Source organism: Pseudomonas paraglycinae, assembly GCF_021601625.1.
In the GTDB taxonomy this organism is placed as follows: Bacteria; Pseudomonadota; Gammaproteobacteria; order Pseudomonadales; family Pseudomonadaceae; genus Aquipseudomonas; species Aquipseudomonas paraglycinae.
The window spans coordinates 1-56867 of the sequence record NZ_BQHR01000022.1; the positions used below are offsets into that span (position 1 = coordinate 1).

Genomic DNA, 56867 nt, shown 5'->3' on the forward strand with positions numbered 1-56867 from the left:
CAGGGCCCCGGCTGGGACGGCGGTCAGCAGGATAGCGAGCAGGGCTTTTTTCTTCTGGGTTTGCATGCTTGTGGGGCGGCAGGGGGACGGGGTTTGGGCAGGTTTTGTCTTTATAAACTTGTTTGGGGGTCAGGAGGGTGACGGCTAACTGACGGCGCTGTCAGTTTCGGCTTTTGACTTGGCGGCCTTTGGGCCGGCCATGCTTTGGGTGTTCTTTGTAAATATCCGTTTCTTCGGGTGTTGCGGATGGCGGTTCCGCTCTTACAGCGGCTCACTTTTTCAAACGCCAAAAAGTAAGCAAAAGGCTTGGCCCCTGCGTTCGGCGCCTCGCTGTGGCTCGGCGTTCCTTCGTTCCGGGATTCATCCGGGGGCATCGCCTACGGTTTGCTTCGCTGCACCTCCTCTCGATGTGTTTGGCTCCGCCAAACGGCGCTACGCGCCCACCCCCGGATAAATCCCTCCACTCAGCCTTCCGATGGGGCCGGCACGTCAAAAGCCTTACTCGAGCTAACGCTCATTGTGTTGAGTGGTGGGAAGCGAGAGGCGAGAAGCGACTGCTTACTGCTTGATCGTTCCCACGCTCCGCGTGGGAATGCAGCCAGGGACGCTCCGCGTTCCATTTTCGGATGTTTGGAAATGTGTGGGGTGTACCGTTTGTTGTTGCAGTGCTTTTGGGTTGGTTGGGGGAACTGATCCGTTAGTCGACCCGTTCGTAAAAGCCACCGGTCGTACTCTTTTTGGGACTCTTTAAACTCCGCTCACGCAGGTATACTGCGCGCTTTCGCGGCTCGTCCACCGGGCCGGTCTTTTTGCTTCGCGGAGCTTTCATGACTTCCCCAATCGACAACGCTGTGAGCGATGTCCCGGCAGAGCTGGCTGAGGCCGGCGATACCAAGCCGACCATTCCTGCGTTCAAGTTCCCGTTCAAGCCAGGTGAGCTGGCGGCTGCCAAAGCGGCGAAGCAGCCGCAGTTCAAGGGCAAAGACGGTGATCGTCACGCCAAGATTCCGGGTGTGGCGCCTTCGGGTACTCGCCGTTCGATGGGCAAGCGCTGATTCCATCCCGCCTCGGCCGTCGCTGTGATTTTCGGTCACAGTGATGGCTAATTGCTCAGTTCCTGAGCCAGATCAACGTTTAACCAGTGAGTGCGCTTAGAGTCAGCAGCCCTGCCGACTCTTTCCAATAAAACGAGCGCGCTTTTCATGAAGATCAATCTCCCGGTGACCGGGCGCAATGTCGATGTTGCGCCGGATGCGAACATTCTCTCGACCACCGATCTGACCAGCGCGATCACCTACGCCAACGACGATTTCATCAGGATCAGCGGTTACAGCCGCGACGAGCTGCTGGGTGCGCCGCACAATTTGCTGCGTCATCCGGACATGCCGGCGCAGGCGTTTGCCCATATGTGGCAGACGCTCAAGCGCGGGCGGTCGTGGATGGGGCTGGTGAAGAATCGTTGCAAGAACGGTGATCACTACTGGGTCAGTGCCTATGTCACGCCGGTCACGCAGAACGGTGCGGCGGTGGAGTATCAGTCGGTGCGTACACGGCCGGATGCGCGGCAGATGGCGGCGGCGGAGCGGGCGTATGCGCAGTTGCGCGAGGGGCGGGCGGTGCGTTGGCAGCGACTGCCGGCGCTGAGTTTGCGGGCGAAGATCGTGGCGTTGACCAGTTCGGTGCTGGTGGTGGTGCTGGGGATTGAAGCCTGGCTGCGGCCGGAGTCCATGGGTATCGAAGCCGCTGCGCTGGTGGCCGGCAGTGGTGCGTGTGCGTTGGGCGTGGGTTGGTTGTTGCGGCCGCTGGAGCGTTTGACCGAGCGTGCGCGGCTGATTGCTGACAACCCTTTGAGTCAGGGCATTTATACCGGGCGGCGGGATCAGTTCGGGCAGATCGAGTTTGCGTTGCAGATGCTCGAAGCCCAGGTCGGTGCGGTGGTGGGGCGGATCGGTGATGCCTCGCAGCGACTGGCCGGGCATGCGGCGCAGCTTGTGGATCATTTGCACAGCAGTCATACCAGTACGTTGGCGCAGCAGGCGGAAACCGATCAGGTGGCGGCGGCGATTCATCAGATGGCGGCCAGTGTGGCCGAGGTCGCCAGCCATGCGCAGCAGGCGTCGGTGGCGGCGGATATGGCCGGGACGGAAACCCGTGAGGGGCATTTGCTGGTCGGCGAGAGTCGCAGTGCGGTGTTGCGGCTGGCCGAGGAGTTGGGGCGGGCGACCGAGGTGATTCATCAACTCGAAGGCTACAGCAGCGAAATTTCCGGGGTGCTGGAGGTGATTCGTAGCATCGCCGAGCAGACCAATCTGCTGGCGCTCAACGCGGCGATCGAAGCGGCCCGGGCCGGGGATGCCGGGCGCGGGTTTGCGGTGGTGGCCGATGAGGTGCGGGGTCTGGCTCAGCGCACTCAGCAGTCGACCAACGAGATTCAAAGGATGATCAGCACCCTGCAAAACGGCGCGCGGGATGCGGTGCTGGTGATGCAGCAGAGCAGCGAGCATGTGGATAACAGCGTCGAACAGGCGCAGCGTGCGGCCCGGGCACTGGACGGGATCAGCGGGCGGGTCGAGCAGATCACCGAGATGAGTCTGCAGATTGCGGCAGCGGTCGAAGAACAGAGCGCGGTGAGCGAGGACATCAACCGCAACATCGTCAGTATTCGCACGGCGTGCGAGCTGACGGTGGATGAGGGGCGCCAGAGCCAGCTCAACTCACAGGATGTGGCGGGGCTGGCGGGGGATTTGCGTTCGCTGGCGCGGGAGTTCTGGCGGCGGCAGGGCGCTTAGGCCGCGCGCAGTGAAATAAACGCGTAGGTCTGTGGCGGCTCGGACACCACTTGTGCCCCGGCCGCCCGTACTTGCCCGGCGATGTCGTCGCCGGAGACATGGAACAGCCATTCGCTGGAAGCTTCGCTCAATGGCTGCGCCGTGACCTGATCGATCACCGAGGCAAACGCGCCCATGTCCGGCAAGTAAGCGGTAAAGCCGTCGCCCTTGAGCGCTGTGGTGCGGATGCCGAGCAAGCCGCAGATCGCATCCTTGATCCGGATGTCGTCGCGATCCGCCTGACGGGAGCGCTGGATCAGCGTCACCAGTTCCTGATCCACCAGTTCACCCCCGACGATCAGTTGCGGCCCTTGCTCCCAGGACTCCGGCGGACAGTCCTTGGCGGCAGGGTTGAGCGGGATGTGCGGATTGATTTCGGCGGGATAGATGCGGCACACCAACGGTCGGCGCTCGTAGATGCGGCACAGCTTGTCTTCGTCAAGATTCCGGCATGGGCCAACGTTGTAGGCCGCGAAAGTGATCGCCACATGGGCGTCGGACATTCCGCTGCGCACCACCGCCGAACGCCGTTGCGCATGTTCGCGCTGCTGTTCCGGCAGGCCCAGGCCGTTGGCAAGAAACGCCTCCACCAGCACGATCACCTGACCGCCGTCGGCCGCCCACATGCGAGCTTCGGCCAAGGTCAGGGGCACGTGGTGATCGGTGCAGCATTTGCCGCAGCCTACGCAGGAAAAGGTCGTATTCATTGAGCGGGCAATCTTCAATCAGGGTGTGAATCGGCGACGTAAAGCCGCCGTACAGGACCGGAGTGAAGCAAGTTGTGCGCCATTCGCTCAGGGTTTGGCGGTCGGGCGGATCGAGTCCCATTCGGTGACGAACGCGGTTTTCGACTTTTTGTTGTACAGGCACAGCTCCGTGCCTTGCTGGCCCTTCATGTGTTTTTGCGGGTACTGGCCTTGCAGCAACAGCGCCGTGTAGCCGACACGGTCATCGAATTGCGCGGCGTTGCCGACCGGTTTGGCGTTTTTCAGGCCGCTGGCCTTGGTGCAGCTGGCGAGCACGGTTTTGTCGTAGGCCGCCCAGGCATCGGGGCTGGAGGCGTGGGCCAACGGGGCAATGAGGCAAAGCACGGAGAGGGCGAGGCGTTTCATGGTTCGGGCATCCTTGGAGGTTTGATCGCCAAGGTTGGAACATGCCGCAGGATTTTAGTTTGTCAGTCCGGCACCATTTCCCGGCGAACCACATACATTCCAGACATTTCGTACAAGCGCTGCGCTCGCCGGTTGTCTTCCAGCACCTTCAGGTCGACAAATCCTTCGCGTCGATCCTGAAACGCCTTGAATGCATGAAGCAGCAAAGCCCGACCCAATCCACGTCCTTGGGCGCGAGGATGCACCACCAGGTTCTTGATGTAGGAACTGGTCCAGCATTGCGCCACGCCGATGACGCCGTCGGCATCGCTGGCGATGAAACACAGTGCCGGATCGTATTCCGGATCGTTCTCGAACTGCTTTTGCCACACGTCCAGCGCCGGCACCCGGCCACCGCCTTCGCGGTAGCCGATCTGCATCAGTTCATGCACGGCGGATGCGTGTTCGGCGCTGTAGGTCGTGAGTTCGATGCCGTTCGGCCATTCGATGGCGGGCACATCCTGGCTCAGGTCGCGCCGCATCAGGAAGCAGAACGTCTCGCTCAAGACTCAGTGACCCTGAGCAGCGACATGCTTGGCCGCTTCGATCAGGCAGTGGGTCAGCTCTGGTGAGGAGAACTTGGTCAGCACGCCGTTGGCGCCGGCGAGGCGGGCCTTTTCGCTGTTCATCGCGCTGTCCAGCGAGGTGTGCAGCAACACGTAGAGGTGGGCGAAGTCCGGGGTTTCGCGCAGGGTACGAGTGAAGGCGTAGCCGTCCATCTCGGACATTTCGATGTCGGAGACGATCAGGTTGATCTGCTGCGCCGTGCCTTGCAGGTCCAGCAGGCAGTCGATGGCTTCCTTGGCGCTGCGCGCAGTGTGGCATTGCAGGCCGAGGTTGCGCAGGGTGTGCACCGATTGCTGCAGCGCCACCTGACTGTCGTCGACCACCAGAATCCGCGCGTTGCCCAGCACTTCGGCGTCTTCCATGCTCAGCTCGGTCGGGGCCATTTCGATCTGCGCCGGGGCGATGCCGTGGATGACTTTTTCGATGTCCAGCACCTGCACCAGCGTGCCGTCCACCGAGGTTACGCCGGTGATGTAGGCGCGTGAACCGCCGGAACCGAACGGCGGAGGTTTGATGTCGGTGGTCAGGCAATGCACGATCTTGCTCACTGCCTGCACGTGCAGGCCCTGTTTCGAACGGCTGACGTCGGTGACGATCAGGCAGCCGCCGTTCGGGTCTTCCAGCGGCCGCTCGCCGATGGCGCGGCTCAGGTCGATCACCGACAGTGAAGCGCCGCGCAGGGTGGCGATGCCTTTGACGTGCGGGTGCGACTCCGGCAGCTTGGTCAGCGGCGGGCAGGGGATGATTTCACTGACCTTCAGCAGGTTGATCGCCATCAGCTTGCCGCTGCGCAAGGTAAACAGCAGAAGCGAAAGTGAATCTGCGCGGGCTTTGTTGGAAGACATAAAAACCTTCTGTGGAAAAAGGTGATGGGCGAGAGTGGAAATCGCCAGAAACTATTGATGCCGGGTTATCGGCGTCAAAAGGTTGGGCTTTAGGTTAGTTGTCGGGTGGCTTTGAGATCCAGAGCCCCTCACCCCAGCCCTCTCCCGGAGGGAGAGGGGGCCGACCGAGGTGTCTGGCGTTGTACATCGACCTGAATGACCGAGTCGATCTGGATTCAGTAAAGATCGTTCACGTCGGCGGATTTCTGCAATATCCCCCAATCAGTCCCCTCTCCCTCAGGGAGAGGGCTAGGGTGAGGGTGTGCTTTTAGCCTTTCATCCCCAACCGCTTGGCCATCCGCGCCAGATTCGCCCGGTCCAGCCCCAGTTCACGCGCGGCACTGGCCCAGTTGTCCTGATTGCGCTCAAGCGCCGCGCTGATCAACTGCCGCTGATACTGCTCGGTGGCGGTGCGCAGGTCACCGCTGATCAATGGCAGGGCGGCAGTCGCTTCGGACGGCACCGACGAGTTATCCACAACCTCGCGCGGCAGATCGAGGTCCATCGCGCTCAGGCTGAGAATCTTCGGTCGCACCTTGCAGTTGCCCAGCGCCTTCAGCGCGCTGCGTCCGATCAAGTGCTCCAGTTCCCGCACGTTGCCCGGCCAGGTGTAAGCCAGCAGCGCCTCCTGGGCGTCGCTGTTCAGGCGCAGGCTGTTGAGGCCCATGCGCGAGCGGTTCTGTTCCAGGAAATAACCGCTGAGCAACAACACATCGCGGCCCCGGTCACGCAGCGCCGGCACCCGCAACGGGTAGACGCTGAGGCGATGGTAGAAGTCGGCGCGGTAGCGGCCGCTGCGCACTTCTTCAGCCAGGTCGCGGTTGGTCGCGGCGATCAGGCGCACATCGACCTGGTGTTCCTTGTCCGAACCCAGACGTTGTAACTGGCCGCTCTGCAAAACCCGCAACAGCTTGGCCTGGACGGTCAGCGACAACTCGCCGACTTCATCCAGAAACAGTGTGCCGCCGTTGGCCAGTTCGAACTTGCCGCGCCGGTCGCTGGTGGCGCCGGTGAAGGCGCCGCGCACGTGGCCGAACAGTTCGCTTTCCACCAAGGTGTCCGGCAGCGCCGCGCAGTTGAGGCTGATGATCGGTTTGTCGGCGCGCTTGGAGGCTGCGTGAATGGCCTGGGCCACCAGTTCCTTGCCGACCCCGGTTTCCCCAGTGATCAGCACGGTCAGGTCGCTGCCGCCGACCAGATTGATTTCTTCCACCAGCCGTTTGTGGGCCTTGCTCTGGCCGATCATTTCACGGTTTTGCTGACCGCTGGCCTGACGATAAACCTCGGCGCGCTGGTGTTCGTCTTCAGCGCGAATTGCCAGACGCTCGATGCGTTCAGCGGCATTCACAGTGGCCGATGCGAGGCTGGCGAAGGCTTGCAGGGCGTCGAGCTCGATCGGTTCGAAACGCTCGGGATCGAGGGCGTCGAGAGTAATCAGGCCCCAAAGCTTTTCATCGACGAACAACGGACAGCCGAGGCAGTCGTGAACTTCAAGATGATCGTCGAGGCCGTCGACCAGTCCGTCGTAAGGATCGGGCAAGTCGCTGTCGGCGGCGAAACGCGTTGGCCCTTCGCCGGCCAGCAGCACTTCGAAGCGCGGGTGTTCGCTGACCTTGAAGCGTCGACCAAGAGTGTCGGTGCTCAAGCCATCCACCGCCAGCGGCACCAGCCATTCACCGTCAAGGCGCAACAGTGCGGCGGCATCGCAGGGCAGCAGGGCGCGCATGGCTTCGAGCAGGCGTCGATAGCGCTCGCCTTCGGGCAGTTCGCGGGACAGGTCGGAGACCAGTGGGAGCAGGGCGGTGAGCAATGATTTGGCGGACATAAGCTTGTAGTCAAAGAGACACGTTGTAGTCGAAGCGACTATAGAGGCACTTGTGTCGATCTGACTACATAATTTTCAAGCTATTGATTTGTATAGAAAAAATAGTTGGCACGAATACTGGAATGGATAAGGCACTTTTAGAGAAAGCTCAGGAGTCACCCTTATGCTTAGCGTCCAGGATCGTGCCATCGTCAAATCCACTGTGCCTCTGCTGGAAAGCGGCGGCGAAGCGCTGATCACCCATTTCTACCGCATGATGCTCTCCGAGTACCCGGAAGTCCGCCCGCTGTTCAACCAGGCCCACCAGGCCAGCGGTGACCAGCCCCGCGCCCTGGCCAACGGCGTGTTGATGTACGCCCGCCACATCGATCAACTCGACCAGTTGGGCGATCTGGTGGCAAAGATCATCAACAAGCACGTGGCCCTGCAGATCCTGCCGGAACACTACCCGATCGTCGGCACCTGCCTGTTGCGCGCCATCTCCGAAGTACTCGGCGAAGAAATCGCCACGCCGGAAGTGATGAACGCCTGGGGCGCAGCCTACGGTCAGTTGGCCGAGATCCTGATCGGCGCCGAAACCGCCATTTATGACCAGAAAGAGCAAGCCGTCGGCGGCTGGCGCGGGGCGCGGGAGTTCATCGTCGCGGCCAAGGTCGAGGAGAGCGCGGAAATCATTTCGTTCTACTTCGAGCCTGCGGACAAGGGCCCGATTCTCGCAGCCGAGCCAGGCCAGTACATCGGCATGAAGCTGATCCTCGACGGCGAAGAAATCCGCCGCAATTACTCGCTGTCGGCACTGGCCAACAAAGGTCAGTACCGCATCAGCGTCAAACGCGAACCGGGCGGCCGTGCCTCCAATTACCTGCACGATCAACTGCATGTCGGCGCCAGCATCCAGCTGTTCCCGCCATCGGGGGAGTTCACCCTGACGGCCAGCGACAAACCGTTGGTGCTGATCAGCGGCGGCGTCGGCATCACTCCGACTTTGGCGATGCTGGAAGCGGCGCTGGAAACCGAGCGTCCGGTGTACTTCATCCACAGTGCGCGCAACGGCAGCGTGCACGCGTTCCGTGACTGGATCGACGGGCTGGCCGCGCGTCATCCGCAGCTCAAGCGCTTCTATTGCTACGCCGAAGATGATGGTGTGAGCCCGGCGGCGGACAAGGTCGGGTTGTTGAGCGAGGAGCAACTGGGCGAGTGGCTGCCGGCGGAGCGTGATGTGGACGCTTACTTCCTCGGGCCGAAAGGCTTCATGGGGGCGATCAAGCGTCACCTGAAGGCGCTGGGTGTGCCTGAGAAGCAGAGCCGGTATGAGTTCTTCGGGCCGGCTGCTGCTCTGGAATAATCCAGGACCGAGTCGCCTCTATCGCGGGCAAGCCCGCTCCCACAGGATTTGAGTTCGACACGGCCCTTGTGGGAGCTGGCTTGCCAGCGATTGGCCGTTACACGGCCCTGATTCTTAAATTCTGTTTAAAGGTTAATCGTTTCTTAACCGGTTTATCGTTTATTCCCCGATGCTGATGATAGGCGCTCGTTCGTTTACATGATCAGGATCGCCCCCATGTCGCACTTCGCCTCTTCCCGTCGTTTCAGCCTGGCCACTTTGGGCCTGTCGGTTGCCTTGCTGTCCAGTCCGTTCGCGTTCGCCGAATCCGCGTTGATCCAGCCACAGACCCTGATCGTCGATCAGAGCCTGCCCAAGGCCCAGCGAGATGCAATGGAACTGGCGGCGCGGCGTTACGGCAGTTTCTGGAACACGGGTGAAGAGGCGTTGGCCACCGCCGCCCTGTCGCCGCAGTTCGTCGACAAGACCCCGCCGGAAGGCCGGGTGCAGGGGCCGACCGGGCCGCTGCTGGCGTCGAAGTTCTTTCGCACGGCGGTGCCGGACTTGAGTTGCGAGATCGAGCAAATGATCGTCGCCGGGGATCGCGTGGTGGTGCATCTGCACTTTCGCGGGCATTTCACCGGCACGTTCAAGGCTCTCAAAGGGCAGGGCCAGCGTGTAGACTTCCGGGCAACCGATATCTATCAGATCGACAACGGTCGCATCGCGGCCAATTGGCATATCGAAGACAACATCAGCCTGATGGCGCAACTGCAAGCGCAGCCGCCGGCCAGCTGAACCATGGACATGAAAGGGAAACGCGATGAGCGAGGAAACGATTCGATTGGGACGTGAGCGGCGCTATCTGGTGTTGCTGGGCATCATCTGCCTGGCGCTGATCGGCGGCGCGCTGTACATGCAGATCGTGCTGGGCGAGGCGCCGTGCCCGCTGTGCATCCTGCAGCGTTATGCGTTGCTGCTGATCGCGCTGTTCGCGTTCATCGGCGCGGCCATGCGCACCCGACGCAGCATCACGGTGTTCGAGGTGCTGGTGGTGATTTGTGCCATCGCCGGCGCCGGTGTCGCCGGGCATCACGTGTACACCCAGTTCTATCCGGCGGTGAGCTGCGGCATCGATGTGTTGCAACCGATCGTCGATGACCTGCCGCTGGCAAAGATCTTCCCGCTGGGCTTCCAGGTCGACGGTTTCTGCTCGACGCCGTACCCGCCGATCCTCGGCCTGTCGCTGGCGCAATGGGCACTCGTGGCCTTCGTGCTGGTGGTGATCCTGGTGCCGCTGCTGACCTCGCGTAACCGAAAAGCGTTGCGCTGAATCAACTTTTCGGCGCGTGCGCCGATAAACCAAACGCCTCGATTTGCGGTGACGCAGATCGAGGCGTTTTGCATTTCAGGGTCTGTGTGAAAACACCGTGACGAACGGCAAGGAAGGGTGCGACAGGTGTGCGACATGTTGTCACACAGGCCGTGTCGCAGCTCGTTTCACAGGCCCGGATTGGAGTGCTGTTACAAAAAAGGATTGGTCTGTTTCAGCGTTTTTCGGTTTTTGCACGCGTGTGCCGGATCAGGCAGTTTTAACAGACTCCGGCAGATGGCCAAAAGCCTTGGCATATCGGGCTTTGCGCGGATCGCGCCGTGGGAAAAAGCCCTCGGAGCTGTCTGAACTGAGGCCGATAGACCTACATTTTTTGGTGTTTTTGTTGAGAATCGATTTCGATAACATGCGGAACTTTTGCAAAAACGGTGATGGATTGTTGCTCGGAGCGATAAAAATTATTTCGGGATAAGACATGGTGTATAGGGCGCTACCTATCTACAATCGCCCGCACTGAATTCCCGGCACTGTTCAGCCTTTATTAAGGAGGCGAGCAGGAAGTCGGGTGTCGAGCAGCCGAGAGGCTTGCGAGACACCCAGGTGTCGGTGCCTTCCAACTTTCCGCACCAAATGGAATTGGTCTGTAACAAGGCCTTTGACCACGAATTCGAATAAGAACTGACCGCTGTCCCAGGTTTTGTCGAGCGTCTGACGCGCGACGGGCGGCCCTTATTCAATCCAAAGAAAATGCCAACCCTTGGCAGGGTGAAGTGTTGGCGATCAAAACCCAACTGCATTGCGCAAGCTGCTTTAGAGGTCGTGAGATGAGTAAAAACAGGTACCCCAGATTACTAGGCCTAGTGCCGCTGCTCGGCACGTTGTTGCTGGGAGGCTGCAACATGACCTTGCTCAATCCAACGGGCCAGGTCGGCCTGGAACAGCGCAACCTGATCATCACCGCCACGCTGCTGATGCTGTTGGTCGTTGTGCCGGTCATCGTCATGACCTTCCTGTTCGCCTGGAAGTACCGCGCCTCGAACAAGAACGCCGTCTACACCCCGAAATGGTCGCACTCGACCAAGATCGAAGTGGCAGTCTGGACCATCCCGGTCCTGATCATCATTGCCCTGGGTTACATCACCTACAAGTCGACCCACTCGCTGGATCCGTATCGTCCGATCGAATCCGACGTCAAGCCTGTGACCATCGAAGTGGTCGCGCTGGACTGGAAGTGGCTGTTCATCTATCCGGAACAAGGCATCGCCACGGTCAACAAGATCGTGTTCCCGGCGCACACCCCGGTTAACTTCCGGATCACTTCGGACGCGGTGATGAACTCGTTCTTCATCCCGGGCCTGGGCGGCCAGATCTACGCGATGGCGGGCATGACCACCAAGCTGCACCTGATCGCTGACCGCAACGCTGAAATGGACGGTATCTCCGCCAACTACAGCGGCGCTGGTTTCACCGGTATGAAATTCAAAGCGATCGCAACTTCTCAGGAAGATTTCGACGCCTGGGTAAGTGAAGTCAAAAAGGCACCTAAACAGCTTGAAGCCGCTGAATACGCAGCCCTTGCCAAGCCAAGCCAGAACAATCCAGTCGAGCTCTACTCCTCGGTCACGCCGAACCTGTTCCAGACCATCGTCGACAAGTACGAAGGCATGAAACCGGGCAAGCCGCTGAAGCACGAGAAGAAAGAGAAAGAAGTGGCGGCAACGGATATGGACTCGAATTCGCATTCAGCTGCCGGGGCAGAGGAGTAAACGATGTTTGGTAAATTAAGTTGGGAAGCGATCCCTTTCCACGAGCCGATCGTGATGGTCACCATCTCGATGATCGCGCTCGGTGGTCTGGCGTTGTTCGCTGCAATCACCTACTTCAAGAAGTGGACTTACCTGTGGACCGAGTGGCTGACGTCGGTCGACCACAAGAAAATCGGCGTGATGTACATCATCGTCGCCATGGTCATGCTGCTGCGCGGTTTTGCCGACGCCATCATGATGCGTACCCAGCTGGCCATGGCCACCGAGGGTTCGCCTGGCTACCTGCCACCTGAACACTATGACCAGATCTTCACCGCTCACGGTGTGATCATGATCATCTTCATGGCGATGCCATTCTTCACCGGCCTGATGAACCTTGCAGTGCCGCTGCAGATCGGCGCGCGTGACGTTGCGTTCCCGTTCCTGAACTCCCTGAGCTTCTGGCTGCTGGTATCCGGCGTCGTGCTGATCAACCTGTCCCTGGGCGTCGGCGAATTCGCCAAGACCGGCTGGGTTGCCTATCCACCGCTGTCGGGTCTGCAATACAGCCCTGGCGTGGGGATGGACTACTACATCTGGGCGCTACAGCTATCGGGTCTGGGTACAACGTTAACGGGGGTCAACTTCCTCGCGACCGTGCTGAAAATGCGTACCCCAGGCATGAAACTGATGGACATGCCGATCTTCACCTGGACCTGCACCTGGGCAAACGTTCTGATCGTGGCTTCGTTCCCGATCCTGACCGCTACCCTGGCACTGCTGACCCTTGACCGTTACATGGATTTCCACATTTTCACCAATGAACTTGGTGGCAATCCAATGATGTACGTCAACCTGTTCTGGGCATGGGGCCACCCTGAGGTTTACATCCTGATCCTGCCGGCGTTCGGCATTTTCTCGGAAGTCATCTCGGCCTTCACCGGCAAGAAACTGTTCGGCCACCACTCGATGATCTACGCCTCGGGCGCGATCTCGGTACTGGGCTTCATGGTTTGGCTGCACCACTTCTTCACCATGGGTTCGGGTGCCAGCGTCAACGCCTTCTTCGGTCTGGCGACGATGCTGATTTCCATCCCGACGGGTGTGAAACTGTTCAACTGGCTGTTCACCATCTACCAGGGCCGTCTGCGCTTCACCAGCCAGGTTCTGTGGACCCTGGGCTTCATGGTGACCTTCGCCATCGGCGGCATGACCGGCGTACTGCTGGCCATCCCGGGTGCTGACTTCGTTCTGCACAACAGCCTGTTCGTGATCGCTCACTTCCACAACGTGATCATCGGCGGCGCGGTATTCGGCTACATCGCAGGCTTCGGCTTCTACTTCCCGAAAGCGTTCGGCTTCAAGCTGCACGAAGGCTGGGGTAAAGCAGCGTTCTGGTTCTGGATCTCGGGCTTCTTCGTCGCGTTCATGCCGCTCTACGCTCTGGGCTTCATGGGCATGACCCGTCGTCTGAACGCCACCACCAACCCTGAGTGGGTACCGTACCTGTACGTTGCCATGTTCGGTGCGGTGATGATTGCTGTGGGTATCGCCTGCCAGCTGATCCAGCTGTACGTGTCGGTGCGTGACCGCAACAAGCCGGAAAACATGTGCGAACACGGTGACCCGTGGAATGCCCATACCCTGGAATGGTCGACCTCGTCGCCACCTCCGTTCTACAACTTCGCTGTACTGCCAAAAGCAGACTGCATCGATCCGTTCACCGAGGCCAAGGAAAACGGTACTGCGTACAAGGCTCCGGCCAAGTACGAACCGATCCACATGCCGAACAACACCGCCACTGGCGTGGTGATGGGCGCACTGCTGACCGTGTTCGGTTTCGCGATGATCTGGCACATCTGGTGGTTGGCGATCGCCAGCCTGGCCGGCACTGTCATCTACTTCGTGATTCACGCAGCACGTGACGATCAGGGCTACATGGTGCCGGTTGAAACAATCGAGCGCATCGAAGCCGAGCAGCACAAGCGTCTGGTAGCGGCCGGGAAGATCCCTGCTTCCGCAACCCGTGTTGAAACCAAGTTGGAACAGGCTTAAACAATGTCGAACTTAGTGACCAATGCTGGACACGCCCATGGTCATGACCATGGGCACGATGACCATCACCACGACTCGGGCGAGATGACCGTATACGGTTTCTGGCTCTACCTGATGACCGACTGCATTCTGTTTGCGTCGATCTTCGCGGTGTACGCGGTACTGGTAAACAACGTCGCCGGTGGCCCGTCGGGCCACGACATCTTCGAACTGCCATACGTGCTGGGCGAAACCGCTCTGCTGTTGTTCAGTTCGATCACCTACGGCTTCGCCATGCTGGCGTTGTACAAAGGTAAGAAGCAGCAGGTTCTGGGCTGGTTGTTCATGACCTTCCTGCTCGGCGCAGGCTTCATCGCCATGGAGATCAACGAGTTCCACCTGCTGATCTCCGAGGGCTTCGGTCCTAGCCGTTCGGGCTTCCTGTCGGCGTTCTTCACGCTGGTCGGTACCCACGGTCTGCACGTGTCTGCCGGTCTGATCTGGATGGGCATCATGATGTACCAGGTCAACAAGCACGGCCTGACGGCGACCAACAAGACCCGTCTGAGCTGCCTGAGCCTGTTCTGGCACTTCCTGGACGTGGTGTGGATCTGCGTATTCACCGTTGTTTACCTGATGGGGACCCTGTAATGGCTAATGCACACTCCCATGACAGCCATGATGCTGGCCACGGCAGCGTAAAGTCGTACGCCATTGGCTTCATCCTGTCGGTAATCCTGACCGTCATCCCGTTCGGCCTGGTGATGTTCCCGACCCTGCCGAAGTCGACGACGCTGGCAATCGTCCTGCTGTTCGCCGTGATCCAGGTGATCGTTCACCTGTATTACTTCCTGCACCTGGACCGTTCCATCGCTCAACGTAACAACGTGATTGCGTTCGTCTTTACGGCCATCGTGATCGTGCTGCTGGTCGGTCTGTCGCTGTGGATCATGTTCAGCATCCACACCTACATGATGGCGAAGTGAGGTAAACCCGATGTCGCTCAAGCACTTTATCCAAATCACCAAACCGGGGATCATTTTCGGTAACGTGCTTTCTGTGGCAGGCGGGTTCTTCCTGGCCTCGAAAGGGCATGTCGATCTGGCCGTGTTTCTGGCAGCCATGATCGGCACTTCCCTGGTTGTGGCCTCCGGTTGCGTGTTCAACAACTGCATCGACCGCGACATCGACCTGAAGATGGAACGCACCAAGAACCGGGTGCTGGTCCAGGGCTTGATCTCCCTGAAACTGGCCCTGGTCTATGCGACCGTCCTGGGTGTCGCCGGCGTTGCGTTGCTGTACAAGGTGGCCAACCCGTTGGCTGCCCTGTTCGCCGTGATCGGCTTCATCATCTACGTCGGCTTCTACAGCCTGTACCTCAAGCGCAAGTCGGTTCACGGCACGCTGGTGGGCAGTCTGTCGGGTGCCATGCCGCCGGTGATCGGTTACGTGGCCGTGACCAACAGCTTCGACATGGCCGCGCTGACCCTGCTGGTGATGTTCAGCCTGTGGCAGATGCCGCATTCCTACGCCATCGCGATCTTCCGCTTCAACGATTACCTGGCCGCATCGATTCCGGTGCTGCCAGTGAAGCGCGGGATCCAGGTGGCCAAGAAGCACATCCTGATCTACATCCTGGCCTTCCTCGTGGCGACCTTGATGCTGACCTTCAGCGGTTACGCCGGCATGAGCTACCTCGCCGTCGCCGCGGCCATGGGCATGTACTGGCTGTACATGGCCTGGGCCGGCTACAAGGCGGTGGATGACACGGTCTGGGCACGCAAGCTGTTCGTGTTCTCGATCTTCACCATCACCGCGTTGAGCGTCATGATGTCCCTGGACTTCAAGGTGCCGACCGAGCTGCTGCTGACGTACGCGCCGTAAGGTTCGAACGTTGTACGAGAAACCCCGTTCATCGAGAGATGAGCGGGGTTTTTTGTTGCTCGGTTGATGGAGAAACGACGTCCTTTGTCGCGAACAGACTCTCTCCCAAAAGGGTGGCGTAATCAGCCATTCCCCCGAAACGACTAGCTAGAAATCGACAGGTTGCGGTCGGTAGGCAAAAGTCCTAGATTCGGATCCAACTACATGCATCGATCTAGAGGCTGGGCGAAATGACTGAGAGGATGACCTGCGACGAGCGATTCATTGCCCTGGCAAAAGAGCTGAACTACGACATCAATGGCGAGAACACGGTGGGTGGCAATTACGCGCCGTTGATCCGTCATCGCGATGAGATCTACATCAGCGGCATGGTGCCGCGCACCGAGGGCAAGATTCAGTATCCGGGGCGGGTGGGGCAGGAGTTGACGCTCAAGGATGCGCAGGCCGCGGCGAGTATCAGCGCGATGCGGTGTCTGGCCTTTATCGTCGATGCAGTCGGTTCGCTGGACAAGGTCCGGTCGTTGTTGCGGGTCACGGTGTACGTGAAGTCCACGCCGGATTTCGTCGACCTCAGCGAAGTCGCCAACGGTGCATCGGACGTATTCAGTTATGTGTTGGGCGATGTCGGGCGCCATACCCGCACCACCGTCGGTGTCTATCAGTTGCCGAAAAACGCAGCCATCGAAGTCGACATGATTGCCGCCGTGCACCCATCGGCATAACCGCCAATCTGCGGACAACAAAAAGCCCCGCCTGAAGTTCAGAGCGGGGCTTTTTCGTCAGCGCCGGTATTACTGGGCGGCGATGCTGTAACCGTCGAACGCGGTCTGCTGTTGCAGCGCGGTGATGATGTTCTTGCGGTTGATCGCGTGCTCGGTGCCGGCGTTGTCGACGAAGGTTTCGCCTTCGATTTCCGCATCGTCGCCTTCACCGACGAAGGTGAAGCCGAGGAATTCCAGTGCCTCGCGATCTACGCTCAGGCGCGAGCGCGGTGTGCGCATTGGCAGGGTCACGCTGATGCCGTCCTTGCTGATGCTGAACACTTCAACGTCTTTCTTGGCGCGTGCGGCCTTGCTCTTGCCGCCGCTCGGGTTGCTGATCGCCTGGTGGGTCTGGTTCAGAACCTTGAGGGCCAGGCCATAGACGATTTCCTGGAACGCCGGATCGTCCTTGAAGCTGGACAGGATGCGGCTGATCGGGAATTTGCTGCTCAGATCTTCGAGGGCGGCGATGTCGGCGGCTTCGGCGTCCTTCAGGCGCTTGAGTTCGCCCATCAGCTCATAGGCCTGGTCGTCATCGAAGCGGTCGTGGGCCTGACGGATCGCGGCGCGCAGTTCGCGGATCTGATCGCTTTCGCGGCTCGACTGGAACGCGTCCAGCACCATCTCGCTGATGATCTTCGCCTGTGGGATGTGTTGTGAAAGATTGATGGAGTTTTCGTATTCCGCTTTGGACGACAGAGTGACTACGGATTCAGCGGTGTTGAAATCGGACATTGAAATTTCACTACTTTTTTAACTTGAGATGAGACGAGAAAGCGCTGGGGGCTTTTTCAGGCCGACTAATTTAGGGGAGCGCGGCAGCGTTGTCACGGAGCAAGGGGCCGGTGGTGCCGATTATTTATCCGGATGATTTGTGTTGAGCGACCTGGCACCGCGAGCGCTGTGCCTTATTCATTGGCGACGACATTCCTCGGCAACCGCTCGGACGCCAGAGCACGCAGTGTCCAGTAGAGCTTCAACGAGCGGGTGCTGATCAGGCCGCACAAGAACCCCGAAATAATCGACTTGAGCAACAGCAGGTCCGGGGACGCGAAACGCTCCGGATGCACGTCATGCTGATAATTGAAGTAGTAGTTCGCAGAAAAGAACATCAGGTACATGATCAGGATTTTTGCCGTGCCCGGCATGATCAGGCCTGTCGCGGAGTCGTCGAGCACCACGCCCCGGCGGGAGAATACCAGCCAAGCCGACAGGCTGCCCAGCAACAGCGCGGCGAACCAGGTGCTGAAAAACACGCCCGGGTTGATCGTCAGGTTCAGTGAGTACAGCGACCATGCCAAAAACGCCGGGGGCGTTATCAGCATCGAGACACGACTCTCGCGTCGGGGAGAAAACGACTTGATGCCGAAATAAACCACCAGCAGAAAAATCAGGTAAACCCGTATCGGAGTGTTTTGCAGAATCGTGAGCATTGCGCAGCATCCATGCTGGAAAAGGAGGAGGGTGGAGCATAGTCGGGGTCACAGTAACCGTCGGCTATTTCAGCCGCAAACGCTCCATCGCGATCACCGACGTTTCAAACCCCAGGCTGGCAAAAAACGCTTCAGCACCTTCGCGCCCGGCACGCAGAACCCATGTAATGTCGGTGTTATCGCCTATCACATGTTCGACCAGCGCCCGCCCGATTCCCGCGCGCCGGTGTTGCCCGTCGACCACGACCATCGACAGGTAACCGTTGGACAAACCATCGGTGATGGCACGGGCGAAACCGACAACCTGCTGGCCGCTCAATGCAACGGCAGTGCGTTGGGAGTTCTGGATGAGTTGTGCGAAATGTTCGGCGGTGCCGGTGCGATGACCCCAGCCGTGCCGCCCCAGAAACTGCCTTGCGGCCTCGACTTCCGTCGGCAGGAGGTCGCGTATTGAAATGTCCTTGTTCATTCGTTGATCCCGTCCCTGGTGTGTTTCCAACAGTAGTCGCGTTGCTTACGGTCTGCCCCACATCTGCATGGCGAACTCGACGAAGCGACGCAGTTTCGGCAGCCGGTAGCGATCCGGCGCGTAGAGCAGGTGCATCGGGCGGTTCGGCGGCTGGTAGTCCGGCATCACAACCACCAGTCTGCCATCGCGCAGGTCCTGTTCCACCAGCGCGTCCGGCAGCATCACGATGCCCATGCCGGTGCGCGCGGCCTGATGCAGGCCGGCGGAGCTGTTGATCAGCATCGGGCCTTTGACGTCGACCATGATTTCTCCGTCCGGGCCGCTAAGGCGCCACTGTTTTTCCACCGATTGCCAGTCGTCACCGGCAGGGTAGGCGAACGACAGGCAGTCGTGCTGGCGCAGTTCCTCAGGCGTGAGCGGCATGCCGCGTCGGGCCACGTATTCCGGGGAGGCGCAGACGGTCAGGGTGTAGTCGATCAGCGGGCGGGCGATCAGGTTGGACTGGTCGAAGTGGCCCAGTCGGAAGGCCACGTCGAGACCGCTTTCCAGCAAATCCGGACGGCGGTTGGTCAGGATCACGTCGAGTTTGACCTGCGGACATTGCAGGGAAAACTCACTGAGCGCCGGGGCCAGACGTTCAACGCCAAAGGTCAGCGGCGCAGTAACCCGCAGAATGCCGCGCGGTTCATCAAGCGTCTGCTCGGCGAGGCGTTCGGAGTCGGCGACCAGACCTAACACCTCCAGGCAGCGCTGATAGTAGACGCTGCCGAACTCGGTCAGCCGCTGGCGGCGGGTGGTGCGTTGCAACAGTTGCACGCCGAGCCGTTGCTCCAGCGCCCGCAGGTGATTGCCCACCATGGTCGTGGACATTTCGCACTGCAGCGCGGCCGCCGTCATGCTGCCGGACTCCACCACCTTGACGTACACGCTCATCGACTGGAACAAATCCATTATCAAGCCCGGCTTTTAAATGATTGAAGTTTTGCCGAGTTTATCCAGTTCAGGTGGATAACCATACTGCCAGCACCTCTCACCTCGCTGGAGTTTGCCGACATGACCGCCGCCCTGATGAACACCTATCAACCGCTGGACTTGAGCTTCATCAAAGGCCTGGGCACCCGACTCTGGGATCAGGCGGGCCGGGAATATCTGGACGCAGTGGCAGGCGTGGCGGTGACCAATGTCGGTCACTCGCACCCGCGCATCGTGTCGGCGATCAGCGAGCAGGCGGGATTGCTGCTGCACACCTCCAATCTCTACAGCATCGACTGGCAACAATCGCTGGCGCAGAAGCTGACGCGGCTGGCGGGGATGGAGCGGGCGTTTTTCAACAACTCCGGTGCCGAGGCCAACGAAACCGCGCTGAAACTGGCGCGCCTGTACTGCTGGCGCAAAGGTATCGAACAGCCGCTGGTGGTGGTGATGGCCAACGCATTTCATGGCCGTACCCTCGGCACCTTGTCCGCCAGCGATGGCCCGGCGGTGCGCCTGGGCTTCAATGACTTGCCGGGGGATTTCGTCAAAGTGCCGTTTGGCGATCTTCAGGCGCTGGAACAGGTGCAGCGCAAACATGGCCAGCGGATCGTGGCGATTCTGGTGGAGCCGATCCAGGGTGAAAGCGGCGTGCAACTCGCGCCGCCCGGCTACCTCAAGGCCCTGCGTGAATTGTGCGATCGCCACGCCTGGCTGCTGATGCTCGACGAAATCCAGACCGGCATCGGCCGCACCGGCCGCTGGTTTGCGTTCCAGCACGAAGGCATCGTTCCCGACGTCATGACCCTCGCCAAGGGACTGGGCAACGGCGTGCCTATCGGCGCCTGCCTGGCACGGGGCCGGGCGGCCGATCTGTTCACCCCCGGCAGCCATGGCAGCACTTTCGGCGGCAATCCACTGGCGTGCCGGGTGGGTTGCACCGTGCTCGAGATCATTGAGGAACAAGGCCTGCTGGAAAATGCCAGGGTCCAAGGCGAGCGCCTGCTGACCCGCTTGCGTGCAGAGCTGACGGACAATCCGAATGTGCTGGCGATTCGCGGGCAAGGGCTGATGATCGGCATCGAACTCAAACAGCCGATCCGCGACCTGACACTGATTGCCGCGCGGGATCATGGACTGCTGATCAACGTCACTCGCGGCAAGACGATCCGGCTGCTGCCGCCGCTGACGATTGATGAGCGGGAGGTGGGGATGATTGTCAGAGGAGTTGGCCGTTCCCTGAGCCTTGTCTCATCCCCCGGTCAGTAGTGAAATCTGCAAGTTATGAGGCAGATTTCGCCGTCTACGATTGCATAGACCAGGCGATGCTCGGCAGTTATCCGCCGTGACCAGAAGCCGCTCATGTTGTGCTTGAGCGGCTCCGGTTTACCCAAGCCTTCAAAGGGTTGGCGCTGGATCGCTTTGATCAGAAGATTGATTCGTTTGAGACCGGCCTTATCGTTTTGTTGAAACCATAAGTAGTCTTCCCAGCCCGTTGGCGTGAACTGGATTTTTATTCTTCGAACAGCTGCCTGACTTTGGCTTTTCCAGCGCGCATTTCGCCAATCGATTTGATCAAGCGCTCGGCATTGGCCGGAGAACGCAGCAGATAAGCCGTTTCTTCCAGCGCGTTGTATTCGGCCAGAGACATCATGACTACAGGCTCGCCTTTTTGACGGGTTACCAACAATGGGGCGCAGTCTTCATTCACGCGTTCCATGGTTTCAGCCAAGTGCGCACGAGCTGTGGTGTAGTCGATAGTGTCCATCTCACACCTCGCTTGATACAAAGAACGTTCAGAAATGAGTACAGGGCGACAAGGCGATTCCTACCCGTGGTTGTGCCACAGACGGGCTGCCTGCGGTGTGCTGAGTATCACCGAAGTCTCATCGAGACGTTTCTGGGTCTTCTGTAAGCTGATTCCGACGAGCCTGCCATCCCTCTCACTCTCTACGTGAGATTTTTCTAATCAGGGTAGTCCGACAAATCCGGTGCCAGCATCCGGGTCTTCGGTGCGCCGTTCGCGTTGTGCTGGATGATGTCGTTCGGCTGCCCCTGTTGATTGAAAAACACCTGACCAATCCCCGCCGAATTCCACAGCCGTTCACCCGCTTCGGCGTGTTCCGGCACGTACGGGACGATGCGCATGCGGCGGCGTTTGGTGAGCCAGTTGAGGGGCGAACGCGGTGAGTAGAGCCAGCGATTTAGGCGGTCGAACCATTCCAGCAGGGTGGGCGGGAACTCGTTTTTGATGCCGCTGCTGGTGATCTGCCAGATGCGCGGGCCGGCCTTGCGGTGTCGGATCAGGACTTCGTAGACGAAGGAATAATGCACGTCGCCTGACAGCACCACGTAGCTGCCCGGTGTACGCGAGTGTCGGAAAATGTTCAGGATCACTTGGGCTGCGCCGCGATGGGCCATCCAGTTTTCTGCGTCCACCAGCAGTGGATAACCGCACCAGCTGAATACTCGCTGCACGGTTTCGATCAGCTTCACACCGAAGATCGGTGCCGGCGAAACGATGATCGCCGAAGGGTGGTCGAGCAGTTCCTGCTGCAGTTCGCTCAAGGCTTCCCAGTCCAGCAGGCCCGACGGTTGCTTGAGCGCCATTTCGCTGCGCCAGCGTCGGGTGCGAGTGTCGAGCACCACCAGCGCCGGGCTGGTCGGCAATACGAAATGCCATTGCTGAAAGCGCAGCAAATCCTCAATCAATTCGTCCTGCGCGGGAGCGTCGAGATAGCGGTCGTCACCGCTGGCGCTCAGGCCTCGGGTTTTCTCCAGTACTGCGCTGAATGCATCCGGATTGTTGCCCCAGCCCTGACACAACATGTAGGCGATCAGCGCGTTGCCGATGATGCGTTTGGAGAACGGGTGGCCGTAGGCCGTTTCCTCCCATTGCGCGGACAGGTTCCAGTCATCGGTGATGTCATGGTCGTCGAAAATCATGAGGCTCGGCAGATGCGCCAGTGCCCGGGCCACCTGGCCGAGGCCGGCCTTGAACTCGTCGATGCGGGTCTGTTCGAGGGCATAGCGCTTGAGGCGTTCCGGCGTCAGTGCCGGCGGCTGCGGATTGACCAGTGTCCAGGGCGTTGGCGACCACACCAGCAAATACATGGCCATGACTTCGGCGAACGTCACAAGGTGATTGTCGGCGCTGCTGCTGGTAAAAATCGGCTTGCGCGCACCGCCGAAGAAGCGCTCGCGCAATGTCTCGTTGCTTTCGAGTGCCGGCAGCAGATCTGCACGATGGTAGTAGCTGGCCGGGTGTTCGTAGAGTTTGGCGCTGTCGCTGACCACCGCGCCTTCGAGGTGCTCACCGAACAGACCGAGGCGATCGATCAGGGCATGAATCGCCCGCAACATCGGACCGGCAACATCGTCGGCGTAAACCTGATCGCCGCTCATCATCAACAGGGCGGGACGTTGCTGCGGATCGGTTTCGGCGGCCAGCAACCGATCAACGCAGAGCAGACCGTCGGTGGCCGGATGATGAGGCTTGCGGCAGGAACCGTGGAGCAACTGGTCGATGCGCGAACGCAGGACGAAGTTCGGGCTGGTGGCGTTGTCGTAGAGCAGGTGTGGCGCCCAATCGGCGATCGGTTGCTGGCCATCGATCAACAGGTCGTAGTCGATGCGGGTGTCGCAGGGCAGGGCCGTCTCGAGGGGGACATCGATCAGGTGAACAAATGCCCGGTTGCCTACCGGAATGACCGCGCATTTCCCGGCATCCAGTGGAATGTCTCCTACGCCTTGCAGGCGCAAGGTCAACGACAGCTCGCGGCTGCCGACCAGCCAAAACACTAAGCGTGTCGGTTCCAGTCGGCGCAGCAGTGGCCCGGCCAGAACAGCAGGCAACGGGCTCAGGTCATCAGGTGTCGGAGGCATCGGGGGAAAAGCTCAAGGCGCACAGGCCGGCGATGATAGCGCAGCCGGCGCCTCGAACCCTTAAACCAGGCTTAAGAGCCCGCTTTTTCCAGCTTCAGCGCCAACAGGCGCCATTCGGCAGGTGTCGCGTCGACTCTCGGCTGTTCCTGTACGGAGCAGTCGAAGCGGTACGTCACGTCGTCTCCATTCATGTTCCGCGCGGTGACGGTGTTGCTGAAGGTGTAGACCTGATCCTTGAAGCGTTGCGGCGTCAGGCTTTTGCTGTCGGCAAACCGGGCAGACGCGGGGAAGCGCAAGGTGCTGGTCACGAACGGGCTGCACATGACATACGCGAGCATCGACTTGTCGCCCTGCGCGTCGGCGCGCAATTTTTTGCTCAGCACTCTCAGGGCCTTACGCCCCTCATCGTCACTCTGGTCGATCACGGTTTGCACCGACATCGTCTTCGGCGCGCGACTGGCGTAATTCGGCAGCAACGCGGAGTCCGCTGGAGAGGGCGTGTTGTCCGGCTCGATAGCGGCGAACACCGGCGCGTCTTTCAGTGAAGCAGGGCTTGCAACCGCCTCGGCTTCCGGCAGCAGCGAGGTCGGCTCGGCTTCCCGCTGTGCCACGACGTTTTCAGTCTGCGCGGCGTCGTAGCGATGCGCCGACGGGAACAATGAAAAAGTGATCGCCAGCACCACCATCGAAACAATGAAACCGCCCGCGACACCGACCAGGTTGGCGTAAAACAGATTCCAGCTGCCGCGGTTTTTCACTACCCAGCGCCACATGAAACCCCAGGCCGCGACAAATGCCAGAAAACGCAGAAACTCCATTCGATCCTTTCCTTAAACCTGCTGAAGCCGGATATCAGCGCCGTTCCGATAACGAGCACTGAAAGATGGGCGGCAAGATATCAAAATAGATTTCTGGCGCCACAAGAACCTTCACACGCCGTGTCGATACAGATCACTTGAGCGCAAAAAACGCCAGAGCGGTAATGCCGGCCACTGTGCCGCAAAGGCCTGCCAGCAGCTGCCGCGCAATCAGGGGCTCGACTTGCGAGCGTCGGGCGACCAGCATCCATACGCCGACCAGCGCCGCGGCGGTCGTCATCATTTCCAGCAATGTGGTCGTCAGACCGGTTACGTGCGGACGGCTCGACCCGAACAGACCGATGTAGAACTCCGAGACCACCAGACCTACCAGCATGCCGCTGGCAGCGCCCAGCAGGTTGGCGAGGAACAGGTTCCAGGTGCCACGATGTTTGACCACCCACACCCACATGGTCACCCAGGCTAAAAGACAAAACGCTGCATCCATCGCACCCCTCCTTTTGAATCAGTTTCGTCAGGCCCATGGCTCCCGGGCCGACACTGGACGGCAAGATAGCAAAATAGTAGCTTCGCGCCACTTTCCTGATTCCTGTAATGGACTACTCATGTCAAAAGTCGCCCCTGCTCTGCGTCTGCTGTGTGCAATCACCTTCGCCAGCGCCATGACCCCGGCATTCGCCGCCTGGAAAGAGCACCCGGAAAACAGCTGGAAGTATTACCTCGCCAATTGTCAGCGCATGCAGGAAAAAATGGCCGACGTCCAGAGCGGTCGCGTGCCCGGCGCCTTTGAGGTGATGGGCGATCTGGAGAACAGCCAGGGGAGCATGAATGAGCACCGCCCAAACCTGCCTCCCCAATACCTCGCCTCCGGGGAATTCGCTCAATGCGAAAACGTGGCGGCCGAGGCCGATGCGATGATTGCCCGTGGCAAAGCCGAGTTCGCCGACAGAATGAACCAGGCCGCCGAGCAAGGCCGGATCGCCCACCAGAACTCCCCCGAATACCAACGCGCCCGTTCACTCGGCTACAGCGATGTCGGCGAAATCTCCTTCCTCAAACTTCACGAAGACATGGACGGCGAAGCGCGCCTGAAAACCATGATGATTACCGTCGATGAAGTCTGCGGCCAATACTTTCGTGCCACGCAATATGTGAAGCCGTATGTGATCTACACCGTGCGGCCGTCGGATGGCGGGTGTGGCGAGGAAAAGCGCGTGGCGATTGTCGGTGGCAGGTCGGTTGAGAAGGGTGATTACATCGATGAGCGGGGCGAGTTTCAGTATGTGGGCTGGAAGAAACTGGTGGGGGCGGATGGGTTTCCTACTGAGATTCGGGTGTTGAAGGCTCGGCGCTGACCGCAAAACAGCCACGCCGTCCAGTCACGTCTGGGGGAAATAATTCACCGCCAGAAACAGCAGGGTCGCCATGCCGGCGACCAAGCCACACACCGCGCCGAGCAACTGACGTGCAACCGGATGTTCGGGTTGGCGACGATTGGCAATCCACAGCCATACCCCCGCCAGAACGCCCGCGCTGGTGATGAACACCACCAGACTGCGATGCAGGTTGGGTGTCGCCATTGACGTACCAATGACTGCGTCGTAAATCAGCGTGAACACAATGCCGGTAACCACGCCACTTCCGGCGCCGGCAAAGTTGGCAAGCAACAGGTTCCACTCACCCCGTTGCTTCACCACCCACAACCAAGTTCCAGCCATCACCAGCAAGCACAACACAGCATCCATTTTGGTTAATTCCCGAGTGCGCGATAACAGAGGCGGTTGACCGGACTCTAGCGAGTGGGCGGCAAGATATCAAAATAGAAGCTTCGCGCCACTTTCTTCATCTGCGTAGCTTAAAGAATGTCCTTCAAATAACCCTTGAGCGCGAGGAGCGGCTGATCCAGCTGCTCCAGCGACTGCGCCTGACTGAAGTCGGTCGACAACTTGTGCAGTTCCCGCCCCAACGGTTTCTCGACGCCACCCAACGCATCCATCGCCAGCGCCAGGCACTCGTTCATCTTGAACTGGATCGTCTCGACATCACCCCGGCGCACCAGCAATTCGAACACGTCTTTCTGATAGTCGCCCATGACCATGTCATCCCGCAGAATCGGGCTCAGGCCTTCTTCCTCGTACGCGAGTTTCAGGGAGAACAGGGCGACGGTTTCCAGTGACGTTTCCATGGGGGTGAACCTGTGTGAGATCTCGCCGGAGGGCCAGCGGCACTTTCCGACAGACGAAAAAAAAAGGCCTTGCTAAGCAAGACCTTTTCTAATTTTGGTGCCCGAGGGAGACTCGAACATCCTATACCGTATAGGGCCTTTAGCGAGATTATTTTAATAGGGATACAGGTAGGGATACAAGTTTAAACCTGCTTCGCATATGGGATCTTTACCTGCGGCTTGCAGGTATGCCGTTTGCTTTTCCAGCTTATAGCGCTTCCTAGAGTGATTCTCAAAAAAGTGTGAATAGTAGGGTGCTGAGTGTGTCGTGTGGACTTGATCTCAATCAAGTCAATGCCGATGCCGATGCCGCGACAATCGATGTTTTTAGGGAGGCAGTCGAGAGGCAGTGTGTGGAGCGTCTCAGTTGACGGCATTCGAGTGAATGCTTGAATAAAAAAACTCGACCTTGTCGGAGGTGGAGAGTTTCAGGTTAGTCTAGCTGGCAAAGCTGCGCGTAACCAAATGGTGCTGTCTAATCCGTGCCAGGTGAGAAATTAGTCGTTTTTTCGCCTGCCTGCGGCAGATGACCTGCTACGATTATGAAAAAAGTAAATCATTGATAGTAACGCCGAAAACGTACCCGAATCCTATCAAAAGGTCACCAGCAGCTAATCAAGATCGGCTGCCGTAAAGCTTGCTTATTAGTTCAGTTTGAGCACTGGAGGATGATCTGGCAGAGTTACTAGAGTTGTCGGATAGCTATGAAGGAGTAACTACACATGTACTTTTCTTTCATGGTTTGGATGGTGATAAAGAGAAGACATGGCTCTCCGGTGGCACTCCGATTGAGCTATGGCCTCGCTGGTTAGGCGAAGATTTAACTAACGTCGGCATTTGGAGTGTAGGCTACGAGTCGTCATCGACTGCTTGGCGCGGTGGAAGTATGCACCTACCTGATCGGGCAGAAAATGTTTTACCTCTAATTCTGTCCGAACGCCGGCTCTTTGACGGTAATCTGGTCCTCATAGGGCATAGTCTCGGAGGGCTCGTAATAAAACAATTGTTGAGAAGTGCCGATAGGGATGAAAGTAACAACCCCAAGGCTAAGTCTTTTTTACATCGTGTTAGGCGGGTGGTGTTTCTGGGAACTCCGCATTTTGGAGCGGGCTTGTCGCAGCTATCGAAGTTGTTGGGCCCTATTTTTAGACGCTCCTCATCAACGCGAGCTCTTGAACGCAACGATCCGAATCTCAGAGATCTAAATAACTGGTATAGAAGATTTTGCGTTGAAAGCAACTTAGAAAACCTAGTTCTAACCGAAACTAGGTCGATAAGTATATTCGGTGTAAGATTGCCCGCGTTTCTAGGCCATATAGTGCTGCCGGATAGCTCTGATCCAGGTGTAAATGCTATACCTGTTCCCATCGATGCAGACCACATCCAAATATCGAAACCTGCCAGCAGGTCATCAGAAATTTATATTCATATTAGCGAGTTTGTCGGTAGGGATTTTGAACGCCAACATAAAAATTCTGAAATCGAAAAGAGTCTGCTGGCCCAGGAAGGTATTCTCGAAATACTGGTTGATAAAGCTGATGGTCATGCCAAAGCAATAGAAGATGTGAATAAAGTCGTAAGTTCTGTAGAGCGGATTTTTTCGAAGCGGGCAGTTGTGAATGGTACGTCTGCCGTCCTCGATGGTGAGGCCGATCAAAGATTCGAGGTTGTTAAGAAGTGTAGGCTGTTTGCAGAGTATAAATCAGAATCGCATTCGAAAAAACTGGTCGAAAGTTTGCAGGCGGGGGAGTTGGTTGACGTCTCCGCCTCGAATAAAGCACGGATCTTAAGCTGGTGTGTCCGCTTTATATCTGTCTCGGATATTCAATATGCACGCTCACTATTAAAGGAAATAGGTTGCGCAGATGCGTCAAGTGAAACGATAGTTGCACAAGCTTTTATTGAAGGGAAGGATGGGGATTTACCGTCCGCTTTAGCACTATTGGATGAACTGGAAACTCAGAGTGCAAGGTCCGCTGCATTTATTCTTGTGCGCAACGCAAGAGGAGCATTTGAGGCATTGAAATGGTTTGATAGCTCAGAGATTGATCTGAGCGAGCTAGACGCCGATGGAAAATTTTTTTTAGTTCAAAGTTTTATTGAAATAGACAGTTGGGATAAGGCTTTAGAAGTTGTGGATGAGCTTTCCGAAGCTGATTACGAGTGCGCTCCTGCTCTCGCATATCTGTCTGCTCTTGTTTACCTAGCACAAGCAGTTCCGATAGAACTCAGAACATTAGTATTTCAAAGCCCCCCTTTTGACGCTCGGACCTTTCCACTGGCGGCAGACCAACAGGCAATAAAATATAGACAGCGGTCAAAAAGTTTTTTTGAAAAACTTGCCCGCTATGCGGATAATTTGAATCTACAATCTATTGCGGAAATCGCAACTGATAGTGTCTTGTGGTTAGCCCTTAGAGATGAGGATGAGTTTGAGGCAGCTCGCGTAGAACTTGAGAAAAGTATGAGTGATCGAGATGTGTCTCTGAGGCGAGTTCCCCTCGCTATCCAGTTTGGCATAAATATCGATGTTGTATCCGTTGAGCGCGAAATTGAACGAAGAACGGCTTTAAGTGGGGGGAAGTCATCCGATGCCGCAGTCGCACGGTTTGCATTAGCCCTCAGGCAGAGTAGTCCAAAGGCGGTTGTTCATTATATTGATCGTCATAGGGCGCAACTGGAAGAGCATATAAACTATAAAACAATTGCTTTTCTAGAAATTGAAATGTTGGTCCGATCTGGGAAAAAAAGCGCTGCGGAAGAAAGGCTTGTAAAGTTGACAGAAGTCGGACTGACAGATCTTGAACAGAAAAGAATCGAAAGGATAGTTTTCGAAACGTTAGACTCTGACGTGATCTCGCAGCGAATTGCTATGTATGAGTCGAGTAGTTCTATTACAGACTTGCGTAATCTGGTGTCAGAGCTAGAGGATCAAAGAGACTGGATTAGGTTGGTGCGCTATGCTCGCGAAATATTCTCTCTTACCCGAGATACGAAAGATGCGCAGTGTTATGCGAGAACTCTTTATAACGCTGGAAAGGTGGATGAGGTTTTAGAGTTTTTCACTGAATATCCTTTTTTTCTAAAATTGTCAGAAGAACTGCAAAAAATACGATGTTTGGGACTTTATGAGAAAGGTCTCTTCATTGAAGCTCGTGAAGCGCTTCAGCAGCTTAAAAGCAATTTTAAAAACGACGATCAAAGAGGTCTCACAATTAGTATTGCAATAGCCTCGGGTGATTGGGAGTCACTTCAGGTTACGGTGGAAGAAGAGTGGAGCGCGCGAGAAACCCGCTCAGCTATGGACTTGATCCGTACGGCAAAGCTTGCTCAATTGATAGCTTCACCTCGGCTAAAAGAACTGGTGTTCGAGGCTGCACGAAAGGGCGAGAATGATCCAAAAATACTAATTGCTTGTTATGGGATTTCCACTGAGTGTGGCTGGGAAGATGGAGATTCAGCTTTTGGATGGATGCAGGCTGCGAGTGAGTTATCGAGTACAGAAGGCCCGGTGCTTACAATGTCGCTTCAGGAAATAATGGACAGGCAACCGGGTTGGGAGGAGCAGACTAGACAAGCGTACAAGAAAATGGTTGAAGGAGATTTGCCAATATTTGTAGCTGCTAAGCTCCATAATAAGAATCTCCTGAATTTCTATCTTGCTCCCGCCCTTAACAACTTGCAGCAAATTGATGCAAGGAAACGAACCGTAATATATTCATTTTCGGGCTTCAGACCCTTAGTGAAAGCGAGTCCTGATCGGATCGCTTTAGATGTAACCGCTCTGTTGACTCTTGAGTTAGTTGGAGTGCTGGATTTAGTCTTTCACTCTTTCAGTTGTATTGTGATAGTTCATGGGACACTAAAATGGCTATTCGATGAAAAAAATAGCTTGTCGTTTCATCAGCCAAGTAAAGTCCGAGAGGCACACGAACTTAGACAGTTGATGGCTGCTGGTTCCCTTAGACCTTTTGAAACTACGATGAAAGCTGCTGTTGCAATCTCATCTGAAGTTGGAGAGGGTTTAGCGACTATGTTAGCTGCTGCAATTGCACCGACAGAGAATGGAACTCCACAACGTGTAGTGATCCATCCCGGCCCTGTACATCGGATCGGCAGTCTTTTGCTGGAAGTCGCAGACCTATCGACTTACTCTGCTTGCATATGTAACTGCCAAGCGGTTATCGACAAATTAGTAGAGCGTGGAGTGTTAACATCTATAGAGGCTCAAGTTTCAAAAGAGTTTCTCTCTTCACGAGAGCAGTTATGGCCTCAGGCGCCTCAGATAGATGATGCTGCGCATTTGTATCTGGATGATCTTGCAGTTTCCTACTTTCAACACCTGAAATTGCTGCCGAAACTCTCCAGGTCCGGCTTGACCGTTTTCGTTTCGTCGCGTGAGGTTTCAGAATCTGACGAACTTATTAGCTATGAAAAGCAGTCGTTGGCCTCGAGTGCCGTGCTTGAAAATCTCAGATTAAGACTTAGGGATGGAATTTCCTCTGGGAAGATACAGGTTGGCCCGCTTACTCGTGGATCTGAAGACGAAAGTGATAACTCCATGCGTGATCATCCTTGTCTGGATGCACTGAAGTTGACGAGCCTCGCAGATGCGATCGTATCTGATGATAGATATATTAATAAATTCCTTGTATTTGGGGAGGGGGACGACTCACGTCAGGTTTTAACGACAGTCGATATACTGCACATTCTTTCACTGCGAGCGTTGCTGACAGATGTTCAAGTTTCGGAGCTGAAGACTCAGATGCGCAGGATGGGAATGTCACTAGTTTCAGTAGATTCATTCGAACTTCATCATCATTTACTCCAATCAAAAATAGTCGACGGCAGAATAGTAGAGAATGCAGGCTTAATAGCTATCAGGGAAGCGGTGCACAGGATTGCAATGTCGGATTCTTTACAGCTGCCAAAAGAATTTCCGTGGTTATTCGCTATCTTCCAAGAAAGTTATGCTGTGATGAAGTCACTCTGGTTTGAGGGTTGTGATTTGAATGTATCCATACCTCGCTCAAATTGGCTTTTTGGGTTATTAGATATAAGGAAGTGGGCTCATCGTTTTTCGGCTGCGGGCCTGGATGTAGATGCTCAATTTGAAGCGCAGCTAATGGCTCTTATGGTTCTCCCAAATCAAGAGTCTCCTACCGTTCGTAAAAATTACTCCGATTGGATGGAGAAAATTATACTGGGACGGCTAAGAGAGGAAGGTTCTCCGATTTTTAGCAGTTTATTAGAGCAGGCGACTAAGGTCATTGAGGATGTACTCAGCAAACATCTTGATAAAGAGGTGGGCGATGAACACTGACAATGCCTCGTTGATGCTTGAAGTGGCGTTGAGCCTGTTTCCCGAGATTATCAGTAATTCCCTTTTAGACGATCCATCGTTTATTCAGCGGTTTGGTGTCGAAACTACCTCTCGTATCACGTTTGGCGATTCTGCGGTTTCATTTGATAGTAAAAATTTGTTTGACGCTGTTTCCATAATTTTGTCGACTCCTGGTTCTAAGTCGACGGCGAAGGACGTGGACGGTGACGAGTGGGAACTTAGTGTTGAATCTGATAGTGGCGGTAAGTTTACTTTGCTAGCTTGTGGCGAAAGAAGGGCTAAGCTCCCTTACTTTTGGCCACTGTCACCTTGCGCTGATATTCGAGTTTCTCAGTTTGACAAAGAAGCTGAGTTAAATAATTTTAATGGCACAGTGTTTGAGGGTTGGAGAAACAAGCTATCTGCTGCACCTTTAAGCACAAGTAGTATTGATGATCTATGGAAAGATCTTTCATTGACTCCGACGCGATTTGCGGAGTCCTTAGCCGTGAAGTTGCACAGTGAAGATTGCAGTATTTTGGACCTTGTTCCTCGTGAGATTGAATATTATGAGGCGTTAGTGGGGCCGCTGGGGCAAGTCGATAGTCTTTCTAATTACATTCAAGAGACAAACGTTTTTGTGTCCCAGCTTATGGGTTGGAATCATGTGAAGGGATTGAAATGTGCACTGCTCCTTTCTAGTCATTCACAGCTCATTTCTGATATTGATTTGAGCACGTTCAGTGCAGAGAATTTTTGTTCTGTGTTGGAGTATGTTAGGAGCGAAGGGGATGTCTTTTCAAAGGTTGGGATACTAGAGTTAGGTTTCGAGAAAGTCAAAGAGTGGCCGCAAATACAGACCTGTTTATTGGCGCTAATCTCCGATTTAATTCATGACAGTCCGCTCGAGCAGGGCGGAAGATTTTCGTTCATTTCGTCTCTTGTGGTTTTGGTGATAGGTGAGTTGTCTAGGATTAAAATCTTTAAGGATAAACCCCCCTTTTGGGTGCGTCTGGCCGCTATAGCCCATGCATCCAGTATTGAAAGAGTTTATTTGGCTAGCGGTGGCATGCCAGTGAAATTCAAAACCTGGGTGTATGAAAATAGGGGTTTGGATTTTTTTATGAGATCACTTTTGGATATGAGATTGGAACCACGGTGGCAGCCGGAATTTGTGTCGCCAGCGCAGTTGAAATTTGAAATGTTATGCAGGGTCGCAAATGCGTTGAAAAAAAGTTACGAGCATCTCACGTTACCAGAGTTTTCGGATTTGTTAGAGGTCGATGCTAGAGGGGCCAGTAAACTGCTGAAATTTCCTGAATCCTTTCTCCCAGGTCCTCTTGAAGGCGGACTTGCATCCTCACTTCCCATGCCGGAGGAGGTTTTGAGGAATTTGGAAAACCAGCTGACATCTGACAGCGTCAACGTAGATTCTTTCAATTCATTAGTTAATAGTTCGCTGATTTTTAATATTACAATGGATCATGCACGTCTCGCTGCTAGCGCACTTAGAAAAGTAAAATATCAACTTGAGCAGTCTAAGGGGGGCAGTAATTTCTTCGCGTTGATAAGCGGTTTGGCTACCGTTGCTGCTGTGACTAGAAGTAAAGAGCTGGCCGATGAGGTTAGGGTATTGAGTCGTGTGACAAGAAGACGGGAAGATACAACTCTATCGGGAACGGATGAGCTTAGGATAGCTCTTATTTCTGCCGCATCGATTCAGGACTTTCAGCAGTGGTCCGATTTTTTTGGTGATTGGTTAACAGAGATTGCATATGAAGTAGAGGCAGGCGAGCAATCCGTGCTTTTATTAAATAGTCTGAAAGCCATCGTTGAACTTGAGCCGGATCTTTTAAGTGCGTGTTCTAAAGCTGAATCTTCGCTGGTTCTGAGTGCTCATTGACTTCTGAGGGATTATCGTCAACTAATATTTTGGATGTGCAGTAATAAGACGGACATCCAGCGTTGTACTTCAGCTAGAGAGAATCTGCGAGTCTGATAACCCGTATAGGGGGGGCCCCTTAGGGAGGACCCGTAAAATCTGACCGTACGACTCCTTCGCCTGAGAGGAGTCGGACACATCAGATCGGCGGGTCTGGAGCGATCTGTCGCGTCCGTTCGCGCTGAAGGTTCACGCCGTGAAAAGGGGCGAGGGGCTAATCCATAGGTAGCGAAAACGCGGTGTTCCATGTGTTCCATGTGTTCCAGAAACGCTAGACGCCAAGTAAATAAAGGCTTTCAGAGGTGGAACACCAAATGCGATAAACCGGAACACCAGTTACGCGGAACACGTTTGGTGTTCCGCGAGTGATGTTCCGGTTTAGGGGGAGGAGCGTCACGACTGATAGTCGCGACGCGGGCAATCAGGCGGCGATCAGTTGCTCAATGGAGATTGCACCTGCCTTCTCAGTGACCGTATCTACATTGATTGAGCTCGGTCCGAACGGTACATGCAATGGCACGTAGAGGTCAGTCAGGGAGCTCGAACGCCCCATCGCCTTTTCCGTCGCGTGCAGGTGCGCTGCGATGGCGGCGAAGTCCTGAGCTGCCTTGTCTAGGCGGTCGGCCCACATGAACCGTGCTGCACGTAGCTGCTGGTGTCGCAGATCTTTCAAGGTCTGGTTACTCTCTGCAATGGATGCTTCGAGCTTCTCCACTTCATCTTTCAAAGCTTGCGTTGCAGATGCAATGCCCCGCTTGTCACGGGTTGCCTCAGCAAGCGCCTCTGAGGCTTGTCTGAGCGCCTTTTCCGCTCGTTGTTCTTCCGCGTCATCCCCATCGCTCAACGCTACGGAGTAGCTCGCTGCCGCTTGTTTTTCGATGTATTGAGCCTTTTCAATTTCAGTACGTTTCTCTTCTTCCAGTCTTTCGAGTTTGCTCGAAAGCTTGGCGCGTTTGTCTTGCTGCTTTCGCAGATCGTTCTGCACCTGGCTGATTTCTTTCTGTGCCTTTTTAATGTTGCTACCGGCAGATCGAATTCCGTCTTCCCAATCGACCAACGTTTGCAGCCGTCTGATCTCGGAAGCATGGCGAGCTATTTCGGATTTCGCGTTGCTGAGAGCATTGATCACGTCATGTGGGTATGGCGCTCGATTGTGGCGCGTATGTGCATAGAAGCTCTTTGCTTCCTTGGCCGCTGTAGTGAGTTTCGGCAGCTGCTTTTCGAGTTGTTCCATCTCGATTTGGTGTTGCTTGATTTGCTTTTGGTAGTCGCTCATTAGAAGTCTTCCATTTCAGATTTTGATATTCGTTCGATTGGATTCCGGGCAGGCCAGACCCGAAGCGGCCGGCAGCTCTCCTCGATCCAGCAATACTTCACGCGGCTTCGGTTTCAGAGGAGAGGAGCGCGTTGGCATGCACCACGTACGCTCTCGTTTTGGCGAGCCCCGGGAGTCGCACCGATTGCGCAGCACGTCCTTCTGCACTTGCTTCCAGAATCCCGCGCTCGATCAGTTCCCGGTTGACCAAGGTGAGGCTCATGCCTTTGAACACTTCGGCCCTCCACGCGGTGGGCAGGAAGTAGTAGGTGACTAGCGTGTAAACGCCGTCGCCCATACCGTGTTCAACTGTGCGCCGGAAGCCGAGTCGGTCGGTGGTCCGTGGTGCGTGATCGTCGGTTTTGGCGGCAAGACCGTCCCAGCGGGTGAAGCGGCTTTCACCGAATCGCTCGATGACTTGCTGCAATCGACTCACGATGGCGTCACCTTCCATGTTCCCGGCGCCACCGCGTTCCTCGAGCCAAGCATTCAGGCAAACTTGCGCCGCTGTGGTCGCGGTGCCCTCCGGCCAGCCTGTTACACCGAGCGCCGTCGCGAGTTCACCTGCGGCAGCGGCAAGACCAAAGCGAGCAGCGGCACGATGCGCTTGACCGCTGGCGGAAGCAGGAAGAGCCTTGGCGATGAAGCGCTCCACCGTGCGCCCCAGCATGGCTGTCCAGCCGAGCATTTCACCGGGCTTGCACAGCGCTGACAGGAACGCGGTAAGCGGTGTACCGTAGTATTTGCCCACTCGTGCTTTGAGTGCGTCCGACAGGGCGGCGGCGTCTTCGAACCCGTTCAGCACGTCGAACATGCCCAGCCCTTTGCTCGCATCCGCAGGCACCGCCAGCATGCGGATTTCCATCCCTGCCTTTAGCTCTTTGTTCGCATCGGCCATGTGCTGCGCCAGTGTCTTTTCGCCGGTCGAGAGAAATAGCAAGCGCCACTCTTGCACCTGACGGCCTGCTTGCCCTCGATCATTGGCGCGCGCTTTACCCGTGCCGTTGCCGAGCATGTACACCGTTTCACCGATAATGCGCGGATCGCACATACCGATTTCGTCGAGTACCAGAACGCCGTCCGAATGCGCGGCGGCAATCGACTCCAATGCGTTATCCGTCGAGCGCCAGGACCGGACCAGTCGCGGTCCGCCATAGACCGAGGCGGCAACTTGCAGGTGTGTCGTCTTACCGCCGGAGCTGTCTCCGTATAGATGAAAGCCACCTGATTCATGCCCCAGCAAATGCAAAAGCGGTCCGGCAAAGGCCACGCTGGCGACAAACGCCAAGCGGTGATTCCCAACGCAAAGCGCGCCGATCTGCTGTTGCCATTGCTCCAATGTGCCGGCCTCGCTTATGGGAGGAAGCTGCGCGCCGGAATCACAAAAGAACAGATGCTCATGGCTGTTGCCGATCTGCTGATCAGGCAGCAGGTATGCAGGTCCATGCCATCCAAGGCGAGTGACCAAGCGTGCCCGCTCGTTGCTGTCGAACCCTTGCAGGTAACTTTGAAGATCGTTGCGCGCATTGCGACCGGAGCGCGTTCCAGGCAAGCGCAATCCCATATCCACCAGCGGCCCTAATACGTCTTTGCCGAAGTCGCCGGTCATGTTGCGAGCAGGAATGTTCCAACGTTTTTTAGCGCCGTCCGGGTCGTCGAACTCAACCAGCAGACCCCAGTTGTGGCCCTTGTCGTCCCGAGTACGGGCGAGGATCTCCAAGGAGGAGCACACAGGCCGTGACTCACCATCATCGCCGGTATAGAACACACCTTCGGGGGCCAATCGAAAACCACCGGGTAGCAAATCGGTTTTCGATTTTGCCGGTTGTTTGACTGCTGCTTTTGGCTCTGCAGGCTCGTCGGATTGCTCGTGGGCGAGTGAGACGAAAAACTCACCGCTGCGCTCTAGCTCGGCGACGTGTGCTGCCGTCCAACCTTTACCCAGCGCGTCGGCGGCATCGTCCCCGTCGTCCCACTTGCCACCTTTGGCAAACGCTGCTCGATCATCCTTCAAAGTGGGCTTGCGTTTAAACACATTGAGCGCGACAAACCGGACCGATTCGGCGCCGATCTCGTGCAGTTTTTTGGCGACTTCTTCCATGCACGACTTGCCGCTGCTGTCGTTGTCCGGCCAAAGCACAACCGAGCGCCCCTTGAGCGGTGTCAGATCGGCCTTGTGCCAAGAGTTGGACCCGTTCGGCCAGGACGTTGCCACGTAGTCTGGCATCAGTTCGCCCGCCGCGTCGGCGGCTTTTTCGCCTTCGCACAACACGACAGGTACGGCATCGCGCAGTGCCAATTCTTCTAGGCGCAGGAGCGGACGCGGGTCAGGCAATCCCTGCCAGCGCCATTGCGTGGTTTCGCTGTTGGAGCGCTGGCACCAAGTCAGTGGTGCGAAGACTTTTTTGGGCTTGCCGTCTTCATCTGGACCGAGATCAAAGCGGTAAAGAGCCATGAGTGGCTGACCGGTAGCGTCACGGTAGATCCAGACTTTCGAAGGGGCGCCGTGTTCTCGATGGCGGACCGGGCAACGTTTCATAGCGTCGGCCGGGATCGGCTGTATAGCGGTCCATGTTGGCGCTTTGGTTTTGCCTTGAGCGATAGCTGATTGCGCTGCACCGACACTTACGCTCAGCAGTTCGGTTAGCTTCGCGCACGCCTCGACATCGGTGCCGCCGTCCAAGTAGCGGACTAAATCAATCAGGTCGCCACCCTTGTCTCCAGTAGCGAAGTCAGCCCAAGTGCCTTTGTTCAAATTAATCTTGAGCGAGCCGGCGCGCTTGTCAATGCGAGTCGGATTGGGAGCGGTGTATTCCTTGCCACCGTCCACACGCTTTCCGTTGGGCAACCAGTACGCGAGGACACGTTCAATGTCCTTCAGCGAGGCGGCTTTTATGTCGGCGAAGCTCGGACGCTTCACTTTACTGTTCTGGCGCTGGCTCATGTGTCGGCCCTCGACAGGAACAGCGTGTCAGTCACGTCATCGAGCAGTGCTTTTGCCATTTCACCCAAGTACAAGGCAGGCCAACTAAAGCGCTCGCCTTGATCGCTCATAGCTGCATCGCGACTGAGCTGGTTAACGTGCTCTTGGAGTTGGGAAGCGATCTCTAGCGCGTCTTCGACCGGAATGCCCGGGTTCACCCGGAATAGCTTCAAACCGCGGGCGTTTGCGAATGAAAAATCCGTACGGCCAATCGTGGTCAATGCGCTCATAGCGAACCGCCTTTCTGATCCGCTGGGACAGAAGTGTTATCGCCGTGCATGGCAAGGGTTTTGATCAGGCCAAGAGTGCCGCGAACATCCCAAATGACGGCGGCGATAACACGGTTAGAGAGGCGCGACTCACCTTCAAAGTGGTCCTCGAGTAACGTCAGCACCGAGTCGGCGCGCTCAATCGCGCAGGCGATGGCGTCAATCGGTACACCGGCCCCTACACGCTGGCTGACGCTGAGAATGTCTTCGGGCAGGGCAAAGCTCAGGGCGCTGTTCATTGGGCACCGCCTGCGGCTTCGAGAGCGCGAGCTTTGGCCATGTGGTCGTTGTAGCGGGCGAGACGTGTAGCAAGACTGGAGTTGGCGTGTAGAGCGGCGAGAGCCATTGCACGGTGTGCAGCGGCGCGAATTTTGGACGGATTGAGGGCGTGCATAAGTGAAGCTCCTGTATGTGAGGAGCTGCCACGGATCGTCGCCAAACGATGTAAGGGTGGCAGCTGTGCGCGGGTTGGCGAACCGGGCATACAGGACCCCGGCAGACCCGAAGGTCTCCCACGCACAGCCACCATAAAGCAGGAGTGCGGGCACAAAAAAAGCGCCAGCAATCGGTATGGGGGCGCCTGTGCGCCTGTATGTACTCGGGTCGCCAAACCCGATCACTGATTTTGCAGTGATGGCGGCAGGATAACCCCGAGTTTTTATCCGCGCAACCAGCACGAAGCCTTGCGCATTTTTTTGATGCGACATAAATTGACCGGGCATACAGATTGACCTCAAACGCCCCCGGTTGCCGCCGGGGGCGTTTTCGTTTCAGGCGTGGGCTTCCCAACGCAGATTGAGCAGGGGCAGGAAGCCGTCATTGAGCATTGAGCGGGCGTCTTCGTAGGCTTCCGTTTGCTGGCCTTCGTCGACGATCACCGCACCGATGTTTTCGCAGTGGAGTGCGAGGGCGCACCAAGTGCCGTCGGCCCAGCTAAGTACGCTGACCACGCGTCCCTGTTTGTCCTGGCGGCTGCGATAGCGCTCGAGACGCTGCATTGTGGTGGATGAAAAACCGATGCAGCGCAGCACTGAAAAGGGATGCATCAAGGCTTGATTGGCAATCGAACGGCTCACGCTGCCTCCTGCACGTTGGCAAACAATGGGGGCGGAGTTTCACCTTTGAGCCACGCGGCGATCTTGCTGTCTTCTGCGCAGCGACGACGGTGCCGCTCGGCGAGCACATTGCGCCGCTCGTTCAGGCACGTTTCCATGTATTGGGTGAGATCGGACGTGATGCGTAGGTCTGCGTAGAGCCGTTCGTTGATGATCTTTTCTTGCTCGATGTCCTTCTCAACGATATGGCTCCAGACGTGAGGATCATTCGAGTAGCCGTCCTTCTGATCGATCAGCCAGTAGGTGACCCAGTTGTTCAGTGCTGATTGACTCAGCCCTGCGCGGCGGCCTTCTTTCATCGCGAAATGACCGTGGCCGTGAACGCTTGAAAACTCGCGGCGAATAGCGTGTTTGCGGATAATGTCTGGCAGTTCCCAGGCATTGGGAGTGAGCGGCATAACGAGGCCGTCAGGATTGAAAAAGAACGCCTCTTTTTCTTCACCGTTCCAGCTCACGCCGGCGATGGTGCGATGCCGCCAATTGATGCCGCCTTGAGTGTAGAGCTGAAAGCCAACGCTATAGGAGTCGTGGAAGGGGCCTTTGAATGGGCAGTAATTACGCTTCATGCGGCCACCTCATCACGGGCTTCAATGCGACCACGTGCCCACGCTTGGACTTCGGACAAAACCCAGGCGACCGGGGCGCCGCGAGCGTTGCTGTTTGTGAGCTTTACAGTTTTTGGAAAGTTACTTTCAGGCTCATTCATCAGCTTGTAGATAGTCGGGCGGGCGAGACCGACGATACTCATGACCTCGCCAATTCGGATAAGGGTCAGCGATGGGTCGATTGGCGTGGAGTCGTTTGCAGCGGAGTGGAGGCGAGAGGTTTTCATTTCTCGTTCCTCGCGGTTGCGGGAGAGCTGTGTGTGCGGCTTTCGAGCCACGTCGACACATCCTTAGGTCGATAACGCACACGGCTTCCGACTTTTACATACGGCAGCGGATTGCGACGCGAACTGCGCCAAGCGGCGAGTGTACGGTGCGATAGACCCAGGGTGGCGGCCACCTGATCGGGCGTGAGCAAGTCGGTGGCGAAGGGCGGAAGAGGGGAGATGGATTGGCGCGTTGTGTCAGTCATTTAGCGTTTCCTGTAGTCGTTAAGAGATACAGGGCTAACGCTAAGTGCAGAAAGGGAAACGAACAGTGGTTCGTTTCCCTTCTAAATGATTTCAGGCGTGTAGAGTGGGCTGGACTGGACATCCATTCGCGCGGTTACCAAACCCTCGAGTGAGACCTGGAAGGTAGCAGCCTAGTCTGATGATCCCCTTGGACACAGCCAGATAGCAATCGCAGGAGTCGTGCCAGGGCTATCTAATCGTTAATTTCTGATATCCGTGTTAAAAAATAAAACTCACAAGCATTTTATCTAAGGCGTCTGCAGGCAATACTGACATCTTTGTAAGAGTCGTTTTGCGTGTTGTAGATGAAGCTGATGTCGAAATAAGGTCTGATAAAAGTTTGAAGTAATACGCTATTGTCTTTCTGCGTAACTTCGTAAAACTCTCTATCGAAATCGCTTTGTCGGCTGAAATAGTCTAGCTTAGGGACTTCCAGCCAAATCTCCAGTATTCGTATGTTGAAGGTGTATGATAAGAAAACTTCGCTCTTTCCTAATTCTTCGCCGCTTTCTAAATGCTCATCCTCTAATCCTTCCATAACATCCACATCAGAGAAAATCAGATTTTGCAGTGGCAGTCCAGCCCAGCTTGTACCATCAAGTACGTTTAGCAACTCACTAGCTGATATGTTGCGAAAAAATTTGCAGCCCTCTTCAATTAATATGTCATTTATAAGGCCGTTGTTTACAAGGTTTTCATTTTTCTCAACGTGGTCGCGTACAAACGAGAATAGGGAATCGCAAGGTCGAATTTTTGCAGTTATATCATGTGTATTGAGATCATTTACTAAGTCTTTATGTAAGGTTAATTCGGAGCCTTTCTTTTCGAAAAAATCGGAAGTGTTGTTTGTTAAAAAAACAACGTCACCCTTATATTTGGTTTTCTTCAGGTGATGGACTAGGGAAAGCCAGATGAGTGTGTCTCTGTATCCTTTTTCACCGTCGGAAAACGGCTTTTTATTGCTCAGTGCACGTGCTACAACCTCTCTGTGGCTGACTTCTTCGTATTCGAGGAATTCAAGGTTGTCACAACGATCTTCTAGGTGTTCGATAAAATCAAAATCATAGCTTTCCGCTGTCGATAGATCAGGTGCTAGCGGTTGTGGCAAGAGTTTGACTAGGGATTTTAATTCGTTTTTGATTTTTTGTATGGCCTCAAGTGTTTCGCGTCGACGAATATTTTCCACCTCCTCACATACTACTTTGGAGATGAGAAGCTCTTCGTTCTCATTTGCTATGTAGTGGAAGAAGTATCTAAAGTTGGACTGCCTCATAAACCAATCATTGTAAAAAATGTTTGTGTCGACGTAGATTTTCATGGGGTCCCTGATTTGAAAATTTGGATTTTTAGTTTGCTGCTCTGGGGGCGTTGAGTGCTTTTAGAGATGATTAGTATCTATGTGGGTCTAAGTAAGTATTCCGGCAGAGGTTAAAATGTTGCGTATTTGTTTTTTAGATAGCTTGGCCGAACTCCCTGGCGCTTTTAGCGCACTGTCAGTACCAAAAATAATGCCGACGATCTCTCGTTTTGATCGTCCGTCGTTGAGGAGGCGCGTAGCATGCGAGCAAATACTCTGATTGCGATCTGCAGAGGCCTCACGGCGTATGCCCGCTGAGTTATTTCCAGCTTTTCTAGCAGTGACGCTGATTCGGGTTTTCTCTCTACTGCTTAATACTGGCGAGGCATACACCCTCGCTAGAATCATGTAGTGCTGGGCTGCACCAATAAAGTCTGCCGCTTGTTCACGAGCATCGGCTTCAAGGGAAGCCTGCTTTTGACGGATTTCGTTCACAAGCACGTCGAAACTTTCAGGGGACTCTTCAGCTAAAGCAATCAGAATATCCCGCTCACCGCTGTAAAGATCCTCGTGAAATTCCCTCAACCATCGGCCCAGCACTTCAATCGCGCGGCAAGCGCGATCTAGTGCCAATGCCGCAACGCATTGGCAATCTGTAAAAGCTGACTCCGTGGACTCGCCGATAAACCATCGGATGGTGCTAGCTAAGTCATCCTGAAACAATCCTATGCGTTGATGAATATTGTAGGAGTGACGTCTAACCTCTCGTAGAACGCGGACTGCGTCTACTGTCCATTCGCCAGCGTCGTTCAGATGATTTGCCCAATGCAGTTGACCCTCGCGGATGAGTTCAACGACTCGATTGATGCGCTCTGCGAATTCTTCGTACAGCACTAGATGCTCAAGCGCCTCGATGTTCTCCCAGCCTTCGACGTCGATCGGGACGCTTAAATTGAATCTGCTATTCATTATTTTCCCCTCGCCCCGTTTACGGACCCGAAAAAACGCGATCGCCTGCGCCCGCCGATGCTAGGAAGCCGACAGAGAGAAGAAGGCCATTTAAGCCTCTGGCCGTGGCTGATTCCGGAACACCTTATGTGTTCCGTCTCCCATGTGTTCCACCTGCAGGCCATTTGTGTTCCACCGCTGAAAGCCACGAAATTAGAGGCTTTCAGGAGTTTCGGAACACATGGAACACGCGGAACACCGTTTTTTTGAGGGTTCGGAGTTTGCACGGTCAAATCGCCTTTCCAAACTGGCCTGGCACAACGTTCCCGGTCTGTAGTTTGTCCAGATGATCGGCATACCACTGCATCATTGCTGTCCGTTGCTCGAGGTACTGAGCTTTGTTGTAGACCCCCGAGATACCCTCTTCTTTGTGGGCCAATTGGGCCTCCACATGTTCCTTTGGCCATCCGTGTTCACGGAGCAGGGTGCTCGCTGTATGGCGTGTGCCGTGGCCAACAAGACGTCCTTTATAGCCAATGGTCGCGAATACCTTATTTATCGTGTTTTCACTGATCGTAGGATTCTTCGCGCCTACTCCAGGAAATAGCCAGCGGCTGCGTCCGGTTAAAGTGTGCAGCTCTCTAAGGGCGATCAGCGCTTGGCGCGGAAGGGGACACACAAAGTCTCGGCGCATCTTCATCTTCGATGCAGGTGTAGTCCAAAGAGCTCTATCGAGATCAAACTCTTTCCACTCCGCTAGACGAACCATTCCCGGCCTTGAGGCTGTCCATATGCAAAGCCATGCCGCCGTTCGGGCGGTCAGTCTGCTGGGAGTGTTCTTTAAGGCGGTCAGAAACTCGCCAAGTTCGGGCTCTAGCAAATGAGGGTGTTGTTGAGTCTTCGGTGCTTGAGCTGCGATGTCGCGTAGACGGCTACCGGGATCGTTTTCTGTCAGTCCTAAGCCGATTGCTCTGCCGAAAATCTGATTGACCCATGTCCGACATTTTTCAGCAACGTTATGCGCCTCCCGAGCTTCGAGTGAGGCCTGGAGATTTGCACAGTCGGTTCGGGTTATTTCGTCCAGAGGTTTATCACCAAGCGCTGGAAGAATGTCTTTGTCGAGGTAGGTGCGGATTTTATTGAGAGTGGAGGAGGCGAGACCTTTTTCCTCCTTTGCCTTGAGCCAAGCTTCCGCAGCCGCTCTGAAGGTTCGGGTTCGAGCGGCATCGATTGCCGCTTTTGCCGAGCGTTTTTGTTCCAGAGGATCCGCACCGCTGCTGACGACCTTTCGTAGCTCAGCTGCTTTTTCGCGGGCAAGTGCGCCGCTGACTTCTGGATAGCCTCCAAGGCCCATCCATGCCCAATTGCCTGCAGGACGCTTGTACCGGAGTTGCCATGATTTGCCCCCGTCCGGTTTGACCCGGAAATATAAGCCGTTTCCATCCAGCTCCCGGTATTCCTTTGTTTCGGGTTCAAGTCCTGCAAGGGTGGTATCGGCGAGAGGGCGGCGCTTGATGTCTGCGCGCTTCATCCTTGTATCCCAAAGTTAGGTAATTTTCTCAGGATACAAGGAGGGATACAGGGATACAACGGATAGGGGAGACAGGGGGAAACAGTTAGGCACAAAAAAACCGGCCAAGTGGCCGGTTTCTTTGGGTCTGAGAGACTGGTAGAGACTCTCAGATACTGCTATGTGGTGCCCCGAGGGAGACTCGAACTCCCACTCCTTTCGAAAACGGATTTTGAATCCGCCGCGTCTACCAATTCCGCCATCAGGGCTCAATGGCGGCGAAGTATAGAGAGGTGCCTACCGTTGGTCAATCACGTTTCATGGTCAATTTTCGATATTTCCGCTAGACTTTCCGGCCCTGCTAGACGAACCCCATCATGCGCGTTGCTGACTTTACCTTCGAGCTTCCTGATTCGCTGATTGCCCGCCATCCTTTGGCCGAGCGTCGCGGTAGTCGCCTGTTGACCCTGGATGGGGTCAGCGGCGCCCTGGCACACCGTCAATTCACTGATCTGCTGGAGCATTTGCGCCCCGGCGATCTGATGGTGTTCAACAATACCCGGGTGATTCCGGCGCGCCTGTTCGGGCAGAAGGAGTCCGGCGGCAAGCTGGAAATCCTCATCGAACGCGTGCTCGATTCCCACCGCGTGCTGGCCCATGTGCGTTCCAGCAAGTCGCCGAAGCCGGGTTCGAAGATCCTGATCGACGGCGGCGGCGAAGCCGAGATGCTGGCGCGTCACGATGCGCTGTTCGAGCTGGGGTTTGCCGAAGAAGTGCTGCCGCTGCTTGATCGCGTCGGCCACATGCCGTTGCCTCCTTATATAGACCGCCCGGACGAAGGTTCGGATCGCGAGCGCTATCAGACCGTGTATGCCGAGAAACTCGGCGCGGTGGCGGCGCCGACCGCCGGGCTGCATTTCGATCAGACGCTGATGGAAGCGATCGCCGCCAAGGGTGTCGAGACTGCGTTCGTCACGCTGCACGTCGGCGCCGGCACGTTCCAGCCGGTGCGCGTCGAGAAGATCGAAGATCACCACATGCACACCGAGTGGCTGGAAGTCGGTCAGGACGTGGTCGATGCAGTCGCCGCTTGCCGTGAGCGCGGCGGTCGAGTCATCGCTGTCGGCACCACCAGCGTGCGTTCGCTGGAAAGCGCCGCCCGCGATGGCGTGCTCAAGCCGTTCAGCGGCGACACCGACATCTTTATCTTCCCGGGCCGGCCGTTCCACGTGGTCGATGCCTTGGTCACCAATTTCCATTTGCCCGAATCCACGCTGTTGATGCTGGTTTCGGCATTCGCCGGTTATCCGGAAACCATGGCTGCCTACAAAGCCGCGGTCGATAACGGATACCGCTTTTTCAGCTACGGTGATGCGATGTTCATCACCCGTAATCCCGCTCCCCGCGGCCCAGAGGAATCCGTATGAGTCGCACCTGTCGTATGTCTTTCGAGTTGCTTGCCACCGATGGCAAGGCTCGTCGTGGTCGTCTGACCTTCCCTCGTGGCACCGTCGAGACCCCGGCCTTCATGCCGGTGGGCACCTACGGCACGGTCAAGGGCATGTTGCCGCGTGACATCGTCGCCACGGGCGCGGAGATCATTCTGGGCAACACCTTCCACCTGTGGCTGCGCCCGGGTACCGAAGTGATCAAGGAACACGGCGACCTGCACGATTTCATGCAGTGGAAAGGTCCGATCCTGACCGACTCCGGCGGTTTCCAGGTGTTCAGCCTCGGCGCCATGCGCAAGATCAAGGAGGAGGGCGTGACCTTCGCCTCCCCGGTCGACGGCTCGAAAGTGTTCATGGGCCCGGAAGAGTCGATGCAGGTCCAGCGTGATCTGGGCTCGGACATCGTGATGATCTTCGACGAATGCACGCCGTACCCGGCTGACGAAGACGTGGCCCGTGTGTCCATGGAGCTGTCGCTGCGCTGGGCCCAGCGTTCGAAGAATGCCCATGGCGACAACACGGCGGCGCTGTTCGGCATCGTTCAGGGTGGCATGCACCAGGACCTGCGCATGCGCTCGCTGGAAGGTCTGGACAAGATCGGCTTCGACGGCCTGGCCATCGGCGGTCTGTCGGTGGGCGAGCCCAAGCATGAAATGATCAAGGTGCTGGACTACCTGCCGGGCATGATGCCGGCTGACAAACCTCGTTACCTTATGGGCGTTGGCAAACCGGAAGATCTGGTTGAGGGTGTGCGCCGCGGTGTGGACATGTTCGATTGCGTGATGCCAACCCGTAATGCCCGCAACGGGCATCTGTTCATTGATACAGGCGTGCTGAAGATCCGTAACGCGTTCCATCGCCATGATGATTCGCCGCTGGATCCGACCTGCGATTGCTATACCTGCCAGAACTTCTCCCGCGCTTATCTGCATCATCTGGACAAGTGCGGCGAAATGCTCGGCAGCATGCTCAATACCATCCACAATTTGCGCCATTATCAGGTGCTGATGGCTGGTTTGCGCGAGGCTATTCAACAGGGTACATTGGCCGCCTTTGTCGATGCCTTCTACGCCAAACGCGGGCTTCCCGTTCCGCCTTTGGACTGAGTTTTCTGACCCCAAGATTCAACATTTGCAACTGGAGTGCTAAATGAGCTTTTTTATCTCTAATGCCATGGCTGACGCGGCTGCACCGGCTGCAGCGCCTATGGGCGGCGGCTTCGAGTGGATTTTCCTGGTCGGCTTCCTGGTCATCTTCTACCTGATGATCTGGCGTCCACAGGCCAAGCGCGCCAAAGAGCAGAAGAACCTGCTGAGCAGCCTGCAGAAGGGCGACGAAGTGGTCACCACCGGCGGCATCGCCGGCAAGATCACCAAAGTGGCCGATGACTTCGTGGTTCTGGAAGTTTCCGACACCGTGGAAATGAAGTTCCAGAAGGGCGCCATCGCCGCCACGCTGCCAAAAGGCACGCTGAAAGCGATCTAAGGTTCCAACTTCTACTCAATCGACGGGGCGCGCAAGGCGCCCCGCGTTCATAACGGGCGGCGTGATGCTGAACAAATATCCTCTGTGGAAATACATTCTGATCCTGGCGGTGCTGGCGATCGGTCTGATTTATTCCGCTCCGAATCTATACCCCGATGACCCGGCCATTCAGATCAGCGGCGCCAGCACGGCCCTGCAGGTCAATCAGGCCGATCTGGATCGCGTGAGCACCGCGCTCAAGGAATCCGGGATCAACGTCAAGGCATCGAGCCTGGCTGCGAACGGCAAGGGCGGTCTGATCCGTCTGACCAAGGCTGAAGACCAGCTGCCGGCCAAGGACGTTGTCCGCAAGGCATTGGGTGATGACTACGTCGTCGCGCTGAACCTGGCACAAACCACCCCGCAATGGCTGCGCAGCGTGGCCGCGCACCCGATGAAGCTGGGTCTGGACTTGTCCGGTGGTGTGCACTTCCTGCTGGAAGTGGACATGGACAAAGCTCTCGATGCCCGCCTGAAAGTCTACGAAGGCGACGTCAAGAGCCTGTTGCGCAAGGAGAAACTGCGTTATCGCAGCCTGCCGCAACTCAATGGCGCCATTCAGCTGGGCTTCAGCGATGCTGACTCCCGCGAACAGGCCCGTGCGCTGATCCGCAAGAATTTCAACGATTTCGACATTGTTCCGGCCGACCTCAACGGTCAACCGGTGCTGCGTCTGGCGATGACCCCGGCCAAGCTGGCGGAAATCCGTGAATACTCCATCAAGCAGAACTTGACCACGGTACGTAACCGCGTCAACGAGCTGGGTGTTGCCGAACCGATCGTCCAGCGTCAGGGCGCCAACCGAATCGTGGTTGAGCTGCCGGGCGTGCAGGACACTGCCGAAGCCAAGCGTATCCTCGGCAAGACGGCCAACCTGGAGTTCCGTCTGGCTGCAGAGCCGGGTGCTTCGAAAGCCACTTCCGAAACTTTCGAATTCCGCGAAGGCAATCGTCCTCCTGCCCAGATCGAGCGTGGCCTGATCATCACCGGTGACCAGGTGACTGACGCCAAGGCCGGTTTCGGCGAGCACGGCACACCTGAAGTGAACATCCGTCTGGATGGCCACGGTGGCGAGCTGATGAGCCGCGCTACCCGCAGCAACGTCGGTCGCAGCATGGCGGTGATCTTCATCGAGCAGCGTCCGGTCACCACTTACACCAAGCAAGTGGTCGACGGCGTCGAGAAAGACGTCGCGGTGCAGACCTTCAAGGAAGAGAAGAAGATCATCAGCCTGGCGACCATTCAATCGCCGCTGGGTGCTCAGTTCCGTATCACCGGCCTGAACGGCCAGGGCGAGTCGTCCGAACTGGCGCTGCTGCTGCGTGCCGGTGGTCTGGCTGCTCCGATGTACTTCGCTGAAGAACGTACCATCGGCCCGAGCCTGGGTGCGGACAACATCACCAAGGGTATCGATGCATCGCTGTGGGGCATGCTGTTCGTCTCGCTGTTCATCATCGCCATCTACCGTTTCTTCGGCCTGATCGCCACCGTCGCACTGGCGGTGAACATGGTGCTGCTGCTGGCGCTGATGTCGCTGCTGGGCGCTACGCTGACCCTGCCGGGTATCGCCGGTATCGTGTTGACCATGGGTATGGCGGTCGACGCCAACGTACTGATCTTCTCGCGGATTCGTGAAGAGATCGCCGCCGGCATGACCGTGCAGCGTGCAATCAACGAAGGCTTCGGTCGGGCATTCACTGCGATTCTCGACGCCAACCTGACCACCTTGCTGGTCGGCGGCATCCTCTTCGCCATGGGCACCGGCCCCGTGAAGGGCTTCGCAGTAACCATGTCCCTCGGGGTTCTGACTTCGATGTTCACGGCCATCATGGTCACCCGCGCGATGGTCAACCTGATCTTCGGCGGTCGTGACTTCAAGAAGTTGTGGATTTAAGGGGCTGCCATGTTACGTACAATCAACTTCATGGGCGTCCGCAACTTTGCGTTCGGCGTCACTGTATTTCTGACCTTGCTGGCAATCTTCAGTGTGTTCCACAAGGGCATGAACTGGGGTCTGGACTTCACCGGCGGTACGCTCATCGAGCTGACCTACGAGCGTCCGGCCGATGTCACCAAGGTGCGCGAGCAACTGGTTTCTTCCGGTTATCACGAAGCCGTCGTGCAGAACTTCGGCGCGACCACCGATCTGCTGGTGCGCATGCCGGGTGAAGACCCGCAGCTGGGCCATCAGGTGGCGGAAGCGCTGCAGAAGGTCGGCGGCGACAACCCGGCGACCGTCAAGCGCGTCGAGTTCGTCGGCCCGCAGGTCGGTGAAGAGCTGCGTGACCAGGGCGGCATGGGCATGCTGCTGGCGCTCGGTGGCATCCTGATCTACCTGGCTTTCCGCTTTCAGTGGAAGTTTGCGGTCGGCGCTATCGTGTCGCTGATTCACGACGTGATCGTGACCGTGGGTATCCTGTCGTTCTTCCAGATCACCTTCGACCTGACGGTGCTGGCGGCGGTACTGGCGATCATCGGTTACTCGCTCAACGACACCATCGTCGTGTTCGACCGGGTGCGTGAGAACTTCCGTGTTCTGCGCAAGGCCACGCTGATCGAGAACATCAACATCTCGACCACCCAGACCCTGCTGCGGACCATCGCGACCTCGGTTTCGACCTTGCTGGCGATCGCGGCACTGCTGTTCTTCGGCGGTGACAACCTGTACGGCTTCTCCCTGGCGCTGCTGGTGGGTGTTCTGGCGGGTACCTACTCGTCGATCTACATCGCCAACGTGGTGCTGATCTGGCTGAACCTGTCGACGGAAGACCTGATTCCGCCGGTCAACACCGAGAAGGAAGTCGACGACCGTCCATAACGGCCATCGTTTTCCCGGTTGTCAGTCAAAAAAGACGCGAGTTGAACTCGCGTCTTTTTTTTTGCTCCAAGGCTGGGAGAAGCGCGGGCGCGTCCCGCATGTGATGGTCAGGAGGTTCATGTGAACAAGTCGTTGCTGGTTGGTGCGGTATTGGGTGCTGTCGGTGTGACTGCCGGGGGTGCTGTTGCCACCTACAGCCTGGTTAAAAGCGGCCCTGAGTATGCGCAAGTGCTGGCCGTAGAACCGGTCAAAACACAGATCAAGACTCCACGTGAAGTGTGCAAGGATGTGACAGTGACCCGGCAGGCGCCGGTGAAAGATCAACACCAGATCGCCGGCACCGTGGTCGGTGCGCTGGCGGGTGGTCTGCTGGGTAACCAGATCGGCGGCGGCACCGGCAAGAAGATTGCCACGGTGGCCGGTGCGGTCGGTGGTGGTTACGCCGGTAACAAGGTTCAGGAGGGTATGCAGGAGCGTGATACCTACACCACGACTCAGACTCGCTGTAACACGGTGAATGACATCAGCGACAAGGTCGTGGGCTATGACGTCCGGTATTCGCTGGACGGCAAGGAAGGCAAGGTGCGGATGGATCGTGATCCGGGCAACCAGATTCCGGTCGACAAGGAAGGCAAGCTGATCCTGTCGCAGAACGAGCCGGGCCAGTGACTGGTTGATGGCTTATAAGAAAAGCACCCTTCGGGGTGCTTTTTCATGCCCATAAAAAAACACCCCGAAGGGTGTTTTTTTGGTTTCGCGAAGCGCTTAGCGCTTCAGCGAGGCCGGCAGGTGCGGCTGGATCGCCGTCAGAACTGCCTTGAAGCATTTGGTGTTGCCGGCAACGACGTGGCCTTTTTCAAGGAAGTCGTGACCGCCGGTGAAGTCGCTCACCAGGCCGCCTGCTTCCTGAATCAGCAGGGCGCCAGCAGCCATGTCCCACTCGGACAGACCCGACTCCCAGAACGCGTCGAAACGGCCGGCGGCCACGTAAGCCAGATCCAGGCTTGCCGAACCGGCGCGGCGGATGCCGGCAGTCTGGCCAACCAGGGCGCGGAACATGCCCAGGTAGTTGTCGAGGTTGTCCATCTGGTCGTCACGGAACGGGAAGCCGGTGCCGAGCAGAGCGCCGTCCAGGCTTGTGCGACCGCTGACACGCAGGCGGCGACCGTTCAGTTGAGCGCCGCGACCACGGCTGGCGGTGAATTCTTCCTGGCGAACCGGATCCAGAACAACGGCGTGTTCCAGGCGACCACGGTATTTACAGGCAATGCTGACAGCGAAGTGAGGAATGCCGCGCAGGAAGTTGGTGGTGCCGTCCAGCGGATCGATGATCCACAGGTATTCTTCGCCTTCGATGCCGGTGCCGGCGTGCAGGCCGGTCTCTTCACCCATGATCGAGTGATTCGGGTAAGCCTTGCGCAGGGCGTCGATGATTTTCTGTTCGGCGGCGCGATCGACCTCGGATACGTAATCCTTGGCGTCTTTTTCGTCGACCTTGATGGTATCCAGGCGCTCGATGGAGCGGAAGATCAGTTCACTGGCGCTGCGGGCGGCGCGCAGCGCGATATTCAGCATGGGCTGCATGGATGTGTCACCTAAGGTTGTTAAAGAAAGCCGCGCATTCTATCAGAACTTTTCTTCAGGTGAAGGTCGCTGTTCGCTTTCATAGCTTAACGGTAGGCTGTTCTGTAAGATTTGCACCCCTTTGCCGAGTCCGAGAGCGCCCGCCGTGCTGCAAAATATTCGTGTCGTCCTGGTCAACACCAGCCATCCGGGAAACATCGGCGGGACTGCGCGCGCCATGAAAAACATGGGCCTGTCGCGCTTGGTGCTGGTTGATCCGCGCGTCTTTCCGCATCACGAAGCCGATGCTCGTGCTTCGGGTGCCGGTGACATCCTTGAAAACGCGCAAGTCGTCGCCACCTTGGAAGACGCCTTGGTCGGTTGCAATCTGGTGCTTGGCACCAGTGCCCGTGACCGGCGTATTCCCTGGCCATTGCTGGACCCGCGCGAGTGCGGGACCAAAGTGGTCGAGGAGGCAGGGCAGGGCGCGGAAATCGCGCTGGTGTTCGGTCGTGAAGATTCCGGACTGACCAACGACGAGCTGCAGCGATGTCACTATCACGTGCACATCCCCTCCGATCCTGAGTTCAGCTCGCTGAACCTCGGGGCGGCGGTGCAGGTGTTGAGCTATGAAGTGCGCATGGCGTGGCTGGCTGCACAAGGTCAGCCGACGAAGATCGAGAAGGAAGAAGTGGCCTCCGTGAAAAGCGCAGAGCTTGCGACCATGGATGAGCTGGAGCGGTTCTATGAACACCTGGAACAGACCCTGGTGGCCATCGAATTCCTCGATCCGGAAAAACCGCGGCACTTGATGGCGCGCCTGCGCCGGTTGTACGGACGCAGCTCGGTCAGCCGGGCGGAAATGAATATTTTGCGTGGCATCCTCACGGAAACCCAGAAAGCGGCCCGTGGCGAGCTCCTTAAGCGGAAGGATTAATGATGTTCGAGCGTTTGCGTGAAGATATCCAGAGCGTATTCCACCGAGACCCGGCGGCGCGTAACGCTTTTGAAGTCCTGACCTGCTACCCCGGCATGCATGCAATCTGGATTCATCGACTGGCCGGCATGCTCTGGCGCAATGATCTGAAATGGCTGGCGCGGCTGGTGTCGAACTTTGGTCGCTGGCTGACCGGGATCGAGATCCATCCGGGTGCCAAGGTCGGTCGACGCTTCTTCATCGACCACGGCATGGGCATCGTGATCGGCGAAACCGCTGAAATCGGCGATGACGTGACGATCTATCAGGGCGTCACCCTGGGTGGTACCAGCTGGAACAAGGGCAAGCGTCACCCGACACTCGGCGATGGCGTCGTGGTGGGGGCGGGCGCGAAGGTGCTCGGTCCGTTCACTGTGGGTGCCGGCGCCAAGGTCGGGTCCAATGCCGTGGTCACCAAAGAAGTGCCACCGGGTGCCACCGTGGTGGGGATTCCGGGCCGGATCATCGTCAAGTCCGATGACGAGGCTGACGCCAAGCGCAAGGCGATGGCCGAGAAGATCGGCTTTGATGCCTACGGCGTCAGTGAAGACATGCCCGATCCGGTGGCGCGCGCCATCGGCCAGTTGCTCGATCACCTGCAAGCGGTGGACGGACGTCTGGAGGGAATGTGCGGCGCGCTGAAGGATCTGGGCAGTAATTATTGTGCGAAAGATCTGCCCGAGCTGCGTGAAGAAGACTTCGCCTGCGTCAAGGGCAAGGACGAATCCAAGCTCCACTGACGCACTTGCAGGGCTGCTGCCGACCGGTGTGCCATTAGGCCGCAGACCCTGCTATCATTCGCGCGCTCTTTTGCGGGTAAACCCGACTAAAGCACTAGGTCTTATAGTTGACTTAAATGCTCGGGAATTGCATACTCCCGCCCATTCCGAACTCCGTGGTAATTGTCCATGCGACTGACTACAAAAGGCCGATACGCCGTGACCGCCATGCTTGACCTGGCGTTGCACGCGCAACACGGGCCGGTGTCCCTGGCCGATATCTCCGAGCGCCAAGGCATCTCCCTGTCCTATCTCGAACAGCTTTTCGCCAAGCTGCGCCGCAGCAACCTGGTTTCCAGCGTTCGCGGTCCGGGCGGTGGCTACCAGTTGTCCCGCGACATGCAGGGCATCCAGGTGGCTCAGGTGATCGATGCGGTGAACGAATCGGTCGATGCAACAAAATGCCAGGGCCAGGGCGACTGCCACTCCGGTGACACCTGCCTGACCCATCACCTGTGGTGCGATCTGAGCCTGCAGATTCACGAATTTCTCAGCGGTATCAGCTTGGCCGACCTCGTAACTCGCCGTGAGGTGCAGGAAGTGGCCCAGCGTCAGGATCAGCGTCGTTGCAATGGCAAGGCGCCGCGCCTGGACAAGATTGAAGCGTCCGCCGTCGAATGACAGCCAGAGAGCTAGCGGCACGCCAGCCAGCCTGATTTAGGAGATAGTCCATGAAATTGCCGATTTACCTTGATTACTCTGCGACCACCCCGGTCGATCCGCGCGTTGCGCAAAAAATGAGTGAATGCCTGCTGGTCGACGGAAACTTCGGTAACCCGGCGTCCCGTTCCCACGTGTTCGGCTGGAAAGCCGAAGAGTCCGTCGAAAACGCCCGTCGTCAGGTGGCCGATCTGGTCAACGCCGACCCGCGTGAAATCGTCTGGACCTCCGGTGCCACCGAGTCCGACAACCTGGCAATCAAGGGTGCGGCACATTTCTACGCCTCCAAGGGCAAGCACCTGATCACCTCCAAGATCGAACACAAGGCTGTCCTCGACACCATGCGCCAGCTGGAGCGTGAAGGTTTCGAAGTCACCTACCTCGATCCGACCGAAGATGGCCTGATCACCCCGGCCATGATCGAAGCCGCGCTGCGCGAAGACACCATCCTGGTGTCGGTGATGCACGTGAACAACGAAATCGGCACCGTCAACGATATCGCCGCCATCGGCGAGCTGCTTCGCTCCAAAGGCATCCTGTTCCACGTCGACGCCGCTCAGTCCACCGGCAAGGTCGAAATCGACCTGCAGAAACTGAAAGTCGACATGATGTCGTTCTCCGCCCACAAGACCTACGGCCCTAAAGGCATCGGCGCGCTGTACGTCAGCCGCAAGCCGCGTGTGCGCATCGAAGCGACCATGCACGGCGGCGGTCACGAGCGCGGCATGCGTTCCGGCACCCTGGCGACTCACCAGATCGTCGGCATGGGCGAAGCGTTCCGTGTGGCCAAGGAAGACATGGCTGCCGAAAACGTCCGCATCAAGGCGTTGAGCGACCGTTTCTACAAGCAGGTCGAGCACCTGGAAGAGCTGTACGTCAACGGCAGCCTGACCGCCCGCGTTCCGCACAACCTGAACCTGAGCTTCAACTACGTTGAAGGCGAGTCGCTGATCATGGCGCTCAAGGATCTGGCGGTTTCGTCCGGTTCGGCCTGCACCTCGGCGTCGCTTGAGCCTTCGTACGTACTGCGCGCCCTGGGCCGCAACGACGAACTGGCACACAGCTCGATCCGTTTCACCTTCGGCCGTTTCACCACCGAAGAAGAAATCGACTACGCCGCGCAGAAAGTCTGCGAGGCCGTTACCAAGCTGCGCGCTCTGTCGCCGCTGTGGGACATGTACAAAGACGGCGTCGATATCTCGAAGATCGAGTGGGCGGCACACTAAATATAGAAGCCGCCGGATACAGATCCTGTAGCGACGCGGCGGTTTACGCAGCGCAGTTGCAGGGTCTCAAGAGCGGCCCTGATGAGTGAGGATTGAGAATCATGGCTTACAGCGAAAAGGTCATCGACCACTACGAAAACCCGCGCAACGTCGGCAAGATGAACGCGGAAGATCCTGATGTCGGCACCGGCATGGTCGGCGCTCCGGCGTGCGGCGACGTGATGCGTCTGCAAATCAAGGTCAACGATCAGGGCGTTATCGAAGACGCCAAGTTCAAGACCTACGGCTGCGGTTCGGCTATCGCCTCCAGCTCCCTCGCTACCGAGTGGATGAAGGGCAAGACCCTGGACGAAGCTGAAACCATCAAGAACACTCAGCTGGCCGAAGAACTGGCCCTGCCGCCAGTGAAAATCCACTGCTCGGTTCTCGCTGAAGACGCCATCAAGGCCGCCGTTCGCGATTACAAGCAGAAGAAAGGCTTGATCTAAGCATTGGGCGACGAGTAAGGAGTCAATGATGGCTATCAGCATGACAGAAGCGGCTGCTCGACACGTGCGACGCTCCCTCGACGGGCGCGGCAAGGGTGAAGGGATTCGTCTGGGTGTTCGCACCACGGGCTGTTCCGGCCTTGCCTACGTGCTGGAGTTTGTCGACGAGGTGGTTGCAGAAGATCAGGTGTTCGAGAGTCACGGCGAAAAAGTGATCATCGACCCGAAGAGCCTGGCCTACCTCGACGGCACCGAGCTCGACTTCGTCAAGGAAGGGTTGAACGAAGGCTTCAAGTTCAACAACCCCAACGTACGCGGTGAATGTGGCTGCGGCGAAAGCTTCAACATCTGAGGCTTGTCGTGGGTATTCCTTGTCATTTCGCTTTATTCGAGCTGCAACCGGGCTTTCGTCTGGATCTCGAGCAGTTGGCCACGCGCTATCGCGAGTTGGCGCGCGGCGTTCATCCTGACCGCTTTGCCGATGCTTCCGAGCGCGAGCAGCGGTCGGCGCTCGAGCAGTCTGCGCGGCTCAATGATGCCTACCAGACGCTCAAGAGTCCGGCCCAGCGTGCACGTTACCTGCTGACCATCAGCGGGCATGAAGTGCCGATGGAAGTCACCGTCCACGATCCCGAGTTTCTTCTGCAGCAGATGCAATGGCGCGAAGAGCTCGAAGATCTGCAGGACAGTGCCGATCTGGACGGTGTCGCGGCGTTCAAGCGTCGCCTGAAAACCGCCCAGGAAGAGCTCAACGAAAGCTTCGCAGCCTGTTGGGATGATGCAGCGCAACGCGAGCAGGCCGAACGCCTGATGCGGCGCATGCAGTTCCTCGACAAGCTCACCTACGAAGTGCGCCAGTTAGAAGAGCGCCTCGACGATTAACCCAGTGCCGCTCCGGTCGCACGCCTGATATACAGATAAGTCCTGATCACGATGGCCCTACTGCAGATCGCCGAACCCGGCCAAAGTCCTCAACCGCACCAGCGTCGTCTGGCTGTGGGGATCGACTTGGGTACTACCAATTCGCTGGTCGCTGCGTTGCGCAGTGGTCTTTCCGAACCGCTGGCCGATGCCGAAGGGCGGGTCATCCTGCCTTCCGCCGTGCGTTATCACGCCGATCGCGTCGAAGTCGGCGAGTCGGCCAAGCTGGCCGCATCCTCCGATCCCCTGAACACCGTGCTGTCGGTCAAGCGCCTGATGGGGCGTGGTCTGTCCGACGTCAAGCAATTGGGCGATCAACTGCCGTACCGCTTTCTCGGTGGCGAATCGCACATGCCGTTCATCGACACCGTGCAGGGCCCGAAAAGCCCGGTCGAAGTTTCCGCCGATATCCTGAAAGTATTGCGTCAGCGCGCTGAAGCCACCCTTGGCGGTGAGCTGGTGGGCGCGGTGATCACCGTTCCGGCGTATTTCGACGATGCTCAGC

At 56.9% G+C, this 56867-nt stretch carries 57 protein-coding genes, 1 tRNA gene and 1 pseudogene (1 of these 59 running past the window's edge); 30 read left to right on the plus strand and 29 right to left on the minus strand.

Translation table 11 applies throughout. The features are described 5' to 3' along the window. The first annotated feature begins 827 nt into the window (after positions 1-827). The 3 genes and pseudogenes from L6D82_RS25310 (at position 828) to L6D82_RS25315 (ending at position 2789) form a co-directional block, all read left to right on the plus strand. Positions 828-1055 (plus strand): hypothetical protein, encoded by a 228-nt coding sequence (locus tag L6D82_RS25310; protein WP_085649354.1) that lies wholly within the window; start codon positions 828-830, stop codon positions 1053-1055. 147 nt (positions 1056-1202) lie between these two features. After that, a pseudogene (locus L6D82_RS28875) lies at positions 1203-1484 on the plus strand (PAS domain-containing protein); the annotation flags it as partial. Between the two features lie 243 nt (positions 1485-1727). After that, on the plus strand, positions 1728-2789 hold the full coding sequence (locus tag L6D82_RS25315; protein ID WP_445009173.1) for a methyl-accepting chemotaxis protein: 1062 nt from the start codon (positions 1728-1730) through the stop codon (positions 2787-2789). Here L6D82_RS25315 and L6D82_RS25320 read toward each other — a convergent pair. The 5 genes from L6D82_RS25320 to norR all read right to left on the minus strand — a co-directional run bounded on the left by L6D82_RS25320 (position 2786) and on the right by norR (position 7255). Beyond that, on the minus strand, positions 2786-3535 hold the full coding sequence (locus tag L6D82_RS25320; RefSeq protein ID WP_236191889.1) for a YkgJ family cysteine cluster protein: 750 nt from the start codon (positions 3533-3535) through the stop codon (positions 2786-2788). The genes L6D82_RS25315 and L6D82_RS25320 overlap by 4 nt on opposite strands. A gap of 87 nt (positions 3536-3622) precedes the next feature. Further along, on the minus strand, positions 3623-3940 hold the full coding sequence (locus L6D82_RS25325) for a hypothetical protein (RefSeq protein ID WP_007956738.1): 318 nt from the start codon (positions 3938-3940) through the stop codon (positions 3623-3625). 62 nt (positions 3941-4002) lie between these two features. Beyond that, a complete protein-coding gene (locus L6D82_RS25330) occupies positions 4003-4461 on the minus strand; it encodes a GNAT family N-acetyltransferase (RefSeq protein ID WP_236191918.1) in 459 nt (152 codons plus the stop codon). 27 nt (positions 4462-4488) lie between these two features. Further along, the gene (locus tag L6D82_RS25335; RefSeq protein ID WP_011335848.1) at positions 4489-5391 is read right to left on the minus strand and encodes a chemotaxis protein CheV; all 903 of its coding nucleotides are present in this window, start codon (positions 5389-5391) and stop codon (positions 4489-4491) included. A 307-nt stretch (positions 5392-5698) separates the two neighbouring features. Then, on the minus strand, positions 5699-7255 hold the full coding sequence (gene norR, locus L6D82_RS25340) for a nitric oxide reductase transcriptional regulator NorR (RefSeq protein WP_102716899.1): 1557 nt from the start codon (positions 7253-7255) through the stop codon (positions 5699-5701). A gap of 163 nt (positions 7256-7418) precedes the next feature. Here norR and hmpA point away from each other — a divergent pair, with 163 nt between their 5' ends. The 9 genes from hmpA to L6D82_RS25385 all read left to right on the plus strand — a co-directional run bounded on the left by hmpA (position 7419) and on the right by L6D82_RS25385 (position 16297). Beyond that, a complete protein-coding gene (hmpA, locus tag L6D82_RS25345; RefSeq protein ID WP_129973665.1) occupies positions 7419-8600 on the plus strand; it encodes an NO-inducible flavohemoprotein in 1182 nt (393 codons plus the stop codon). Between the two features lie 216 nt (positions 8601-8816). Continuing rightward, on the plus strand, positions 8817-9377 hold the full coding sequence (locus L6D82_RS25350) for an ester cyclase (RefSeq protein WP_096822812.1): 561 nt from the start codon (positions 8817-8819) through the stop codon (positions 9375-9377). Positions 9378-9402: 25 nt separating this feature from the next. Then, a complete protein-coding gene (locus L6D82_RS25355) occupies positions 9403-9912 on the plus strand; it encodes a disulfide bond formation protein B (protein ID WP_007956723.1) in 510 nt (169 codons plus the stop codon). A gap of 824 nt (positions 9913-10736) precedes the next feature. After that, a complete protein-coding gene (cyoA, locus tag L6D82_RS25360; RefSeq protein WP_011335843.1) occupies positions 10737-11678 on the plus strand; it encodes a ubiquinol oxidase subunit II in 942 nt (313 codons plus the stop codon). 3 nt (positions 11679-11681) lie between these two features. Continuing rightward, positions 11682-13712, plus strand: a complete 2031-nt coding sequence (gene cyoB, locus L6D82_RS25365) for a cytochrome o ubiquinol oxidase subunit I (protein ID WP_007956721.1) — start codon at positions 11682-11684, stop codon at positions 13710-13712. A gap of 3 nt (positions 13713-13715) precedes the next feature. Continuing rightward, a complete protein-coding gene (locus L6D82_RS25370; protein ID WP_007956720.1) occupies positions 13716-14342 on the plus strand; it encodes a cytochrome o ubiquinol oxidase subunit III in 627 nt (208 codons plus the stop codon). After that, complete coding sequence (cyoD, locus tag L6D82_RS25375) at positions 14342-14677, plus strand: cytochrome o ubiquinol oxidase subunit IV (protein ID WP_007956718.1); 336 nt, start codon at positions 14342-14344, stop codon at positions 14675-14677. The genes L6D82_RS25370 and cyoD overlap by 1 nt, the downstream gene beginning before the upstream one ends. 10 nt (positions 14678-14687) lie before the next feature. Next, the gene (cyoE, locus tag L6D82_RS25380) at positions 14688-15575 is read left to right on the plus strand and encodes a heme o synthase (RefSeq protein ID WP_236191890.1); all 888 of its coding nucleotides are present in this window, start codon (positions 14688-14690) and stop codon (positions 15573-15575) included. 230 nt (positions 15576-15805) lie between these two features. Further along, positions 15806-16297: a RidA family protein gene (locus tag L6D82_RS25385; RefSeq protein WP_011335841.1), complete on the plus strand. Its 492-nt coding sequence runs from the start codon at positions 15806-15808 to the stop codon at positions 16295-16297. A gap of 69 nt (positions 16298-16366) precedes the next feature. On the opposite strand, the gene L6D82_RS25390 is transcribed toward L6D82_RS25385, so the two are convergent. The 4 genes from L6D82_RS25390 to L6D82_RS25405 form a co-directional block, all read right to left on the minus strand. Next, a complete protein-coding gene (locus tag L6D82_RS25390; protein ID WP_102688213.1) occupies positions 16367-17071 on the minus strand; it encodes a hypothetical protein in 705 nt (234 codons plus the stop codon). Positions 17072-17244: 173 nt separating this feature from the next. Beyond that, positions 17245-17769, minus strand: a complete 525-nt coding sequence (locus L6D82_RS25395) for a hypothetical protein (RefSeq protein WP_236191891.1) — start codon at positions 17767-17769, stop codon at positions 17245-17247. Positions 17770-17833: 64 nt separating this feature from the next. Next, a complete protein-coding gene (locus L6D82_RS25400) occupies positions 17834-18238 on the minus strand; it encodes a GNAT family N-acetyltransferase (RefSeq protein ID WP_236191892.1) in 405 nt (134 codons plus the stop codon). A gap of 45 nt (positions 18239-18283) precedes the next feature. Then, the gene (locus L6D82_RS25405; RefSeq protein WP_007956710.1) at positions 18284-19189 is read right to left on the minus strand and encodes a LysR family transcriptional regulator; all 906 of its coding nucleotides are present in this window, start codon (positions 19187-19189) and stop codon (positions 18284-18286) included. A gap of 102 nt (positions 19190-19291) precedes the next feature. On the opposite strand from L6D82_RS25405, the gene L6D82_RS25410 reads away from it, so the two are divergent. Continuing rightward, positions 19292-20479 (plus strand): aspartate aminotransferase family protein, encoded by a 1188-nt coding sequence (locus L6D82_RS25410; protein WP_236191893.1) that lies wholly within the window; start codon positions 19292-19294, stop codon positions 20477-20479. Here L6D82_RS25410 and L6D82_RS25415 read toward each other — a convergent pair. The 5 genes from L6D82_RS25415 to L6D82_RS25435 all read right to left on the minus strand — a co-directional run bounded on the left by L6D82_RS25415 (position 20473) and on the right by L6D82_RS25435 (position 24400). After that, positions 20473-20727: a Txe/YoeB family addiction module toxin gene (locus tag L6D82_RS25415; protein WP_236191919.1), complete on the minus strand. Its 255-nt coding sequence runs from the start codon at positions 20725-20727 to the stop codon at positions 20473-20475. The two genes, L6D82_RS25410 and L6D82_RS25415, sit on opposite strands and share 7 nt — an antisense overlap. Further along, positions 20724-20978: a type II toxin-antitoxin system prevent-host-death family antitoxin gene (locus tag L6D82_RS25420; protein WP_236191894.1), complete on the minus strand. Its 255-nt coding sequence runs from the start codon at positions 20976-20978 to the stop codon at positions 20724-20726. Before L6D82_RS25420 ends, L6D82_RS25415 begins: the two co-directional genes overlap by 4 nt. 197 nt (positions 20979-21175) lie before the next feature. Beyond that, positions 21176-23095, minus strand: coding sequence for an alkaline phosphatase D family protein (locus L6D82_RS25425; RefSeq protein ID WP_236191895.1), 1920 nt, complete (start codon positions 23093-23095; stop codon positions 21176-21178). A gap of 71 nt (positions 23096-23166) precedes the next feature. Next, positions 23167-23913 carry a hypothetical protein gene (locus tag L6D82_RS25430; protein ID WP_236191896.1) on the minus strand — a complete coding sequence of 249 codons (747 nt, stop codon included), beginning with the start codon at positions 23911-23913 and terminating at the stop codon, positions 23167-23169. Positions 23914-24046: 133 nt separating this feature from the next. Then, positions 24047-24400, minus strand: coding sequence for a hypothetical protein (locus L6D82_RS25435; protein WP_085745329.1), 354 nt, complete (start codon positions 24398-24400; stop codon positions 24047-24049). 118 nt (positions 24401-24518) lie between these two features. On the opposite strand from L6D82_RS25435, the gene L6D82_RS25440 reads away from it, so the two are divergent. Further along, the gene (locus L6D82_RS25440; RefSeq protein ID WP_085745328.1) at positions 24519-25268 is read left to right on the plus strand and encodes a hypothetical protein; all 750 of its coding nucleotides are present in this window, start codon (positions 24519-24521) and stop codon (positions 25266-25268) included. A 24-nt stretch (positions 25269-25292) separates the two neighbouring features. Here the strand turns inward: L6D82_RS25440 and L6D82_RS25445 are convergent, their stop codons facing one another. After that, a complete protein-coding gene (locus L6D82_RS25445) occupies positions 25293-25658 on the minus strand; it encodes a hypothetical protein (RefSeq protein ID WP_134020477.1) in 366 nt (121 codons plus the stop codon). A 110-nt stretch (positions 25659-25768) separates the two neighbouring features. Continuing rightward, positions 25769-26098, minus strand: coding sequence for a hypothetical protein (locus L6D82_RS25450; RefSeq protein ID WP_007956700.1), 330 nt, complete (start codon positions 26096-26098; stop codon positions 25769-25771). Positions 26099-27455: 1357 nt separating this feature from the next. On the opposite strand from L6D82_RS25450, the gene L6D82_RS25455 reads away from it, so the two are divergent. Together L6D82_RS25455 and L6D82_RS25460 are read left to right on the plus strand one after the other, a co-directional pair. Next, positions 27456-31460, plus strand: a complete 4005-nt coding sequence (locus L6D82_RS25455; RefSeq protein ID WP_236191897.1) for an HTH domain-containing protein — start codon at positions 27456-27458, stop codon at positions 31458-31460. Further along, complete coding sequence (locus L6D82_RS25460; RefSeq protein ID WP_236191898.1) at positions 31450-33363, plus strand: hypothetical protein; 1914 nt, start codon at positions 31450-31452, stop codon at positions 33361-33363. The genes L6D82_RS25455 and L6D82_RS25460 overlap by 11 nt, the downstream gene beginning before the upstream one ends. A 460-nt stretch (positions 33364-33823) precedes the next feature. Here L6D82_RS25460 and L6D82_RS25465 read toward each other — a convergent pair whose 3' ends face one another. The 12 genes from L6D82_RS25465 to L6D82_RS25520 form a co-directional block, all read right to left on the minus strand. After that, entirely contained in the window at positions 33824-34678 is an 855-nt protein-coding gene (locus L6D82_RS25465) for a hypothetical protein (RefSeq protein WP_236191899.1), read from the minus strand. 97 nt (positions 34679-34775) lie between these two features. Then, on the minus strand, positions 34776-37661 hold the full coding sequence (locus L6D82_RS25470) for a DUF927 domain-containing protein (RefSeq protein ID WP_236191900.1): 2886 nt from the start codon (positions 37659-37661) through the stop codon (positions 34776-34778). Then, on the minus strand, positions 37658-37930 hold the full coding sequence (locus L6D82_RS25475; protein WP_236191901.1) for a DUF3077 domain-containing protein: 273 nt from the start codon (positions 37928-37930) through the stop codon (positions 37658-37660). The genes L6D82_RS25470 and L6D82_RS25475 overlap by 4 nt, the downstream gene beginning before the upstream one ends. Continuing rightward, the gene (locus L6D82_RS25480; protein ID WP_097086151.1) at positions 37927-38208 is read right to left on the minus strand and encodes a hypothetical protein; all 282 of its coding nucleotides are present in this window, start codon (positions 38206-38208) and stop codon (positions 37927-37929) included. The genes L6D82_RS25475 and L6D82_RS25480 overlap by 4 nt, the downstream gene beginning before the upstream one ends. Positions 38209-38739: 531 nt before the next feature. Next, complete coding sequence (locus L6D82_RS25485; RefSeq protein WP_236191902.1) at positions 38740-39045, minus strand: hypothetical protein; 306 nt, start codon at positions 39043-39045, stop codon at positions 38740-38742. Next, positions 39042-39650 (minus strand): hypothetical protein, encoded by a 609-nt coding sequence (locus L6D82_RS25490; RefSeq protein ID WP_236191903.1) that lies wholly within the window; start codon positions 39648-39650, stop codon positions 39042-39044. The genes L6D82_RS25485 and L6D82_RS25490 overlap by 4 nt, the downstream gene beginning before the upstream one ends. Then, positions 39647-39916, minus strand: coding sequence for a helix-turn-helix transcriptional regulator (locus L6D82_RS25495; protein WP_236191904.1), 270 nt, complete (start codon positions 39914-39916; stop codon positions 39647-39649). Before L6D82_RS25495 ends, L6D82_RS25490 begins: the two co-directional genes overlap by 4 nt. Then, the gene (locus tag L6D82_RS25500; RefSeq protein ID WP_236191905.1) at positions 39913-40161 is read right to left on the minus strand and encodes a helix-turn-helix domain-containing protein; all 249 of its coding nucleotides are present in this window, start codon (positions 40159-40161) and stop codon (positions 39913-39915) included. The genes L6D82_RS25495 and L6D82_RS25500 overlap by 4 nt, the downstream gene beginning before the upstream one ends. Before the next feature lie 284 nt (positions 40162-40445). Beyond that, positions 40446-41519: a PIN domain-containing protein gene (locus L6D82_RS25505; protein WP_236191906.1), complete on the minus strand. Its 1074-nt coding sequence runs from the start codon at positions 41517-41519 to the stop codon at positions 40446-40448. Between the two features lie 87 nt (positions 41520-41606). Further along, positions 41607-42467, minus strand: a complete 861-nt coding sequence (locus tag L6D82_RS25510) for a hypothetical protein (protein ID WP_236191907.1) — start codon at positions 42465-42467, stop codon at positions 41607-41609. A 268-nt stretch (positions 42468-42735) separates the two neighbouring features. Further along, on the minus strand, positions 42736-43977 hold the full coding sequence (locus L6D82_RS25515) for a tyrosine-type recombinase/integrase (RefSeq protein ID WP_236191908.1): 1242 nt from the start codon (positions 43975-43977) through the stop codon (positions 42736-42738). A gap of 163 nt (positions 43978-44140) precedes the next feature. Continuing rightward, positions 44141-44225, minus strand: a tRNA-Leu gene (locus L6D82_RS25520). Positions 44226-44333: 108 nt separating this feature from the next. Here L6D82_RS25520 and queA point away from each other — a divergent pair. The 6 genes from queA to L6D82_RS25550 all read left to right on the plus strand — a co-directional run bounded on the left by queA (position 44334) and on the right by L6D82_RS25550 (position 50418). Continuing rightward, positions 44334-45383 (plus strand): tRNA preQ1(34) S-adenosylmethionine ribosyltransferase-isomerase QueA, encoded by a 1050-nt coding sequence (gene queA, locus L6D82_RS25525; protein WP_236191909.1) that lies wholly within the window; start codon positions 44334-44336, stop codon positions 45381-45383. 14 nt (positions 45384-45397) lie between these two features. Continuing rightward, complete coding sequence (tgt, locus tag L6D82_RS25530) at positions 45398-46513, plus strand: tRNA guanosine(34) transglycosylase Tgt (RefSeq protein WP_161794909.1); 1116 nt, start codon at positions 45398-45400, stop codon at positions 46511-46513. 43 nt (positions 46514-46556) lie between these two features. Then, entirely contained in the window at positions 46557-46892 is a 336-nt protein-coding gene (gene yajC / locus L6D82_RS25535) for a preprotein translocase subunit YajC (protein WP_007956696.1), read from the plus strand. Positions 46893-46956: 64 nt separating this feature from the next. After that, a complete protein-coding gene (gene secD / locus L6D82_RS25540; protein ID WP_039765691.1) occupies positions 46957-48825 on the plus strand; it encodes a protein translocase subunit SecD in 1869 nt (622 codons plus the stop codon). A gap of 9 nt (positions 48826-48834) precedes the next feature. Beyond that, positions 48835-49749 (plus strand): protein translocase subunit SecF, encoded by a 915-nt coding sequence (gene secF, locus L6D82_RS25545; RefSeq protein ID WP_007956694.1) that lies wholly within the window; start codon positions 48835-48837, stop codon positions 49747-49749. Between the two features lie 120 nt (positions 49750-49869). Next, the gene (locus tag L6D82_RS25550; RefSeq protein ID WP_007956693.1) at positions 49870-50418 is read left to right on the plus strand and encodes a glycine zipper 2TM domain-containing protein; all 549 of its coding nucleotides are present in this window, start codon (positions 49870-49872) and stop codon (positions 50416-50418) included. Between the two features lie 96 nt (positions 50419-50514). Here the strand turns inward: L6D82_RS25550 and suhB are convergent, their stop codons facing one another. Further along, a complete protein-coding gene (suhB, locus tag L6D82_RS25555; protein ID WP_007941397.1) occupies positions 50515-51333 on the minus strand; it encodes a type III secretion system regulator SuhB in 819 nt (272 codons plus the stop codon). Positions 51334-51478: 145 nt separating this feature from the next. On the opposite strand from suhB, the gene trmJ reads away from it, so the two are divergent. From trmJ to hscA, 8 genes are all read left to right on the plus strand, one after another. After that, the gene (trmJ, locus tag L6D82_RS25560; protein ID WP_007956692.1) at positions 51479-52249 is read left to right on the plus strand and encodes a tRNA (cytosine(32)/uridine(32)-2'-O)-methyltransferase TrmJ; all 771 of its coding nucleotides are present in this window, start codon (positions 51479-51481) and stop codon (positions 52247-52249) included. Between the two features lie 2 nt (positions 52250-52251). After that, positions 52252-53028 (plus strand): serine O-acetyltransferase, encoded by a 777-nt coding sequence (gene cysE, locus L6D82_RS25565; RefSeq protein WP_007956691.1) that lies wholly within the window; start codon positions 52252-52254, stop codon positions 53026-53028. A gap of 168 nt (positions 53029-53196) precedes the next feature. Further along, entirely contained in the window at positions 53197-53688 is a 492-nt protein-coding gene (gene iscR / locus L6D82_RS25570) for a Fe-S cluster assembly transcriptional regulator IscR (protein ID WP_007956690.1), read from the plus strand. Between the two features lie 50 nt (positions 53689-53738). Then, positions 53739-54953 carry an IscS subfamily cysteine desulfurase gene (locus L6D82_RS25575; RefSeq protein ID WP_007956689.1) on the plus strand — a complete coding sequence of 405 codons (1215 nt, stop codon included), beginning with the start codon at positions 53739-53741 and terminating at the stop codon, positions 54951-54953. Between the two features lie 101 nt (positions 54954-55054). Then, on the plus strand, positions 55055-55441 hold the full coding sequence (gene iscU / locus L6D82_RS25580; RefSeq protein WP_003227907.1) for a Fe-S cluster assembly scaffold IscU: 387 nt from the start codon (positions 55055-55057) through the stop codon (positions 55439-55441). Between the two features lie 28 nt (positions 55442-55469). Continuing rightward, a complete protein-coding gene (iscA, locus tag L6D82_RS25585; RefSeq protein ID WP_003227904.1) occupies positions 55470-55793 on the plus strand; it encodes an iron-sulfur cluster assembly protein IscA in 324 nt (107 codons plus the stop codon). Between the two features lie 8 nt (positions 55794-55801). Further along, entirely contained in the window at positions 55802-56323 is a 522-nt protein-coding gene (hscB, locus tag L6D82_RS25590) for a co-chaperone HscB (RefSeq protein ID WP_007956687.1), read from the plus strand. Between the two features lie 51 nt (positions 56324-56374). Continuing rightward, a protein-coding gene (hscA, locus tag L6D82_RS25595) for a Fe-S protein assembly chaperone HscA (protein ID WP_102716891.1) crosses the window boundary here: on the plus strand, positions 56375-56867 show its beginning. 1373 nt of this gene lie beyond the right edge of the window; only the first 493 of its 1866 coding nucleotides appear in the window; the start codon lies at positions 56375-56377; its stop codon lies beyond the right edge, outside the window.

Coding starts and splice junctions, on each gene's coding strand:
- suhB (WP_007941397.1), bottom strand. CDS start 51,333: ATGCAGCCCATGCTGAATATCGCGCTGCGCGCCGCCCGCAGCGCCAGT.
- tgt (WP_161794909.1), top strand. CDS start 45,398: ATGTCTTTCGAGTTGCTTGCCACCGATGGCAAGGCTCGTCGTGGTCGT.
- L6D82_RS25505 (WP_236191906.1), bottom strand. CDS start 41,519: ATGAAAATCTACGTCGACACAAACATTTTTTACAATGATTGGTTTATG.
- cyoE (WP_236191890.1), top strand. CDS start 14,688: ATGTCGCTCAAGCACTTTATCCAAATCACCAAACCGGGGATCATTTTC.
- L6D82_RS25420 (WP_236191894.1), bottom strand. CDS start 20,978: ATGGACACTATCGACTACACCACAGCTCGTGCGCACTTGGCTGAAACC.
- L6D82_RS25385 (WP_011335841.1), top strand. CDS start 15,806: ATGACTGAGAGGATGACCTGCGACGAGCGATTCATTGCCCTGGCAAAA.
- L6D82_RS25475 (WP_236191901.1), bottom strand. CDS start 37,930: ATGAGCGCATTGACCACGATTGGCCGTACGGATTTTTCATTCGCAAAC.
- L6D82_RS25440 (WP_085745328.1), top strand. CDS start 24,519: ATGTCAAAAGTCGCCCCTGCTCTGCGTCTGCTGTGTGCAATCACCTTC.
- L6D82_RS25355 (WP_007956723.1), top strand. CDS start 9,403: ATGAGCGAGGAAACGATTCGATTGGGACGTGAGCGGCGCTATCTGGTG.
- L6D82_RS25325 (WP_007956738.1), bottom strand. CDS start 3,940: ATGAAACGCCTCGCCCTCTCCGTGCTTTGCCTCATTGCCCCGTTGGCC.
- L6D82_RS25575 (WP_007956689.1), top strand. CDS start 53,739: ATGAAATTGCCGATTTACCTTGATTACTCTGCGACCACCCCGGTCGAT.
- L6D82_RS25480 (WP_097086151.1), bottom strand. CDS start 38,208: ATGAACAGCGCCCTGAGCTTTGCCCTGCCCGAAGACATTCTCAGCGTC.
- L6D82_RS25390 (WP_102688213.1), bottom strand. CDS start 17,071: ATGTCCGATTTCAACACCGCTGAATCCGTAGTCACTCTGTCGTCCAAA.
- L6D82_RS25350 (WP_096822812.1), top strand. CDS start 8,817: ATGTCGCACTTCGCCTCTTCCCGTCGTTTCAGCCTGGCCACTTTGGGC.
- norR (WP_102716899.1), bottom strand. CDS start 7,255: ATGTCCGCCAAATCATTGCTCACCGCCCTGCTCCCACTGGTCTCCGAC.
- L6D82_RS25450 (WP_007956700.1), bottom strand. CDS start 26,098: ATGGAAACGTCACTGGAAACCGTCGCCCTGTTCTCCCTGAAACTCGCG.
- hmpA (WP_129973665.1), top strand. CDS start 7,419: ATGCTTAGCGTCCAGGATCGTGCCATCGTCAAATCCACTGTGCCTCTG.
- iscR (WP_007956690.1), top strand. CDS start 53,197: ATGCGACTGACTACAAAAGGCCGATACGCCGTGACCGCCATGCTTGAC.
- L6D82_RS25310 (WP_085649354.1), top strand. CDS start 828: ATGACTTCCCCAATCGACAACGCTGTGAGCGATGTCCCGGCAGAGCTG.
- L6D82_RS25490 (WP_236191903.1), bottom strand. CDS start 39,650: ATGAAGCGTAATTACTGCCCATTCAAAGGCCCCTTCCACGACTCCTAT.
- L6D82_RS25435 (WP_085745329.1), bottom strand. CDS start 24,400: ATGGATGCAGCGTTTTGTCTTTTAGCCTGGGTGACCATGTGGGTGTGG.
- L6D82_RS25445 (WP_134020477.1), bottom strand. CDS start 25,658: ATGGATGCTGTGTTGTGCTTGCTGGTGATGGCTGGAACTTGGTTGTGG.
- L6D82_RS25400 (WP_236191892.1), bottom strand. CDS start 18,238: ATGAACAAGGACATTTCAATACGCGACCTCCTGCCGACGGAAGTCGAG.
- cyoA (WP_011335843.1), top strand. CDS start 10,737: ATGAGTAAAAACAGGTACCCCAGATTACTAGGCCTAGTGCCGCTGCTC.
- L6D82_RS25430 (WP_236191896.1), bottom strand. CDS start 23,913: ATGGAGTTTCTGCGTTTTCTGGCATTTGTCGCGGCCTGGGGTTTCATG.
- secF (WP_007956694.1), top strand. CDS start 48,835: ATGTTACGTACAATCAACTTCATGGGCGTCCGCAACTTTGCGTTCGGC.
- L6D82_RS25510 (WP_236191907.1), bottom strand. CDS start 42,467: ATGAATAGCAGATTCAATTTAAGCGTCCCGATCGACGTCGAAGGCTGG.
- L6D82_RS25405 (WP_007956710.1), bottom strand. CDS start 19,189: ATGGATTTGTTCCAGTCGATGAGCGTGTACGTCAAGGTGGTGGAGTCC.
- L6D82_RS25425 (WP_236191895.1), bottom strand. CDS start 23,095: ATGCCTCCGACACCTGATGACCTGAGCCCGTTGCCTGCTGTTCTGGCC.
- L6D82_RS25500 (WP_236191905.1), bottom strand. CDS start 40,161: ATGACTGACACAACGCGCCAATCCATCTCCCCTCTTCCGCCCTTCGCC.
- cyoB (WP_007956721.1), top strand. CDS start 11,682: ATGTTTGGTAAATTAAGTTGGGAAGCGATCCCTTTCCACGAGCCGATC.
- L6D82_RS25465 (WP_236191899.1), bottom strand. CDS start 34,678: ATGAGCGACTACCAAAAGCAAATCAAGCAACACCAAATCGAGATGGAA.
- iscA (WP_003227904.1), top strand. CDS start 55,470: ATGGCTATCAGCATGACAGAAGCGGCTGCTCGACACGTGCGACGCTCC.
- yajC (WP_007956696.1), top strand. CDS start 46,557: ATGAGCTTTTTTATCTCTAATGCCATGGCTGACGCGGCTGCACCGGCT.
- L6D82_RS25370 (WP_007956720.1), top strand. CDS start 13,716: ATGTCGAACTTAGTGACCAATGCTGGACACGCCCATGGTCATGACCAT.
- L6D82_RS25330 (WP_236191918.1), bottom strand. CDS start 4,461: ATGCGGCGCGACCTGAGCCAGGATGTGCCCGCCATCGAATGGCCGAAC.
- L6D82_RS25495 (WP_236191904.1), bottom strand. CDS start 39,916: ATGAAAACCTCTCGCCTCCACTCCGCTGCAAACGACTCCACGCCAATC.
- cysE (WP_007956691.1), top strand. CDS start 52,252: ATGTTCGAGCGTTTGCGTGAAGATATCCAGAGCGTATTCCACCGAGAC.
- L6D82_RS25515 (WP_236191908.1), bottom strand. CDS start 43,977: ATGAAGCGCGCAGACATCAAGCGCCGCCCTCTCGCCGATACCACCCTT.
- cyoD (WP_007956718.1), top strand. CDS start 14,342: ATGGCTAATGCACACTCCCATGACAGCCATGATGCTGGCCACGGCAGC.
- L6D82_RS25315 (WP_445009173.1), top strand. CDS start 1,728: ATGGGTATCGAAGCCGCTGCGCTGGTGGCCGGCAGTGGTGCGTGTGCG.
- L6D82_RS25460 (WP_236191898.1), top strand. CDS start 31,450: ATGAACACTGACAATGCCTCGTTGATGCTTGAAGTGGCGTTGAGCCTG.
- L6D82_RS25470 (WP_236191900.1), bottom strand. CDS start 37,661: ATGAGCCAGCGCCAGAACAGTAAAGTGAAGCGTCCGAGCTTCGCCGAC.
- L6D82_RS25335 (WP_011335848.1), bottom strand. CDS start 5,391: ATGTCTTCCAACAAAGCCCGCGCAGATTCACTTTCGCTTCTGCTGTTT.
- L6D82_RS25410 (WP_236191893.1), top strand. CDS start 19,292: ATGACCGCCGCCCTGATGAACACCTATCAACCGCTGGACTTGAGCTTC.
- secD (WP_039765691.1), top strand. CDS start 46,957: ATGCTGAACAAATATCCTCTGTGGAAATACATTCTGATCCTGGCGGTG.
- L6D82_RS25395 (WP_236191891.1), bottom strand. CDS start 17,769: ATGCTCACGATTCTGCAAAACACTCCGATACGGGTTTACCTGATTTTT.
- queA (WP_236191909.1), top strand. CDS start 44,334: ATGCGCGTTGCTGACTTTACCTTCGAGCTTCCTGATTCGCTGATTGCC.
- L6D82_RS25320 (WP_236191889.1), bottom strand. CDS start 3,535: ATGAATACGACCTTTTCCTGCGTAGGCTGCGGCAAATGCTGCACCGAT.
- iscU (WP_003227907.1), top strand. CDS start 55,055: ATGGCTTACAGCGAAAAGGTCATCGACCACTACGAAAACCCGCGCAAC.